The 54,462-nt window shown below is 63.5% G+C and carries 59 protein-coding genes and 1 pseudogene (2 of these 60 cut by a window edge); 30 read left to right on the forward strand and 30 right to left on the reverse strand.

Annotation, left to right across the window (positions count from 1 at the left end):
* Positions 1–18 carry the beginning of a hypothetical protein gene (locus IEV96_RS00870; protein WP_188508830.1) on the reverse strand. The gene continues 162 nt to the left of window position 1, outside the view, so 18 of the gene's 180 nt are visible here — the first part of the coding sequence; it begins with the start codon at positions 16–18; its stop codon lies off the left edge, out of view.
* Between the two features lie 828 nt (positions 19–846).
* Here IEV96_RS00870 and IEV96_RS00875 point away from each other — a divergent pair.
* On the forward strand, positions 847–1,116 hold the full coding sequence (locus IEV96_RS00875) for a hypothetical protein (protein WP_188508831.1): 270 nt from the start codon (positions 847–849) through the stop codon (positions 1,114–1,116).
* A gap of 39 nt (positions 1,117–1,155) precedes the next feature.
* Here the strand turns inward: IEV96_RS00875 and IEV96_RS00880 are convergent, their stop codons facing one another.
* From IEV96_RS00880 to IEV96_RS00895, 4 genes are all read right to left on the reverse strand, one after another.
* Positions 1,156–2,214, reverse strand: a complete 1,059-nt coding sequence (locus tag IEV96_RS00880; protein WP_188508832.1) for a sensor histidine kinase — start codon at positions 2,212–2,214, stop codon at positions 1,156–1,158.
* Positions 2,215–2,317: 103 nt separating this feature from the next.
* On the reverse strand, positions 2,318–2,983 hold the full coding sequence (locus tag IEV96_RS00885; protein WP_188508833.1) for a response regulator transcription factor: 666 nt from the start codon (positions 2,981–2,983) through the stop codon (positions 2,318–2,320).
* A 133-nt stretch (positions 2,984–3,116) separates the two neighbouring features.
* Positions 3,117–3,761 (reverse strand): DUF4232 domain-containing protein, encoded by a 645-nt coding sequence (locus tag IEV96_RS00890; RefSeq protein ID WP_188508834.1) that lies wholly within the window; start codon positions 3,759–3,761, stop codon positions 3,117–3,119.
* Between the two features lie 117 nt (positions 3,762–3,878).
* Positions 3,879–4,625 (reverse strand): SDR family NAD(P)-dependent oxidoreductase, encoded by a 747-nt coding sequence (locus tag IEV96_RS00895; protein WP_188508835.1) that lies wholly within the window; start codon positions 4,623–4,625, stop codon positions 3,879–3,881.
* A gap of 212 nt (positions 4,626–4,837) precedes the next feature.
* Here IEV96_RS00895 and IEV96_RS00900 point away from each other — a divergent pair, with 212 nt between their 5' ends.
* On the forward strand, positions 4,838–6,139 hold the full coding sequence (locus tag IEV96_RS00900) for an MFS transporter (RefSeq protein WP_188508836.1): 1,302 nt from the start codon (positions 4,838–4,840) through the stop codon (positions 6,137–6,139).
* A gap of 97 nt (positions 6,140–6,236) precedes the next feature.
* Here the strand turns inward: IEV96_RS00900 and IEV96_RS00905 are convergent, their stop codons facing one another.
* Positions 6,237–7,091, reverse strand: a complete 855-nt coding sequence (locus IEV96_RS00905; protein WP_188508837.1) for an alpha/beta fold hydrolase — start codon at positions 7,089–7,091, stop codon at positions 6,237–6,239.
* Positions 7,092–7,199: 108 nt separating this feature from the next.
* Between IEV96_RS00905 and IEV96_RS00910 the strand changes: the two genes are divergently transcribed.
* The gene (locus IEV96_RS00910; RefSeq protein WP_188508838.1) at positions 7,200–7,772 is read left to right on the forward strand and encodes a TetR/AcrR family transcriptional regulator; all 573 of its coding nucleotides are present in this window, start codon (positions 7,200–7,202) and stop codon (positions 7,770–7,772) included.
* 239 nt (positions 7,773–8,011) lie between these two features.
* Here IEV96_RS00910 and IEV96_RS00915 read toward each other — a convergent pair whose 3' ends face one another.
* Together IEV96_RS00915 and IEV96_RS00920 are read right to left on the reverse strand one after the other, a co-directional pair.
* Positions 8,012–8,359 carry a UBP-type zinc finger domain-containing protein gene (locus IEV96_RS00915; protein ID WP_188508839.1) on the reverse strand — a complete coding sequence of 116 codons (348 nt, stop codon included), beginning with the start codon at positions 8,357–8,359 and terminating at the stop codon, positions 8,012–8,014.
* A gap of 40 nt (positions 8,360–8,399) precedes the next feature.
* Positions 8,400–9,107, reverse strand: a complete 708-nt coding sequence (locus tag IEV96_RS00920; RefSeq protein WP_188508840.1) for an SDR family oxidoreductase — start codon at positions 9,105–9,107, stop codon at positions 8,400–8,402.
* 157 nt (positions 9,108–9,264) lie between these two features.
* Here IEV96_RS00920 and IEV96_RS00925 point away from each other — a divergent pair, with 157 nt between their 5' ends.
* Together IEV96_RS00925 and IEV96_RS00930 are read left to right on the forward strand one after the other, a co-directional pair.
* A complete protein-coding gene (locus tag IEV96_RS00925) occupies positions 9,265–10,128 on the forward strand; it encodes an enoyl-CoA hydratase/isomerase family protein (RefSeq protein ID WP_229732904.1) in 864 nt (287 codons plus the stop codon).
* Positions 10,129–10,204: 76 nt separating this feature from the next.
* A complete protein-coding gene (locus tag IEV96_RS00930) occupies positions 10,205–10,714 on the forward strand; it encodes a winged helix-turn-helix transcriptional regulator (protein WP_229732907.1) in 510 nt (169 codons plus the stop codon).
* Between the two features lie 10 nt (positions 10,715–10,724).
* Here the strand turns inward: IEV96_RS00930 and IEV96_RS00935 are convergent, their stop codons facing one another.
* Positions 10,725–11,357 carry a TetR/AcrR family transcriptional regulator gene (locus IEV96_RS00935; protein WP_229732908.1) on the reverse strand — a complete coding sequence of 211 codons (633 nt, stop codon included), beginning with the start codon at positions 11,355–11,357 and terminating at the stop codon, positions 10,725–10,727.
* A gap of 123 nt (positions 11,358–11,480) precedes the next feature.
* On the opposite strand from IEV96_RS00935, the gene IEV96_RS00940 reads away from it, so the two are divergent.
* Positions 11,481–12,278 carry an alpha/beta hydrolase gene (locus tag IEV96_RS00940; protein WP_188508842.1) on the forward strand — a complete coding sequence of 266 codons (798 nt, stop codon included), beginning with the start codon at positions 11,481–11,483 and terminating at the stop codon, positions 12,276–12,278.
* Between the two features lie 115 nt (positions 12,279–12,393).
* Here the strand turns inward: IEV96_RS00940 and IEV96_RS00945 are convergent, their stop codons facing one another.
* The gene (locus IEV96_RS00945; protein ID WP_188508843.1) at positions 12,394–13,608 is read right to left on the reverse strand and encodes a low temperature requirement protein A; all 1,215 of its coding nucleotides are present in this window, start codon (positions 13,606–13,608) and stop codon (positions 12,394–12,396) included.
* Between the two features lie 104 nt (positions 13,609–13,712).
* A complete protein-coding gene (locus IEV96_RS00950; RefSeq protein ID WP_188508844.1) occupies positions 13,713–14,954 on the reverse strand; it encodes an MFS transporter in 1,242 nt (413 codons plus the stop codon).
* A gap of 222 nt (positions 14,955–15,176) precedes the next feature.
* Here IEV96_RS00950 and IEV96_RS00955 point away from each other — a divergent pair, with 222 nt between their 5' ends.
* Entirely contained in the window at positions 15,177–16,835 is a 1,659-nt protein-coding gene (locus IEV96_RS00955; protein ID WP_188508845.1) for an FAD-dependent oxidoreductase, read from the forward strand.
* Between the two features lie 99 nt (positions 16,836–16,934).
* Here the strand turns inward: IEV96_RS00955 and IEV96_RS00960 are convergent, their stop codons facing one another.
* Both IEV96_RS00960 and IEV96_RS00965 read right to left on the reverse strand, forming a co-directional pair.
* The gene (locus tag IEV96_RS00960) at positions 16,935–17,642 is read right to left on the reverse strand and encodes an alpha/beta fold hydrolase (RefSeq protein WP_229732910.1); all 708 of its coding nucleotides are present in this window, start codon (positions 17,640–17,642) and stop codon (positions 16,935–16,937) included.
* Between the two features lie 75 nt (positions 17,643–17,717).
* Positions 17,718–18,635 (reverse strand): quinone oxidoreductase family protein, encoded by a 918-nt coding sequence (locus tag IEV96_RS00965; protein WP_229732912.1) that lies wholly within the window; start codon positions 18,633–18,635, stop codon positions 17,718–17,720.
* Between the two features lie 124 nt (positions 18,636–18,759).
* Between IEV96_RS00965 and IEV96_RS00970 the strand changes: the two genes are divergently transcribed.
* Positions 18,760–19,269 (forward strand): OsmC family peroxiredoxin, encoded by a 510-nt coding sequence (locus IEV96_RS00970; RefSeq protein ID WP_444542331.1) that lies wholly within the window; start codon positions 18,760–18,762, stop codon positions 19,267–19,269.
* 129 nt (positions 19,270–19,398) lie between these two features.
* Entirely contained in the window at positions 19,399–20,337 is a 939-nt protein-coding gene (locus IEV96_RS00975; RefSeq protein ID WP_188508847.1) for a S1C family serine protease, read from the forward strand.
* A 227-nt stretch (positions 20,338–20,564) separates the two neighbouring features.
* Here the strand turns inward: IEV96_RS00975 and IEV96_RS00980 are convergent, their stop codons facing one another.
* A complete protein-coding gene (locus IEV96_RS00980; RefSeq protein WP_188508848.1) occupies positions 20,565–21,791 on the reverse strand; it encodes an MFS transporter in 1,227 nt (408 codons plus the stop codon).
* Between the two features lie 101 nt (positions 21,792–21,892).
* Entirely contained in the window at positions 21,893–22,177 is a 285-nt protein-coding gene (locus IEV96_RS00985) for a hypothetical protein (protein ID WP_229732914.1), read from the reverse strand.
* A gap of 135 nt (positions 22,178–22,312) precedes the next feature.
* Here IEV96_RS00985 and IEV96_RS00990 point away from each other — a divergent pair, with 135 nt between their 5' ends.
* Positions 22,313–22,954: a hypothetical protein gene (locus tag IEV96_RS00990; RefSeq protein ID WP_188508850.1), complete on the forward strand. Its 642-nt coding sequence runs from the start codon at positions 22,313–22,315 to the stop codon at positions 22,952–22,954.
* Entirely contained in the window at positions 22,947–23,483 is a 537-nt protein-coding gene (locus IEV96_RS00995; RefSeq protein WP_188508851.1) for a TetR/AcrR family transcriptional regulator, read from the forward strand. The genes IEV96_RS00990 and IEV96_RS00995 overlap by 8 nt, the downstream gene beginning before the upstream one ends.
* 22 nt (positions 23,484–23,505) lie before the next feature.
* Here IEV96_RS00995 and IEV96_RS01000 read toward each other — a convergent pair whose 3' ends face one another.
* The gene (locus tag IEV96_RS01000) at positions 23,506–23,775 is read right to left on the reverse strand and encodes a YciI family protein (RefSeq protein WP_188508852.1); all 270 of its coding nucleotides are present in this window, start codon (positions 23,773–23,775) and stop codon (positions 23,506–23,508) included.
* A 75-nt stretch (positions 23,776–23,850) separates the two neighbouring features.
* Complete coding sequence (locus IEV96_RS01005) at positions 23,851–24,171, reverse strand: hypothetical protein (RefSeq protein WP_188508853.1); 321 nt, start codon at positions 24,169–24,171, stop codon at positions 23,851–23,853.
* Between the two features lie 132 nt (positions 24,172–24,303).
* Here IEV96_RS01005 and IEV96_RS01010 point away from each other — a divergent pair, with 132 nt between their 5' ends.
* Positions 24,304–25,059, forward strand: a complete 756-nt coding sequence (locus IEV96_RS01010) for an SDR family oxidoreductase (protein WP_188508854.1) — start codon at positions 24,304–24,306, stop codon at positions 25,057–25,059.
* A gap of 52 nt (positions 25,060–25,111) precedes the next feature.
* Here the strand turns inward: IEV96_RS01010 and IEV96_RS01015 are convergent, their stop codons facing one another.
* Complete coding sequence (locus tag IEV96_RS01015) at positions 25,112–25,975, reverse strand: enoyl-CoA hydratase/isomerase family protein (protein WP_188508855.1); 864 nt, start codon at positions 25,973–25,975, stop codon at positions 25,112–25,114.
* Between the two features lie 107 nt (positions 25,976–26,082).
* Between IEV96_RS01015 and IEV96_RS01020 the strand changes: the two genes are divergently transcribed.
* The 5 genes from IEV96_RS01020 to IEV96_RS01040 all read left to right on the forward strand — a co-directional run bounded on the left by IEV96_RS01020 (position 26,083) and on the right by IEV96_RS01040 (position 30,042).
* Positions 26,083–26,580, forward strand: a complete 498-nt coding sequence (locus IEV96_RS01020; RefSeq protein WP_188508856.1) for a winged helix-turn-helix transcriptional regulator — start codon at positions 26,083–26,085, stop codon at positions 26,578–26,580.
* A gap of 110 nt (positions 26,581–26,690) precedes the next feature.
* Positions 26,691–27,155 (forward strand): OsmC family peroxiredoxin, encoded by a 465-nt coding sequence (locus IEV96_RS01025; RefSeq protein WP_188508857.1) that lies wholly within the window; start codon positions 26,691–26,693, stop codon positions 27,153–27,155.
* Positions 27,133–28,692 carry an MFS transporter gene (locus tag IEV96_RS01030; protein ID WP_229733331.1) on the forward strand — a complete coding sequence of 520 codons (1,560 nt, stop codon included), beginning with the start codon at positions 27,133–27,135 and terminating at the stop codon, positions 28,690–28,692. The genes IEV96_RS01025 and IEV96_RS01030 overlap by 23 nt, the downstream gene beginning before the upstream one ends.
* A 55-nt stretch (positions 28,693–28,747) precedes the next feature.
* Entirely contained in the window at positions 28,748–29,587 is an 840-nt protein-coding gene (locus IEV96_RS01035; RefSeq protein ID WP_188508859.1) for an aldo/keto reductase, read from the forward strand.
* A gap of 74 nt (positions 29,588–29,661) precedes the next feature.
* Positions 29,662–30,042 carry a tautomerase family protein gene (locus IEV96_RS01040; RefSeq protein ID WP_188508860.1) on the forward strand — a complete coding sequence of 127 codons (381 nt, stop codon included), beginning with the start codon at positions 29,662–29,664 and terminating at the stop codon, positions 30,040–30,042.
* 897 nt (positions 30,043–30,939) lie between these two features.
* On the opposite strand, the gene IEV96_RS01045 is transcribed toward IEV96_RS01040, so the two are convergent.
* On the reverse strand, positions 30,940–31,161 hold the full coding sequence (locus IEV96_RS01045; protein ID WP_188508861.1) for a hypothetical protein: 222 nt from the start codon (positions 31,159–31,161) through the stop codon (positions 30,940–30,942).
* A 104-nt stretch (positions 31,162–31,265) separates the two neighbouring features.
* Here IEV96_RS01045 and IEV96_RS01050 point away from each other — a divergent pair, with 104 nt between their 5' ends.
* Both IEV96_RS01050 and IEV96_RS01055 read left to right on the forward strand, forming a co-directional pair.
* Positions 31,266–31,877 carry a hypothetical protein gene (locus IEV96_RS01050; RefSeq protein WP_188508862.1) on the forward strand — a complete coding sequence of 204 codons (612 nt, stop codon included), beginning with the start codon at positions 31,266–31,268 and terminating at the stop codon, positions 31,875–31,877.
* 519 nt (positions 31,878–32,396) lie between these two features.
* Positions 32,397–33,974 (forward strand): DUF262 domain-containing protein, encoded by a 1,578-nt coding sequence (locus tag IEV96_RS01055; protein WP_188508863.1) that lies wholly within the window; start codon positions 32,397–32,399, stop codon positions 33,972–33,974.
* 387 nt (positions 33,975–34,361) lie between these two features.
* Here IEV96_RS01055 and IEV96_RS01060 read toward each other — a convergent pair whose 3' ends face one another.
* The 6 genes from IEV96_RS01060 to IEV96_RS16825 all read right to left on the reverse strand — a co-directional run bounded on the left by IEV96_RS01060 (position 34,362) and on the right by IEV96_RS16825 (position 40,478).
* On the reverse strand, positions 34,362–35,783 hold the full coding sequence (locus tag IEV96_RS01060; protein WP_188508864.1) for a hypothetical protein: 1,422 nt from the start codon (positions 35,781–35,783) through the stop codon (positions 34,362–34,364).
* Positions 35,784–36,318: 535 nt separating this feature from the next.
* Positions 36,319–37,047, reverse strand: coding sequence for a restriction endonuclease (locus IEV96_RS01065; RefSeq protein WP_188508865.1), 729 nt, complete (start codon positions 37,045–37,047; stop codon positions 36,319–36,321).
* Between the two features lie 55 nt (positions 37,048–37,102).
* On the reverse strand, positions 37,103–37,609 hold the full coding sequence (locus tag IEV96_RS01070) for a hypothetical protein (RefSeq protein WP_188508866.1): 507 nt from the start codon (positions 37,607–37,609) through the stop codon (positions 37,103–37,105).
* 657 nt (positions 37,610–38,266) lie between these two features.
* Complete coding sequence (locus IEV96_RS01075) at positions 38,267–39,748, reverse strand: hypothetical protein (RefSeq protein WP_188508867.1); 1,482 nt, start codon at positions 39,746–39,748, stop codon at positions 38,267–38,269.
* A gap of 146 nt (positions 39,749–39,894) precedes the next feature.
* Entirely contained in the window at positions 39,895–40,032 is a 138-nt protein-coding gene (locus IEV96_RS01080) for a hypothetical protein (RefSeq protein ID WP_188508868.1), read from the reverse strand.
* Between the two features lie 170 nt (positions 40,033–40,202).
* Positions 40,203–40,478 (reverse strand): helix-turn-helix domain-containing protein, encoded by a 276-nt coding sequence (locus IEV96_RS16825; RefSeq protein WP_373282399.1) that lies wholly within the window; start codon positions 40,476–40,478, stop codon positions 40,203–40,205.
* Between the two features lie 196 nt (positions 40,479–40,674).
* On the opposite strand from IEV96_RS16825, the gene IEV96_RS01090 reads away from it, so the two are divergent.
* The 3 genes from IEV96_RS01090 (at position 40,675) to IEV96_RS01100 (ending at position 45,154) form a co-directional block, all read left to right on the forward strand.
* Positions 40,675–41,907, forward strand: coding sequence for a ComEC/Rec2 family competence protein (locus tag IEV96_RS01090; protein WP_188508870.1), 1,233 nt, complete (start codon positions 40,675–40,677; stop codon positions 41,905–41,907).
* Positions 41,908–42,179: 272 nt separating this feature from the next.
* A complete protein-coding gene (locus IEV96_RS01095; protein WP_188508871.1) occupies positions 42,180–43,949 on the forward strand; it encodes a DUF4209 domain-containing protein in 1,770 nt (589 codons plus the stop codon).
* A 158-nt stretch (positions 43,950–44,107) separates the two neighbouring features.
* Positions 44,108–45,154 carry a hypothetical protein gene (locus tag IEV96_RS01100; RefSeq protein WP_188508872.1) on the forward strand — a complete coding sequence of 349 codons (1,047 nt, stop codon included), beginning with the start codon at positions 44,108–44,110 and terminating at the stop codon, positions 45,152–45,154.
* Positions 45,155–45,347: 193 nt separating this feature from the next.
* On the opposite strand, the gene IEV96_RS01105 is transcribed toward IEV96_RS01100, so the two are convergent.
* The 3 genes from IEV96_RS01105 to IEV96_RS01115 form a co-directional block, all read right to left on the reverse strand.
* Positions 45,348–46,259 (reverse strand): hypothetical protein, encoded by a 912-nt coding sequence (locus tag IEV96_RS01105; RefSeq protein WP_229732916.1) that lies wholly within the window; start codon positions 46,257–46,259, stop codon positions 45,348–45,350.
* A 1,025-nt stretch (positions 46,260–47,284) separates the two neighbouring features.
* On the reverse strand, positions 47,285–47,623 hold the full coding sequence (locus IEV96_RS01110; protein ID WP_188508873.1) for a helix-turn-helix domain-containing protein: 339 nt from the start codon (positions 47,621–47,623) through the stop codon (positions 47,285–47,287).
* Positions 47,613–48,728, reverse strand: coding sequence for a tyrosine-type recombinase/integrase (locus tag IEV96_RS01115; RefSeq protein ID WP_308419454.1), 1,116 nt, complete (start codon positions 48,726–48,728; stop codon positions 47,613–47,615). The genes IEV96_RS01110 and IEV96_RS01115 overlap by 11 nt, the downstream gene beginning before the upstream one ends.
* Before the next feature lie 161 nt (positions 48,729–48,889).
* Here IEV96_RS01115 and IEV96_RS01120 point away from each other — a divergent pair.
* The 8 genes and pseudogenes from IEV96_RS01120 to IEV96_RS01155 form a co-directional block, all read left to right on the forward strand.
* Positions 48,890–49,669 (forward strand): annotated as a pseudogene (locus IEV96_RS01120) (TadA family conjugal transfer-associated ATPase); the annotation flags it as partial.
* Positions 49,670–49,682: 13 nt separating this feature from the next.
* The gene (locus tag IEV96_RS01125; protein WP_188508874.1) at positions 49,683–50,540 is read left to right on the forward strand and encodes a type II secretion system F family protein; all 858 of its coding nucleotides are present in this window, start codon (positions 49,683–49,685) and stop codon (positions 50,538–50,540) included.
* Positions 50,537–51,475, forward strand: coding sequence for a type II secretion system F family protein (locus IEV96_RS01130; RefSeq protein ID WP_188508875.1), 939 nt, complete (start codon positions 50,537–50,539; stop codon positions 51,473–51,475). Before IEV96_RS01125 ends, IEV96_RS01130 begins: the two co-directional genes overlap by 4 nt.
* A gap of 26 nt (positions 51,476–51,501) precedes the next feature.
* Positions 51,502–51,666: a hypothetical protein gene (locus tag IEV96_RS01135; RefSeq protein WP_188508876.1), complete on the forward strand. Its 165-nt coding sequence runs from the start codon at positions 51,502–51,504 to the stop codon at positions 51,664–51,666.
* A gap of 2 nt (positions 51,667–51,668) precedes the next feature.
* Entirely contained in the window at positions 51,669–52,073 is a 405-nt protein-coding gene (locus tag IEV96_RS01140; protein ID WP_188508877.1) for a TadE/TadG family type IV pilus assembly protein, read from the forward strand.
* Positions 52,074–52,077: 4 nt separating this feature from the next.
* Complete coding sequence (locus IEV96_RS01145) at positions 52,078–52,518, forward strand: hypothetical protein (RefSeq protein WP_188508878.1); 441 nt, start codon at positions 52,078–52,080, stop codon at positions 52,516–52,518.
* On the forward strand, positions 52,515–52,964 hold the full coding sequence (locus tag IEV96_RS01150) for a pilus assembly protein TadG-related protein (RefSeq protein WP_188508879.1): 450 nt from the start codon (positions 52,515–52,517) through the stop codon (positions 52,962–52,964). The genes IEV96_RS01145 and IEV96_RS01150 overlap by 4 nt, the downstream gene beginning before the upstream one ends.
* Positions 52,965–53,005: 41 nt before the next feature.
* A complete protein-coding gene (locus IEV96_RS01155; protein ID WP_188508880.1) occupies positions 53,006–53,320 on the forward strand; it encodes a hypothetical protein in 315 nt (104 codons plus the stop codon).
* Positions 53,321–53,427: 107 nt separating this feature from the next.
* On the opposite strand, the gene IEV96_RS01160 is transcribed toward IEV96_RS01155, so the two are convergent.
* Together IEV96_RS01160 and IEV96_RS01165 are read right to left on the reverse strand one after the other, a co-directional pair.
* Positions 53,428–54,168, reverse strand: coding sequence for an SDR family NAD(P)-dependent oxidoreductase (locus IEV96_RS01160; RefSeq protein ID WP_188508881.1), 741 nt, complete (start codon positions 54,166–54,168; stop codon positions 53,428–53,430).
* Between the two features lie 120 nt (positions 54,169–54,288).
* Positions 54,289–54,462, reverse strand: partial view of an acyltransferase family protein gene (locus tag IEV96_RS01165; protein WP_188508882.1) — the 3' end only. Its footprint extends 1,029 nt past the window's final position; only the last 174 of its 1,203 coding nucleotides appear in the window; the start codon falls outside the window, past its right edge; it ends in the stop codon at positions 54,289–54,291.

Genomic DNA, 54,462 nt, shown 5'->3' on the forward strand with positions numbered 1-54,462 from the left:
CGGGTAGTCGATGTCCATGCCCGGATGCTAGGGCAAGGGTCCGACATCTGGCTCCTCGGCAGCGGCAGCGGCAGCCAGCCCTGCTGTCCGAGCCTGTTCTTCGTCGCGCTCGATAGCGAGACCGTAGCGGGACGAGTGCCGCGGCTAAGCAAGTTATCCACAGGGTAATTCACAGGCGCGCGACCCGGCAATTCGGACACCACCAGTATGGGTGCTTCTCAGTCCCAGCGACAAGCAAGGACGTAAGGCATTCGGAACAGTTCGGGCTGTCGACTTCGACCATCGCGGCAGACTACGCCCGTGTGGGTGGCGGGCGATAGACCCCGATTTTCAGGAAGGAGGTCCGAGGGCATCGTGCTGGCGGGTGGCTGCGGCCGGGTCGCCCCGGCAACGATGTCGCTGTCGAAGGTGCAGACCTCAATCGAGACGGGTTCGATTCGGGCGGCGCAGGTAATGCGGTCGCGCAGCACGCTGAGCCCGGATCGGAATGCTGTGCGATTCGCGCACGCCTAGCTTGACGACGACCTGGTTGGAGCGTCACGGGGGCTGTGATAACTCACGGCCATCGCGTCGAGTAGTCAGCTGGTGCGTCTTCGTCGCCCCGTCCTCAAACGAGCCGCAGACGCGGCTGGTGCGGGTTGCCTTAGGGAAGGCAGTAGATCGGTTCCGCGCCGGATGAGGGGATTGCCCCCGTCGCGGAAGCAGCGTTTGCGCCTGAAGCGCCCATGTTCTTGCGGCGTTCTGCTGACCCTTACGCCCCTATAACGGCCGACTGCGTTGGATGATCCTGTCAGCCCGTCCGGGTCGGCCCCGCCAGGGCGATGGAACGCTAGAAGGAGAACTGTCATGCATCGAATCAATTGGGCTGCCGCGGGTACCGCGGCTGTTGTCGCCGTGGTGGTCGGCATTGGGGGAGTGGCGGTCGCAGCATCGGCGAACGCCGCGACCGAGCCGCCGCAGACCTCGCAGGAGCCGCCCACCGTGGTGACCCCGGCCGGGCCTGCCCCGCTCGACCTGTCCACGATCGTCCCCAGCGTGCCGGTCGAGATCGGGCCGGTTCCCGGGGGCGTCGTCATCGAAGGGCCTGGCGCCACTACCACGGCTTCGGGACAGTAGCGGTCAGGCGTCGCCCGGCCGAAGCGGCCGGGCGACGCTCTAGCGGGTCGGCCCCGGCATGGTCATGTCTACGACGAGGCCGCCGCGGGTTCGAGGTCGGATTTCGAACCGACCCCCGTGCGCGTCGACGATGCGGCTGACCAGGGCAAGGCCGAGGCCATGGGAGTCGGGGACCCCGGCTCCGCCGGTCGCGATACGTCCGGCCACGCGGTAGAAAGGTTCCGCCAGGGACGACGCGGTTGCGGCGTCGACCACGGCTCCCGTGTTCTCGATACGGATGCGCACCGTCCCCTGCTCGTCCGCGACCGTGATCCACACCGTCCCGCCCGTTTCGTTGTGCTGGACCCCGTTTCGGACCAAGTTCGCCACGGCTCGTTCGAGAAGCACTACGTCGGCCCACACGGCCACCGTCGGTACATCGGCGATGATATTTACCTCGCGTGCTACGGCTATGGGTGAGACCTCCGCCACGGCTCGGGCTACGAGCGATCTCACGTCGTGAGGCGAACGTGTTAGAGGTGCAGCTGTGACATCAGAGAGGTCGAGAAGTGCGTCGACGATGCCTACCGTGCGGTCGTTCGCCGAGGCGAGTTTCGTCAGCAGTGCCGTTGTCGCCGTCGACTGGGGGCGGGCGAGTGCTCCGTCTATGAGTACTTTGACCGTTGTCAGGGGAGTCCGCAGCTCGTGGGATGCGTTGGCGGCGAACCGCTCGTTGGCGTCGAAAGACCGCTCCAGGCTGTCGAGCATGAAGTCGAAGGTGTCGCCGAGTTCGCGGAATTCGTCGTCGGCTGCGTCGAGAGCCACCCGCTGATCGAACTTGCCTTCCGCGGCACCCCGGGCGGCCTCGTTGAGGGTCGAAAGCGGACGCAGCACGCGGCCGGCGACGATCCAGCTGGCGAGGACTCCCAGTGCACCGATCACCAGGAGCACTACGACACCGAAGACGAGTAAGAGGCGGACGACGTCTGTCGTGTCGGCGACGACCACTCCGTCGACGGGGACCTGTGTAGCGGCTGTGCCGGTGGCGAGGCTGTCGACTAAGCCGTTGGAAGGAGCTGCGGTGACGGTTGTGAATTGATATTGAGGGATCAGGCTCATCGCGAGGACTATGGCGGTGACGGTCGTCGCCGCGACGGCTACGACTACTGCGGATGTCGCGAGTGTGATCCGTGTGCGGGCGGCCAGCCGGCGCCGCGGACGACTATGTTTCATCGTCGACGACCGTGTACCCCACGCCGGCAAAAGTGTTTATGTAGGGCGGCCCGAGCTTCTTGCGCAAGGACGAGACCGTGACGCGGATCGAGTTGGTGAACGGGTTGGCGTTCTCGTCCCAGGCTTTCTCCAGCAGCTGTTCGGCGCTAACCGGTGTACCTGCTCGGGACATCAGTATGTGAAGGACGGCGAACTCTTTGCGGCTGAGCGTCAGGGGGGCGCCGAAGCGGTGGGCTGTGTGACGGAATGGATCGAGGGTCACCGATCCGACCTGCAGGGCAGGGGGAGTGCTTTCGGCCGGGCGGCGGCCGAGCGCCCACAGGCGCGCTTCCAGTTCGGCGAGGTCGAACGGCTTGGAGAGATAGTCGTCGGCACCCAGCTGGAACCCCGCGATCTTGTCTTTCGAAAGCCGTGCCGCGGTGAGCATGAGGATGCGTGGACCTCGGCCTCGCCCGGAGACACGACGCGCGACCTCGTCACCGTGTACGAGGGGAATGTCCCGGTCGAGCACCACGACGTCGTAGTCGTTCACGTCGATAGCCATCAGGGCTGACGAACCGTCGTGTGCGACGTCCACCGCCATCGTCTTCGACACCAGTGCATCCCTGATCGCCTCAGCGAGATCGATGTCATCTTCGACCAGCAATACCCGCATGTCCTTCTCCGCTCTTTCCCGTGTCGATCAAACACGTTCAGGCATAAAGAAAACGTCAGGCCGATCCTCCCGCCGTCAGCGCGAGGCGGCAGTGCCCTGGCCGCCGACGACGGCAAGGCGCATCGCCGGCGGCTTAGGCGCCGGGTTGCAGCGCCGTGACCTTAAGCAGTACAGCGATGGAGGAGGTGCAGCCTTGTATGTCGGGATCGGCGATGAAGATGGAAGCTTTGCTACCCGGCGGGTAGACACGCAGCCCGTCGGCTTGTGCGGCGCCGCATTTGTCGGCGGGGAAATTCGCTGCGTCTCTGATAGTCAGCTGCGCGCTGGCGCTGCCGCCGGGCGAAAGATGCACGGTGGGGTGGGCTGCCGGGTCTGAGCGGTCGAAGTCCGCGGCTGCTCCGAGTTGCGTGCCGTTTCCGCCGCCCACCAGGGATACGCCGGGCCAGCCCTGCAGATCGCAGGCCGTTGCTCCGGTGTTGGTCAACACGATCGAGGCGGTGAAACTTCCTGCGGCTCCGCCGGCTCCTGCGGCGATCGACCCGGCAATGTTCGAGGTGGCGCACCTGGCGGCGGCGGCTGCGGACCCCGACGGTGGGTCGTCGGTCGGCGCCGCCGTCGGGGGCGCGGCCGGGGGTGGAGGCGGGGTGGCAGTGGAGCTGGCTGTCGGTCTCGGTGTAGCTGTGGGCCCGCCCGGCTCCGCACCCTGCGCGCTGCAGCCCGCGAGAAGCAGGATTCCCAGCACCACGATCGATGCGGAACGAATTGTCGAACGGGTCATGATTCCTCCTGTTTGTCGCGCGCTATAACCACGTGTGGACGCGGCCCCCGCGCCCCGGGCGGTAAGCCGGAGACCGGCCAATCCTGCCCGCGGGGCGGCGCCCGCGTCGGAAACTCTTTAGAGGGTGAGTGCTCCGCCGTCTACGGGCAGCACGATGCCGTGGATGTATTCGGAATCGTCGCCGACGAGGAACGCTACTGCGGCAGCGATTTCGCGCGGCTGTCCGAGACGGTCGGCCGGGGTTCCCGCGTGGTACTGGGCGAACGCGTCGCCGAACACCTCGGTTCCTTCGGTGGCCGTCGGTCCGGGGCTCACGGAGTTGACTCGCACGCCCTGAGGTCCGAACTCGGCGGACCAGACTTTGGTCAGAGTCTCTACGGCAGCCTTGCTGGATGCGTAGAGAGATGCCCCGGCGATGCCCTTGGTGGCGATGGAGCTGGACAGGTTCACAACAGCTCCGCCGCCGTTTTCGATCATCGCGGGAACGAGGGCGTTGGTGAGGAAGAAGACGGCCTTGACGTTGGCGTCGTAGATGGAGTCGAAGTCGGCGGGGGTGAAGTCGACGCTGGGTCCGAACGGGTAGATGCCGGCGTTGTTGACCAGGATGTCGACATGGCCGCCGGCGACTTTCTCGACCTCGGCGGCGAACTCCGTCAGGCCGCTGATGTCCGACAGGTCGACAGCTACGAAGTCGGCTTTTCCGCCGGCTTCGACGATGCTCTGCACTGCGGCCGCGCCGCGGTCGGCGTTCCGGCCCGAGAGGATGACGTGGGCGCCGCGCTCGGCGAGGAGCTCGGCGGTAGTGCGGCCGATGCCGCTGGTGGAGCCGGTGACGAGGGCGGTCTTGCCGGTGAGATCGGACATAGTACTTCTTTCCAGTAAGGGGACGGGGAGGGCTCTTGAACGAACAACAGGCACGCGGGGATGCTGTCTTGCAATTCACACGCGGGGATGCTGTCTTGCAATTCAATAGTCAGACAGTAACACTTGGGAGCAACTTCCTCTCACCCATCACACGGAGCGCGTCTTCCCCCATGTCAGAACCTTCAGGCGCACTGCGCCCATCGCCGTCACGGATGGCGCTTCCTGTCATTCTCCTGACCGTATTCATCATCCCGACCGGCATCGCCGGTATCGCTAACGCGTTGCCGGACATCGCCGGCGATCTCGGCTCGAATCCGACAGCTCTCCAGTGGGTGGTCAACGGCTTCAACGGATCGTTCGCCGTCTTCACCCTGGTGTGGGGAGTGCTGTCCGATCGCGTCGGCTACAAGACGACGTTCGTCATCGGGGCAGCACTGATGGTCGCGGCATCTGTTGTCAGTGCCGTCGCTCCCAACCTCGTGGTCCTCGACGCCGCGAGAATACTCGCCGGGGCGGCGGGAGCGGCCATATTCACCGCGGCGGCATCGATCATCGCCAACGCGTACGAGCCGATCCCCCGCGGTCGGAACTTCGCCCTCCTCGGCACAGTCCTCGGGCTAGGCCTCGCGGTCGGGCCTACGCTGGCGGGCGGCCTCGTCGCGGCGTTCGGATGGCGCGGAGTCTTCGCCGTGTTCGCGGTCATCGTGGCACTGGCATTGTCCCTGAGCGGCTACGTGCCCAACATCAAGCACGAGCGTGTGGCCGGCACGAAACTCATCGACTTCTCGCTGCTGCGCAATCCGCATTTCCTGGCCATCTGCCTCGTCCCCGTCACCCATGCCTTCGGATACGTGGCGTTGCTCACCTACCTTCCGATCGCGCTCAGCGCAGTGCACGGCATCGACGCGGGGACGGCGGGCCTGCTGATGCTTCCCATGACCCTTCCGGTCCTGTTCGGGCCGATCCTCGGTGCGAGGCTCGTGGCGAGGTTCGCAGGGATCACGATCATGACGATCATCTACGGCTCACTCGTGCTCATGCTTCTCGGCAACGTCGGATTCCTTCTCCTGGCCGGAACCGCACCGGTCGCCGCGCTGTTGATCCCGATGCTGCTGCTCGGCTTCGGCTTCGGACTTCCGCTCGGCCTCCTCGACGGGGCGGCTCAGGCGGCGGTTCCGGCACGGAGCAGCGGAACGGCGGCAGGCGTCATGAACTTCCTCCGTCTCGGAGGCGAAGCGGTGGTCGTCGGAACCTACGCCGCGATCGTGGCATGGATCATCTCGCTTCACATCGCTGACGGGACGACCGCGCAGGACGTCGCAGCCGGCCAAGCCGGTCATGCGCGCGAGTACAGCCAGGCTTTCGCCTGGGCCGAGTGGGGGATCATCGCGTTTATCGTCATCGGCGGGCTCGCGATCGTCTTGTTGCACCTGACGACAATCCGCGACGGCAAGGCGGCGGCGGTCCTCGACGGCGAGGACGACATCCCCGTGGAGCGGCCGGCCATCGCCTGACACGTCCGACCCAGGCGTCTCGCCGCGGACGCAAAACAGCCACGGTCCGGAGGTTTGAGCCCCCGAAGGCCGTGGCTGAATTGGTGTTCCGGAATTGCTACTTGACCGAGTCAGCAGCTCGCTCGATGAGACGGGCTACATCCTTCGGCTTCTCAAGCATCGAAAGGTGACCGGCGGCTACCTTGACGGAAACGCCGCCAGCGCGAGCCGCCATCGCTTCCTGCTCGGCGACGGGGATGACCTTGTCCTTGGTGCCGATGAGGAAGAAGCTCGGGATCGACTTCCAGGCGGGTGCGGCGGACGGCTCCTGCAGAGCGCCACCGGCGACCGGTCGCTGGGACGCTGCCAGGACGGCGGCCTCGCTCTTGTTCAGGTCCGCGGTGAAGCCGGCGGCGAAGACGGCCTTCTGTACGTACAGGTCGGGGTCACCCGTCGGCATGTTGGGGTCTTGGACCACGTTGAACACCGATTCCGGTGCTGCGGCGAGGACGGAGCCCGGCTTGGCGCCGGCCAGGTCGACGACGGATTCGCCGAGGTCAGGAGCGAACGCGTCGATGTAGGCGAGCGCCTTCACGGTCGGGGCCTGAAGCGCGGCGTTGGTGATGACCGATCCGCCGTAGGAGTGGCCGACGAGCACGACGGGTCCGGTGGTTGCCTGGTTGACGAAGGCTGCGACGGAGGCCGCATCGGATGCCAGTCCGCGCAGCGGCTGCGGAGCGCTGACGACGGTGTAGTCGTCCTTCTGGAGACGTTCCGTCACCGTGGCGAAGCTGGACGCGTCCGCCCAGGCGCCATGCACCAGGACGATGGTGGGCTTCGCGGGGTGGGAGGCGGACTCGGCGGACGAGTCCTGGGTCCCGGCCGCCGCAGCTGCCGGACCTGCGATCGCTACGACGGCGGCTGCCGCTGTGAGGAGAGTGAGGGCTGTGCGTCCTCGGGTTGAAAGAGACATTGTCGATTCCTTTGGTTGTAGAACGAACGGTCGTTCCACTGAATGAAAGCACTGGACGCCTGACTTGTCAATTGCAAGCTAGATAAGATTCCTGTGTAATCTGTCTCAATGTCAACGATCGACCAGGCCCGCATGTCCGCGCGACAAAGGATTCTGGTGGTGGCAAGCGATCTGTTCTACCGCGAAGGCATCAATTCCGTGGGCGTGGACCAGATCGTGCGTGCAGCCCACGCCACGCGAGCAACGTTGTACCGGCATTTCCAGGGCAAGGAAGCTCTGGTGGTCGCGTACTTGGAGCGGGAAGACGACGGTTTCCGCGCCCTGGTCGAGTCGGGCTCTCAAGTCGCGGAAACGCCGCGGGCAGCGTTGGAGCTCGCCTTGGAGGGCATCGCGGACGACGCGCGTAGGCATCACACCCGCGGTTGCCCGTTCATCAACGCGACCGCCGAGTTCCCGGATCCGGACAGTGCCGTGAGGCTCGTGGTGACCGCCCACCGTGCCTGGTTTCGGTCGCAATTAGAGATGCTGCTGGCTGCCGCCGGCGTGGCGGACCCGGTGGAAGTGGGAGAAGGGCTGGTCATGCTCCGCGACGCGGTGCTGATCGGAAGCTACCTCGACGATCCCGATCGGGCGCGTCAAGCGTTTCTGCGCAATGCTCGGAGGCTCGTCGGTACCGCCTGACCGCTTCTGCCCGCACCCCGCTGGCAACTGCGTCTGTTCGCCCGTCGGTGCGGCTCTGCCGACGCCTGGCGATACGGCCGCTGACGACATCGCCAACACGGTGCGGGCCGCTGTCTCTCAAGGACTCCCGGCGCTGGGGCCCGACGTCGCAGCGCGCGTCGACTGCATGCCGCCGGGCGGTTCACCGTCAAGGGCTCGATCGCGATCTGGCTACGACCCGGGGGTGCCCCGGCCTGCGACTATGGGTTGAGCTTCGATCGCCAATCGCTGGGCACGCGGCCTTCAGGGCCCGGCACGGCCTGCGAGGCAGGACGGGAGGTGGGCTCCGCCAGCCTTGGGCCGTTCAGCATCTGCTCGGTCTCATAGTTCCAGAACCAGTTCTCGCCAGGCTCGAAGCTCTGCATGATCGCGTGGCCGGTCTCCGTGAAGTGGGCGGTGCCGTGCTGGGACGGGGAGTTGTCACAACACCCGACATGGCCGCACTCTGCGCATCGGCGGAGGTGCAGCCACCAGCCATCCGTCTGCTCGCACTCCAGGCAGCCTTCTCCTGAAGGGGCTGCTGCCGTGTTGATTGCCGGGTTGCTCATTGGATCTCCCTTGTTGGCTGATGCATTGAAACGCCGTCCGCTATGCACGCAGTTCGGTGTACAGCTCTTCTATCGGTCCCGACAACGCTTTCTTGAGAACGCGGGCCCTGAGGTCGGCGAGGACCTCGTATTCCCCGGACTCCACTGCGTCGTAGGCAGCGGAGACGATGCTTCTGGGGCTCGACTTGTCGGCCCGGATGTCGGCCACCATAGGGGTATCGACGTAGCCCATGTGGAGTCCGACGACGTGAGTTCCTTGGGGTGCGAGTTCGAGACGCAGCGAATTCGTCGCCGACCACAGCGCCGCTTTGCTGGCGCTGTATGCGCCTGCGAAGCCGGCCCAGCTCAGGGCGGAATGCACGTCCAGGATCGCGCCTCCGCCGTTGGCGCCGACAACGGGCGCGAATGCTCGCGCGACCGCTACTGCGCCGAAGAAGTTGGTTTCGAAGACTGCGCGGATGTCATCGAGGGACCCCGCGGTGATGCGGTCACCGTGGGTGTACACGCCGGCGTTGTTGACGAGCACTGTCGTATCGGCGGCAGACGCGGCCGCAGCGTCTACGGACGCTTGGTCTGTGACGTCGAGCGTTATGCCCACGATCCGCTCGTCATCCCAGTCGCGGACCGTCCGAGCCGACGCGTAGACCTTGCGGGCGCCGCGCGCGAGCGCCTGTCGGACGAATTCGGTGCCGAGACCGCCGTTCGCCCCTGTCACGAATACGACGGAATCGAGTATTTGCGCGCTCATGGGTGTCCTTGCGTCGGAGCTGACTAGTGAGATAAAAGTTAGCACCTCGGGGCAGCAGATGGGTGGACCCCGCAGCCAGCGGTGCGGCGCCGATCGCCGGGCGGCTCGCGAGGCGAAAGCGCCCGCGGGTAGCTGACTTGTGTTTTGCAATACAGGGGTGTTGAATGCCGACATGACTCAGTTGACTGTGACCAAGACGACCCCGGCTCTCTGGAGAGTGGCGTTCGATAACCCTCCGATCAACCTGATCGGACCAGACATGCTCGTGGAGCTCCGCGCGTTGCTGGACGACGCTGAGACGGACCCCCTGGTGGCTGTGATCGTTTTCGAGAGCGCGGATGAGGAGTTCTTCCTCGCCCATTGGGACATCGCTTCGGATCCGGAGCTGACAAACGCGCTGCCGGCCGGACCGACCGGTTTCCACCCGTGGCTCGACATCCTGATCCGGTTGAGCAAGCTTCCCGCAGTGACCATCAGCGCGATCCGCGGGCGTGCCCGCGGGGCAGGCAGCGAGTTCGCTCTCGCCACCGACATCCGTTTCGCCAGCCGTGAGAAGGCCGTTCTCGGCCAGTTCGAACTGGGAACCGGCGCCGTGCCCGGCGGCGGGCCCTCAAGCAGGCTCCCGCGCCTGGTCGGCCGTGGGCGCGCCTTGGAGATCCTCCTCAGCGCCGGCGACTACGACGGCGACATGGCCGAGCGTTACGGCTACGTGAACCGTTCCATCCCGGACCACGATTTCGAGCAGTTCGTCTCCGCCTTCGCCGAACGTGTCTCCGCGTTCGATGTCCGGGCGATCCAGGAAGTGAAAGCCTTCGTGAACGCCGTCTCGCTGCCTGACGACGCCGAGTTCCCCGCTCAGATGGATGCGTTCTGGAACTCCGTCAGCCGACCGGAGACGCAGGACCGCGCCGGCCAGATGTTCCAGCTCGGGCTGCAGCAGCGAGGGGAGACGGAACTCGAACTCGGCGAGCAGCTGGAGAAAATCGTTGTTCCGCCAGCAGTAGGACGCGAGCGAAGCTGAGCTGTGCCCGGCTGGCCTAGGCGCAAGCTCCCTGCAATACCTAGCTGCAACTATGCAAGCGCGGTAGAATCGGGTAATGAGTCAAGGTAAGTCGGGCAAAAGCCTGGAGGACATGTTCTGCTCGATAGAACGAACGTTGAGCGTCGTGGGAGAACGTTGGACCCTCCTAATTCTCCGCGAATCCCTGTTGAGCGAGACTGTCAAGTTCGCTGACTTCGAGAAGCTGTTGGGAATCGCCCCGAACATCTTGGGGGACCGGCTGAACACGCTCGTCGCCGCCGGGCTAATGGAGAAGCGCGAGTACAGGGAAGACGGGTTGCGGGCGAGGTTCAGCTATCACCCGACACCCAAAGGCGAGCAGTTGAAGCTTGTCCTCGCGGCCTTGCAGCAATGGGGCGACGACAACATGCCGCCGGCGCGCGGCGTGACCATGGCACGTGAGACGGCCGATGGACAGAGCCCGGTACGCGTGCAATTCGTAACCGAAGAGGGCGTCGTCCAGGATCCTGAGTCTGTCCGGATCATTCCGACCGACGCATACCCGTTCGACCTCCGGGCAAAACGCCTGGTCGACGCAGCCAGCTAGAAACGCGGTTTCATCGCCGCGAATGCGCTGCGACCACCGCGGTGCCGGCGCGCAGCAATGATGCTGCGACGACGTCGGGGTCGCCCAGGTAGCCGCTGATCATCGCGCCGTCCCTGAGCATGACCAGGTCGGTAGCGGCCTCAGAGACGTCGACGATGCCGGTGCTCTGGAGCAGGTCCTCGACCACGGTCTTGAACCAGGCGCGGTGGGCATCGACGTACTGTCGGATCTCGCTCTCCGGGTCACCGAACTCGGCGGCGGCGTTGATGAACGGGCAGCCGCGGAATCCCGGCGAGCAGCTTTCGACGCCGATAGTCGAGGCGATCGCCTCGGATGCAGACGCGGGGTCTGCCTTCGCGATTCGCATCGCCTCGTCCATGTATTCGTGTTCGAACGCGGAGCGACGCGCCAGGTATGCGAGGACGAGCGCGTCCTTCGACGCGAAGTGCCGGTACAGAGTCACCTTCGTCACTTCGGCCAGATGCACGACTTCAGCGATGCCTGTGGCACGAATGCCGTTCGCGTAGAACAGCCGCGAGGCGGCATTCAGTATCCGGTCACGCACGACCGACGTATCCGGGTCCGGAGAGGTCCACAGCGAGACGATGTCTGCCCGTGCCGCAGGGTTTCCGTCCGTATTCAAGACCATGAGTTTGCTCCTTATATTTATTTACGGTCCCTAACTTGTGTTTAACAAGCCAGTGGTGCAAAGTAGATCCGCCGGTAGAGTTACCGGTCATTCTACATCGAAAACTTGGAGCATCTAATGACAGAACAGACGCCAGTCGTCTTCATCCACGGCCTGTGGATTCATTCGAAGGCTTGGCAGAACTGGGTCACCCTGTACGAGAAGTCGGGTTACGCGGCCACGGCGCCGGGCTGGCCGGGCGACGGCGCGAGCGTCCCGTCGACCAGGTCCAACCCGACCGCAGTCGCGGACAAGGGAATCAACGACATCTACGACACCTACGCCGCCTACATCCGCACGCTTCCGCAGAAGCCCATCGTGGTCGGACACTCCTTCGGCGGACTGGTCGCTCAGAAGCTCCTCGCGGACGGGCTCGCAGTAGCCGCAGTGGCCATCGACCCGGCCCCGATCAAAGGCGTGAAGAAGGTGCCGCTGTCCCAGATCCGGACCGCCATCCCGGTCGTGAGCAAGAAGGCCAACAAGACACGTTCCGTCTCACTGACCGAACGGCAGTTCCGGTACGGTTTCGGCAATGCGCTGTCCAAGCAGGAATCCCGCGACCTCTTCCAGCAGTTCGCTATCCCCGGCCCCGGCAAGCCGCTGTTCGAGGTAACGTCTGCAGCGAAAGACCCGAAGTCCCCGGCTGCGGTGAACACGGCGAAGGCCGACCGTGGCCCGCTGCTGATCATCGGTGGAGGCAAGGACCACACGGTGCCCCAGATCGTCGCCGAGCAGGCTTTCGGCCTCTATGCGTCCTCCGCGGCGATCACCGACCTTGAGGTGTTCCCCGATCGTGGCCACTCTCTGGTATTCGACAGCCGTTGGGCAGAAGTAGCCCAGACCACCCTTCGCTGGCTGAAGCGCCAGGGGCTCTAGGCCCCAGCGCCCGTCCTGTCGACAGGACCAGAGGCTGGATTGCCCGCGACGTAACGTCGCGGCAACCCAGCCTCTTCGCATCCGCCCCACGCCTGCCGGCGGACGATGCTTCGGGCTAGAGTGCGAGCTGCTCGGAAGGTGACGTCGTCGGGACCTGGCGTCGCCTCCACAGCCGCTCATCGACGGTCACGACCGCGATGAGGATTCCCGTGGCTACCCACGACAACGCGAGCGCGGTCAGGTGGAGCGCGCCGGCGGCGACCAGCACGTAGAGGACCAGGTAGGCGAACGTTCCCGCGATGTGGCCGGGCAGAAGCCGCGGGCGGATGCCGACCGACGCTTTGAAGGCGATATTGCCGACGAGATAGATGGCTGGGCCCACCGCTGCGAAGGCGAGTGTCGACAGGGATGCTTCTTCGAGCGGGTGGTGGGAGGTCACCTCATGGCCGTGCGTGGTGATGACGATGCCTATGACGAGCACGACGTGCAGGTAGGTGTAGGAGACGCGCGCGACCGGTCCCGTGCTCTCCTTGGCCTTTATGAAGCTCGTCCCTCCTCGCTCGCCGTGGGCGAAGTACAGCAGCCAGAGCGCAACCGAGCTGGCGAATGCCGAGGTGAAGGCCAGTGCCGATTCGGGAGTCAGTTCGTCCCCGGTCAGCGACCTGCCGGTGACGAGGATCGATTCGCCGAGGACGATGATGATGAAAAGCGCGGCCCGCTCAGCGAAGTGGGCTCCGCGGATCTGCCACGCCTCCCACGACGAACGTCCCCGCTTCGGCAGCCAGAACAGTGTCGCCGGACCCAGATAGTCGATCGCGAGAGCGATCGCCCAGAGCAGGAGCCGCAGGCGCTCTTCCTGCAGGGCGCCTACGAGCCAGAACGGCGCTGACACTGCGAGCCAGATGAGGATGCGCTTCTGCCCATCGGCGACTACAGCCCGGTGTCTTGCGCTTGCGACGATCACGAACACGGTGCGTATGAGCTGATACAGCACGTATGCACCGGCGAATATCAGGCCTTTCGAACCGAACGCGCCGGGGATCGACGAGCTCAGCACCAACGCTACGGCCATGAGAAGGAGCAGCAGCCAGAGCACGGGCCTGGTGTCCGGGTCGAGCCAGTTCGTCGCCCAACTCGTATAGACCCACAACCACCACACCGCTAGACAGATGAGTACCGTCTGCGCGAAGCCCCAGCCGTTCGGTTCGTTCGACAAGAGGGCCGAAAGCTGTGTGATCGCCAAGACGAACACCAGGTCGAAGAACAGCTCGACGAAGGTGACGCGGTCGGAGTTCCCCGCCCGCTTCTCGCGCAGGATATTTCGGCTCATCCCGAACTTGCTCGTGACCACGATTACGTCCTTCCGTCCCGCCCGCCGGTGCGACCAACTCTGACTATTCCACTGCAAGTTAGCACGGGTGTGGCTGGCTGCGACTACCCGTCCTCGCGCGCGCGCCGCAGTTGTGCGGCGAGGCCGACGAGGGACGACACGGCGGCGAGGGCGGCATATCCGATCACGACCGGCAGCAAGGTGAAGACCCCGACGAGCCAGCCTGCGACGATGGCGGGGACGCCGAACGTGAGATAGCAGACGACGTAGACGGCGGAGAAGAGCTGGCCGCGTTCATGCACCTTGGCCAGCGGGCTGACAAGCCGGATAGGTCCTGCAAACCCGAGGCCGAAGCCGATTCCCGCCACCAACGATGCGATGATCAAAAGCGGTAGAGAGTGTGCCGCTATCGCTATCCCGGTGAAGCTGACGCCGACAGCCAACGATATGGCTCCGGAGATCGCGACGACGCGCGGTCGGACGTTCGTTGTGGCGAACACGCTCAGCGCGCCCGCCCCGGACAGGATGGTGATCAGGATTCCGTTGATGGACCCGGTGCCGAGGCGGAGGATGTCGCGGTCGACCTGGGCGATAAGGCCGAGATAGATTCCCGCGGTCAGCCATACGCCGATCAGGAGGAAGGCGCCGGCGACGAACTCCCGGCGAGCCAACTCCGGTACCGACACCCGCGGTATCAGCGTTCGGAGCGCACCTGCTTTGCGCGACACTGACTCCGGCGAGGCGAATACGACGACAAGGCCCAGGGCGAACACCACATCCAGGGTGACGAACACCACCGTGATCGGCTCAGACGACAGCTGCACGACTACACCGGTGAGCGCTGCGCCGAGCGCGAGCCCAACAAGCGGGGCGAGGCTGGCGATTACAGCGCCCAGCGCCGGCTTCTTTGCGGGCGCCAAATCGCTCAAGGCGGCCGAGAGTGCTCCCGTCGCAGCGCCGGTTGCGAGGCCTTGGATGATCCGCGCCACGATGACGAGTTCGATGCTCCCTGCGGTGAACAGCAAGGTCATCGCGACGATCTGAGCGACGAGGGCGGCGATGAGTACGGGCCTGCGGCCGATGTAGTCGGAAAGCTTGCCGACGACGAGCAGGGTCAGGAGCAACCCGAAGGCATAGACGGCGAAGGCGACGCTCAGCAGGGATGCGGGGAAATGCCATTCGTCTTGATAGAGCACGTAGAGCGGCGAGGGTGCCGCGGCCGCGGCGAGAAAGGCGACGAATATCAGGCCCATCCCGGCGAACGCGAGACCGCGCGGCAACGCCGGCCGACCGGTGGACGGCCGCGTTCGCGCCCTAAGCGGTGCGTCCTGCTGAAGTGATGACACGAGGGCCTCCGAGACGTTGATAGACCGGACGCTGGCCCGACCACGGATTCTAACTTGCTTATCAATAGTCAGCGTATCAGCGATGACGGCTGCGAGCGCAGGGCTATTGCTGACTTGAGAAACAGTAGTTAGAGTGACGGGTACGCGGCGGTCCCGCCGGCATCGTCACGATCAACGCGGAGTCGCGCGTCGATCTGCCCAGAGACGAAGAGCGAGGACCCAATGACCATTCCGATCGATGCGCAAGCGCAACCTGCGGCCGGCCTCACCGAAGTGCTCCAGGAACGGCTGCGGAGCTACGGTACGCCGCATGCAACGGTGGCCGGCGAAGTCCTCTACAAAGTGGGCGACCCGGGCTACGACCTCATACTCATCGAAGAGGGCACGGCAGTAGTGGTCCGTGAGGCGACACCCGGCTCTCCCGAAGAGGTCGTGTCGCGGCAGAACGCCGGCGGCATCCTCGGTGAGATGAGCCTGCTGAGCAGGCAGACCGTCTACCTGACGGCACGGATGGAAGAGGGCGGCGTTATCCACCGGATTTCGCCCGACAACCTCCGGCGGCTGATGTCGACGGACGCCGAACTGTCGGACATGCTGTTGACGATATTCATGGCCCGTCGACAGCAGTTGCAGACTTCTGCCGCAGGCTCGGTGGAGATCGTTGGCCACAGCCGCTCGGCAGAATCGCTCGCACTGCGCACCTACGTTGCCAGGCTCCAACTCCCCAGCCGGTGGTTCGAAGCAGATTCACCTGAAGGAGCCGCGCTCATGCGGGTCGCCGAAGTGGACGCTACGCAGCTGCCCGCCATCATCGTGCCCGAAGGCGTCATCAAGAATGCGACTCCGGGCCTCCTCGCGCAGCGTTCCGGATTGACCTATCGGGCTGACAGCCCGAGCGAGATCGATCTGGTCGTGGTCGGCGCCGGCCCGGCAGGGCTCGCGGCGACGGTTTACGGTGCGTCCGAGGGACTGAACACGATGCTGCTCGATGCGGTCGGGCCCGGCGGGCAGGCGGCAGCGAGCTCGCGGATCGAGAACTACCTGGGTTTCCCCAACGGCCTCAGCGGCGAAGACCTCATCGCGCGTGCCAATACGCAGGCTCTGAAATTTGGCGCCCACGTGTACAGCCCATGCAAGGTCGTCGGCCTCGAATCGGTCAGCGACGGCCTCAAAATCCTCTTGGAAGACGGCGGAGCGATCGCGACGAAGGCGGTCATCATCGCAACCGGCGCCCGGTACAAAGTCCTCGACCTCGACCGCTGGAGCGATTTCGAAGGCGCGGGCATCTACTTCGCGGCGACCGAGCTGGAGGTGCGTCCCCTTGCAGGCAAGCCGGTCACCGTCGTCGGCGGGGCCAACTCCGCGGGTCAAGCCGCGATCTTCCTCGCATCAAAGGGCTGCGCCGTGAACATCGTCATCAGGGGCTCCGACATCTCTGCAGGCATGTCGAGCTACCTCGTGGACCGCATTGAGGCCGATCCGCTCATCGAGGTGCGATCGTCCACCGAGGTCTCGGAGCTACGCGGAGATGCATTCCTCAGTGCGATCACCCTGACGGACAGGGCCGGAGGCGGTGCCGAAGTCGTACCCTGCGACGGTCTCTTCTGCTTCATCGGGGCGACCCCGGCCACGGGCTGGCTCCAAGACGTCGCGCTGGACGACCACGGCTTCGTGCTCACCGACAGCCGTATCGGTGACGACCGGCTCGACGAGCGATGGGCGACACTCGACCGTCGCCCGCTCGCTTTCGAGACGAGCGTCCCCCGGGTCTTCGCCGTCGGCGACGTCCGTCAAGGCTCGATGAAGAGAGTGGCGGCTGCAGTAGGCGAAGGGGCCAGCGCCGTCGCATCCACTCATGCGGCCATCCGAGTTATGGCCTAGGTCGGTCACATCTCGTCTAGGACGAAGACCGGCACGCAACGAGGGCCGCGCCCCTGCCGTTGTCGGCGGAGCACGGCCCTCGGTTCTCGGTCGGTGTTGCTAACCGATGGATTTCACCGCGGCGATGATGACGTTCGCGACCTCTTCCGACCGTGAGACCGCGATCGAGTGGGATCCGCCCGCCAACACCGTGACCTCGGCGCCGATCTTGTTGGCGGTCGTTGCCTGGTAGTCGGGGCTGATGGTGTTGTCCGCGTCGCCGTACACCCAAGACGTAGGCACTGACTTCCAAGCGGGTTCGACGGAGAGCGGCTCGCCAAACCCGAGCGCTGCGGCCGGACGTTGGCTGGCCGCACCCGCTGCTGCCTCCTCAGCAGTGACATCCGCCGCGAACACGGATCGGTACATCTCTTCGGCGAGGGTGAACTCGGGGAGGTCGCTTCCGGGGTACGTCCAGGGACGCAGGGCCGATACAAGTTCAGTCTCTGGGAAGCCCTGGCCTGCATCCTGGGCGTTCTCACCCTTGTCCAAGCCGAACGCCGAGACGAAAACTAGGCGCTTCACGTTCGAGGCTTTGCTGGCCGCGTAGGTTATAACCGGTCCGCCATAGCTGTGGCCGACCAGCACCACATCGCCTTCGGTCTGGTTCACCACGCTGGCCACGTACTCGCCGTCGGATGAGAGGCCCCGCAGTGGGTTCGCGAGGGCTTTCGCGTGGATCCCCGCGGCTGTCAGGTGCGCAATGACCTTCGACCAGCTGGAACCGTCAGCGAATGCACCATGCACGAGCAGGACAGTTGTCGTCATCTGTATTTCCCTTCAGTGAACGCAGGCGAGTTCCTGCGAAATCATGGATCGACGTGAACCGGAAGACGCCGATGGTCAGGGCGCGACTGCGATGACGACCTTGCCGCTGGTACGCCTTCCGAGCAGATCGGCGTGCGCGACACCGGCATCCTCAAGCGCGTAGGGCGCCGAGTCGAGGTGACGAAGCGTGCCTGAAAGGGTCTGCTCGAACATCGTGGCGAGGGGCGAGCGGAAGCCGCCCGGCAGCTCGAAGGCGTCCCGGTTATAGAAGCCCATCACGCCTCTGCTGCCCACGGTGAGCGACCAGGGGTCGACCAGCGGAGCCATCTGACCCCCGGAGACGCCGAAATGTACAAGGCGGCCGAAGGGCGCGAGCGATTCGAGGCTCGCCGAGAACGCGTCGCCGCCCGTCCCGTCCAACACCACATCGACAGGGCGTCCGTTGTTCGCGGCGAGGATGGCGGCCGCGAGTTCGTCTTTCGGCAGAGCGGAGTCGATCGTGGCATCGGCGCCGAGGTCCTTGGCTGCGACAGCCTTCTCGTCGCTGCTTACCGACGCGATGACGAACGCACCCGCAATGTGGGCCAGTTGCACGGCGATGCTGCCCACGCCACCGGCAGCGGCATGGACCAGTACAGATTCACCCGTCAGCACACGGGCGCTGGTGTGCACCAGATGCCACGCCGTCAGCCCCTGATTGACGAGCGCGAGCGCCTGGGCATCGGTCACACCGTCTGGGACCGCGGCGCTTCGGGACGCGTCGACGAGCGCGAACTCCGCATATCCGCCGGTTGTCGTCAAGCCGACCATCCGCCTGCCGGTGGAGTCAGTCCCGACCACCTCGGTTCCGGGGACGTAGGGCAGTTCGGTAGGGCGCACATACTGGTCACGACTGATCATGGTGTCGGCGAAATTAACGCCGGCACTCGTGACGGCGAGGCGTATTGAGCCGGGGGTCTCGATCGGTTCCTCAACAGTGGCGATCCGGAGCACTTCCGGGCCTCCGTGCTCTGTGACCTGAATTGCGCGCATCTCGCTTGTCCATTCGGCTGGGTCCAGTAGATGGTCTGCCCGAAAGCTGACCCTTCTGGCTACTGTTTTGATAGTTAGACTGTGAATGTACACCCGCGCGGCCGCGCGGCGTAGCAGCCCGGTCGCTCAAACAGATTCAGGAGCCGAAATGCCTACACGTTCAGCACGCACCATCTGGAAAGGTGCCCTGCAGACAGGGACCGGTCAGGTGGAGTTGACCAGTTCCCAGCTAGGCACGTTCGACGTGTCTTTCCCGAAGCGCATTTCCGAAACCGCGGGCGGGTCGACCAGCCCGGAAGAACTCATCGCAGCCGCGCACTCCGCGTGTTATTCGATGGCGCTCTCCGGAGCGCTAGCGTCGAGCGGTGCAGTCATCAACGAACTCGACATCAGCGCGGACGTCACGCTCGGGCCGGACCCGTCCGACGGGCAGTTCAAACTGACAGGTATCGTCCTGAAGGTCCGCGCGGACGTCTCCGGCGTCGACGCCGACGAGTTCGCGGAAATCGCTCTGCAGGCTAAGAGCAACTGTCCGGTGAGCAAAGCCCTCGCCGGTGTCGACATCCACCTCGAAGCGACGCTAGTCGACGCATAGTCCGACCGGGTACCGAAGCGGCGAGGCGAATCTGTGGGAGTTTTCGTTTCGCCGTTCCGGTACCGGCACGCTGCTCCGCCGACAGCGAACGGGGGCATAAACGCGTGTTCGTAGGCGCTCAATAGATCCATGGACAATGAAGACAAGGCGGTTCTGGACGCCTATTCAAATGCGGTCATAGGTGTGGCCGACCGTGTAATCGAAAGCGTCGCCAGCGTCATCGTCTCCGGAAGCAAAGGACACGGCGCAGGCAGTGCGAGTGTGATCACCCAGACCGGCTACCTGCTCACCAGCGCCCACGTCGTCGACGGCGCACGCGCGATCGAGACACGCTTCGCCGACGGAAGATCCGCCGAAGCGGAGGTAGTCGGGCGCGACACTCTGTCGGACCTCGCGATACTTAAGGCGCGCGGCCCCGTTCCCCGTCCGATCGCGTTCGGCGACGCAGCAGGCCTCCGTGTGGGTCAGTTCGTCATCGCAGTCGGCAACCCGCACGGATTGGCGGGAAGTGTGACTGCGGGCATCGTCTCCGCCCTCGGTCGGTCTCTTCCGACACACTCCGGACGGGTCGTCGACGAGGTGATCCAGACTGACGCGGCATTGAATCCGGGCAACAGCGGTGGGGCACTGGCCGACAGCAGCGGGCGCCTGGTCGGTGTGAACACTGCCGTGGCGGGCATCGGCCTCGGCCTCGCGGTGCCGATCAACTCGACAACCCGGCAGATCATCGATGCGCTGATGGCGCATGGCCGCGTGCGGCGGGCGTGGTTGGGAATTGCCGGCGTTCAGGTGAACGTGCCGGCGGAACTCGCGGAGAAGATCGGTGCCACTACCGGCATGCAGGTCGCCGGCGTGTCCGCGGGCAGCCCAGCAGATCTAGCCGGCATCAAGCGCGGCGACATTCTCCTGCGGCTGGGAGGCAGGCGTGTGGACAACACGACAGCTGTACAGTCTGCGATGGTCGGGGATGCCGTAGACAAGCCGATAGAGATCACGGTCTGGAGAAATGGCGCGCTCGTCGATGCAGTGACCGTCCCGACAGAACTTCACGACGTCAGCGGACGCTGACGAGAAGGCGGGCGCTTTTGTGGGCGCTTTCGCGGCCCCCGTCTTACGTCGGCATGCTTCTACGGGCTTAGAGGAAATCCATGACCTCGGCCGCACCTTGCTGAAAATGCGGCGACGGGAAGGTGACAAAAATGTTTGTCGGCCGGAGGGAGCCGGTAGGCGGCTGGCAGTCCAGTGGGTGACTTCCGGTCGGTAGTCAGAATCGAGAGCCGAGGGATATTTCGACGTTAGCTTGCGGGAGTCGAGCTGGGTGAGCGGTGCTGATCTTTTGACAAAGCCCTGCGGAACACCCCGACCCACACCACCAGAGAAACAGCCACGAACACGGAGCACTGCACCGCGACCTGGGTGAGACCGCCATGTGCGTATCCCCATGGTCCGATGAAGGCACCGAAGGCGCCGCCTACGAACATGGAGAACATGAAGACGGTGTTCGCTTGGCCCGGAGCGGTCGGGTTCGAGATGAGAAGACGGCTTTGGATCGCAGACTGTGTCGCCTGCTGGCTCAGTGCGATCAGGAACATGGATACGCCGTACAGGACGAGCATCCGATGGTCGAAAATCAGGCTCACCGAGGCGAGCAGCGCGACACCGAGTCCCGCGCCGGCAACGCGTAGCTGGCCGAAACGGTCGACGAGTCGGCCGACGACCGGCACGCACAGGACGACGGCGAGGCCCACGAATCCGAAGAGGCCGGCGGCGGTGGCGGTCCAACCGACGGCATCGCCGGTCAGGTAAAGCACGACGACGGTCCACAGTGAGTTGAAGGTAGCGAATATGAGGAACTGCATGGCTATCGATTCGCCGACAGTGGGGCTGCGTCGGATAAGCGAGATGGTCGAGACCAGTAGCTTCCCGTAGCCGGTGTGGGCGGTCCGGTCCCGCGGGTCCGGACCGAGCGCCGCCCGCGCGAAGGGGAGGAGGGCCAGAAGCGCGAGGGCGAAGACGACGACCACCCACTGCCATCCGATGACCTGGACCAGCAGCCCAGCGACGATTCGCCCGCCGAAAATGCCCGCAAGCCACGAGCCGATGAGGGTGGCGGTGGTGGAGCCGGCGCGGCCAGGCGGCGCCAGGCGATTTGCGGCGGGAAGGATGACCTGCGCCACATTGGCTACGAGGCCGACGACGACCAGCCCGAGCGCTACGGCGCCGACGGAGGGCAGGAACACTGTGGCTGCGAGGGCGGCGACGAGCAGCAACGACTGGATGGTGACTTGGAGTCTGGGGTCCACCCGGTCGGCCAGGGGGACCAGGAAGAAAATACCGAGGGCGTAACCGATCTGGATGGTCGTCGCGGTTATACCCGCGACTGCCGCGGTTGTCTGGAAGTGTGCCGCAATATCTGTCAGCAGGGTCTGAGGGAGATACACGACCGATACGGCGGCGCCCGACATGATCGCCAAGACGATCACGGTCCTCGTCCACCGGCGTTCTTCTACAGTTGCCGCCATCGATCTCCGCCTATCCACGGGGGTCGGGTCCGATCCCCTCCGCCATAAGCCTAACTTGCAAAACACTATGCAGCATGGCCGACGGTGTGCTGATCGCCCGTCTAGTCTTTCGCGGCGCCCTTCGGTAACACCGTCCGGACGACGAAGGCGATCGCATCCTGTGCGAACCCGAGCCATGTGTCGACGGCGGTGTCCGGGATCTGCACCCAGCCCCGGAAGGCATGACCCCGGCGAGAGGGGTCGAACAATCCCGAGCCCGGGATGTTCAAGGCCATGACCTCCTCCTCCGTCCCGCGACCGAGGCGGAACGCAACGCCGTCGTCGAGGCGGACGGCGACGATCTTCCCCTGGACGGTTAGCGCCTGGTCGCCGAACACGGTCGCCATTTCGACCCCGCTTCCAGCCAGCTGTTCTTGCAGCCTGAGAAAAGACGCTTCATTCGACATGTCGACCATCTAAGTTGCAAAACCATAGTCAGGTCAATATCTTTAGAGAAACTACGCAGTGCCGGAGGCGCCACGATGACCGACGAACAGCCCACACCCGCCGCGGCAGAAGACCGGGCTGCGTTGCTCAGCGCGTTGGTCACCGAACATTTCGTCCTCCAGTCGGCGGCGAGCTCCACAATCGGGGAGAGCGGGAGCCGCGCTTCCATTTACCTCGCCACGTTGTCCAGCGGTCTGGTCGCCATCGGATTCTCCAGCAGCAATCCCGACATCCTCGCCGGCCTCGCCTTCACGATCTTCCCCACGGTGTTCATTCTCGGGTGCTTCACGGTGGTCCGCCTGATCGACACCAGTATCGCCAACGTCGTGGCCCTGAACCGCATCGAACTGATCCGCCGGTACTACTCCCACCTGCACCCGCTCGCGAAACAGTACTTCGCCCCGGACGACAGCACCGAGGCGGGGACGCTGGGCGTGCGCTACCGGGCGCGATCCGTACTGTTCACGGCCGCGAGCATGGTGGCCGTCGTGAATGCCGTCGTCGGCGGCGCCGGACTCACCGTCATTCTTTCGATAGGCACCACGTTCCCCGCCGGAGTCGGCGTCGCCCTCGGCGTCGTTGCCGGAGTGGTCGTCCTCGGCCTCGGGTTGGCCTACCAGGTCCGTAGGTTTGCGCCGCTCCTCAGTGCCTCCCGCAGCACCCCTGCCGATGGATGACGACGGCGGTCTGCGGGGTGTGATCGAGTCTGCGAGCCGGCTGTTCCGGGCCCAGGGCTTCGAGCCGGTACCGATGCATGCTGTTCGTGACGAATCGGGTATATCCCTGCGTCGTCTCTACCAGCTGGTGGGCTCCAAAGACGCCCTCATCGTTGCGGTGCTTCAGAGGTGGATCGACGAATGGGCGCGCGAGGTTGCACTGCGCTCAAACGGCACAGGGCCCGGCGGCCGAATCCTCGCCATGTTCGAAGCCGTCGGACCGCCAGCCGAGGGGCGTAGCAGCCTCGATTTCGTGTTCGCCGACACTTCGGCGATGAGCGATCGGGTGGCGGCGGCCGTGGACGCGCATCGAGCGTGGGTGCTCGATCAGGTCCGTGAGCAGGTTAAAGCGCTCACGGGAACACCGGGCCTGGTATCTCGGCTGTGGGTGCTTCTGGCTGGCGCGACCGCATTGTCCGCGACACCCGGAGGACCCGAGGCGTCCGCGGCCGCGCGATTGCTAGCAGCGGAACTCCTGCAGAAACCCTGATGCGCGGCGACCGCTGCGCTGCTCAGGCGGCCTTGGGGAAAAGGTCTTTCACGGTGGAGAGTTCGAATACGAGTGTTCCGTCCGCGGCATAGGGGAGGGCGGCGATTATCTCGTCCGCCGCAGCGAGGGATTCGGCTTCCATGACCAGGAAGACGCCTGACAGGTCCGTCTTAATGAAGGCGTGGACGAGGGACCCGTCGGCGAGAAGGGCTTGGGCGGCCTGCGACTCTTCGGCCCCGTCGGGACGGTCTTGGGGGCGTGCCGTGAATTGTCCTTCTGCGTAGATGAGCATGTGGTCTTCTTCCGTGTCGAGGTGCTGATGGTCGCGCTGGGGTGTGTCCGGGACCGGCGAGCTTCCGCGGGCTGGTTACGAGTCGGAACCGACGGCGGGTTCGCCGACGAACTGGTGAGCTTCTGAAGCCAATTCGGCCCAGGTCGACGCGTCAGAGACGCGAACCCATGTGCCGGCCCCCGGTCCCGCATTCTCGGACACTCCGGCGACGCCTCTGGAGACGAGTTCGTGGGCGCGGCCGGCAGGGAGCTGAACCGCGAGCAGCGAACCATCGAGGCGCGCGAAGAGCTTGCCCTTTGCGAACAACTTGCCACCCTTCGAAGTCACATCGTCATCGGGATCGCTTACGAGTGTGAAGGTGATCTCGTCGAATTCGTCTGCGGGGGATCTGCTCATTGTCGCTCCTGCTCGTCGGTCCGGCTCTGCGGCCTGCGAAAGACAGGTGCGATACCGAGTCTGGCTATAGTAACTATAGCCAGCCTAAGCGGGCTTCTCCAGCGTTCCGCGACATTCGATGATGAGGTAGATATGACGAACGACGAAAAATCTCACAGAGCCTCCAGGCCGCTGCCTCTCGAAGGCAGAACGATCGTGGTGCTGGGAGGCAGTTCCGGGATCGGGTTCGCCGTCGCCGAGCTCGCGCGAGACGAAGGTGCGAACGTCGTTCTCACCGCCCGCGACCCCGGGCGGCTGCGTGCGGCAGCGGAGCGCATCGGCGCCGTTGGCAGCGCCGCTTTCGACGTCTCAGCCCACGGCGAGCTGGTGGCCTTCTTCGACCAGATAGGCGCCGTCGACCACGTCTTCGTGGCCGCGGGCGGTCCGTACTATGCGCCGCTCGCCGACATCGACCTGGATGCCGCCACGCAATCGGTCGCGGGCGCGGTCGGGACGATGCTGGACCTGGCGAGGATCGTGCCGCCGAAGCTGGGACGAGGTGGATCTCTGACGTTCATGAGCGGCACCGGCCCGCGGCGCCCTGCGCCCGGCGCGAGCGTCATAGCCGCTATGGCCGCCGCAACCACCGCAGCTGCTGCGAACTTGGCCCTGGAGATCGCGCCCGCCCGCATCAATCTGATCGCCGCGGGATTCGTAGACACCGAGCTCTCGGCCCGTCTGCTCGGAGACGCTCTGCAGGACCGGCGACAGGAGCTCAGGTCGACGCTGCCGATCGGGCGTGTTGTCGAGCCCGGCGACGTCGCTGCGCTTGCGGTTCATCTCATGGTCAACACGGCTATCACCGGAGCCGTGTTCGACATCGACGGCGGGCAGAAACTGCTGCCGTGAGGGTGAGGGCGGGCCGGGCGCCGTGGAGGAGCGGCGTCCGGCCCGGGTCTGGCTACTTGAGGGTTGCGACGGCGGCGACCGAGATGGCGCTGATGTCGTCGCCGAGGTTGAGCTCGACGTCGGAGGCCTCCTGGAGGCCTCGCTCGACGAGCGCCTTCGTGATGGCGGGGAACTCCGGACGAGCGACAGCTGCCCAGAAGGCGTCGGACTGCGGGGGGAAGAGCGCGTCGGCCGGGAGCGTATCGCGGTTCACCGCAGCCTTGATCTCGCGGATGACACGCGGGTCCCACTTCGAGACACGGGTGGCCCAGGCGTCCACGAACTCGACGAAGTCGGCGTCGGCGATGGAACGGTTGACGTAGCCGTAACGCTCCGCGAGGTCACCGTCGAAGTCGGAACCGCTGAGCATGATCTCGAAGCTACGTGCGCGGCCGACGAGGGGGCTGAGGCGTGCCTGAGCTCCACCACCGGCGAGGGCGGTGAAACCGACCTCCATCTGTCCGAGGATCGCCTTCTCGCGGCTGGCGAAACGGATGTCCGTTGCCAGAACGAATTCGCTGCCGGCTCCGCGGGCGCGGCCGCGGATTGCGCTGACGGTCACGGCGGGAAGCTTGCTGAGGCGGACGAGGACGTCGGGCCATGCGGCGAAACCGGTCGGGCTCGGCAGGGACTCGGCCTCTTCGGGGTTGGCCAGCAGGTCGTAGTGAGCGAGGAAGTACTCGGGGTTCTCGCTGTCGAACACGACGACGTTGACGCCGGGGTCGGTCTCCAGGTGGGTCAGGAGCTCCTTGAGCTCACGGATCATAGGCGGGCCGATCACGTTGACGGGCGGGTTGGTGAACGTCACGCGCCAAAGGGTTTCGGACTCGGCGGTCAGTTTGAACTGGGCGGGTTTGAAATCATCGAGGAATGTCATGGCCTCACCGTAGACAAGCTGACTACCAAAGCACAAGTCAGCCGAGGTGAACTTTTCCCGGCGTGGCGGAGAACTTTCGATCTGCAAGTCAGGCGTAGCGTCGGGCTATGTCCATGAATATTGCTCCCGACCTGGATCCAATGGGGGAGTGGCGCTTCGAAGCGTGCCCGGTTTCCTCTGCGTCATCCGTGGTGGCTTCGCGAGGATCGCTGTTGATCATGCGCGAGTGTTTCTACGGCACCTCACGCTTCTCCGACTTCGCGGCCAGGACCGGGCTGTCGGATGCCGTCGTCGCTACCCGGCTCAAGCACCTGTCAGGGATGGGTGTTCTGGAACGTCGCCCTTATGTCGAGCCCGGGCAGCGCGGTCGCTTCGAATACCACCTGACAGAACGCGGACGCGGCTTTTTCCCCGTCCTCGTGGCGCTGATCCAGTGGGGCGGCGCCTACGTGCAGGAAGGCGACGGCGTCGTTCAGCTGACGGAAATCCGCACCGGCCAACGGGTCCGAATCACCGCCTCGGGCGCCGACGGCAGGGCGCTGGCCCCCGAGGACATTGCTGTCCAGCCCCGGCGCCGACCTGACGGCAGCGCTCAGCGCCCGTAAGGTCGCGGATGCACCTCGGACGTTCTGGCTTTCATCTCGCAAGTTAGGGGCGTACCTTGTCACCTGCGGTCTCCTGTCCGGGGTCCGCCAACGACAAAAGGGGAGCACAAATGAAGGCAATCGGAAAGTCGTCCTGGCAGGGATCGTGGAAGACCGGAAACGGCACGATCTCGACCGACACCCCTGCGGTGCAAGGACTCGCCTACAGCTACGAGACACGTTTCGTCGAGGAAAGCGGCGCCAGCCCCGAGGAGCTGCTGGCGGCAGCCCATGCTTCGTGCTTCAACCAGGCCCTCGCCAACAACTTCGACATGGTCGGATTGCAGGCCGAGGACATATCCACTTCGGTAGCGGTCGATTTCGGAATCAGCGATGCCGGATTGCCCACTATCTACGGTTCGCACATCACGGTGGAGGCGCGGGTGCCGGGAATCGACGCAGCAACCTTCGCCGACCGCGCCCAGCGCGCAGCCGACGGTTGCACGATCTCGCGGATCATGAACTGCGAGATCACTCTGGAGGCGAAGTTGCTGGGACCGGCGGACGGTGCTGATGCCGAAACGGTCTCCGCATGATGCCCGCTCCTCAGCGGGACCTGTTTTACTCGGTGCGGGTCGCGGGGAGAATGTCGTGACCGGCCGGACGAAACGACAAGATAACGGCGCCCTCGCGCTGCTGGCATTCGCCCAGCTGGTAATCGGGCTGGATTTCGGGATCGTGTTCACCGCACTCCCGAGCATCGGCGCAGCGTTGTCGTTCAGCCCGGAAAACCTGCAGTGGGTGGTGTCCGCCTACACGCTCACCATCGGCGGGTTCATCCTGCTCGGAAGCAGGGCCTCCGACCTGCTCGGACGCCGCCGGATGTTCATCCTCGGCCTGATCCTCTACGCAGTAGCCAGCCTCATCGGCGGGCTGGCTCCGACCGGCGGCGTACTCGTCGCTGCCCGGGCGATCCAGGGCCTCGGCGGTGCTTTGCTGTTCCCCGCGACCCTGTCGCTGGTGAACACGACATTTGCCGAGGGCGCGGCGCGAAACAGGGCCATCGGAGTCTGGAGCAGTGCTGGCGCGGCAGGAGGCGCTGTCGGCGTGGTTGCCGGTGGACTCGTGACGTCGCTGCTCGGCTGGGAATGGGTGTTCTTCATCAACGTGCCGTTGGCGGCGGGCGCCGCGGTACTCGCGCCCGTGCTGCTCAACCGCGACGCCCCTGTCGTGTCCACCGCGGCCGACCTGTGGAAACGGTTCGATGTCGGCGGGGCGTTGGCGGCGACCGTCACCGCGCTCCTGCTCGTATTCGGACTGATCCGCGCACTGGACGGCGACTGGGGTTCGCTGGCCAACGTCGTCACCTTCGCCGGATCGGCGCTAGCGGCTCTGATATTCATCGCAGTCGAAAAGCGCGTCGCGAACCCGATGCTGCCGTTCGCCCTCTTCCGCCAACGGGGACTGATCACCGGGGTCGTCGTCGCATTCGCGTTCATGGCCATGTTCGGGGCGCAGTTCTATCTACTGAACATCTGGATGCAGCAGGTTCGCCACTTCGACCCCGCGCAGGCCGGCCTCGGTACCCTCCCGCTGTCACTGTGCATCGTCGTCGGTGCGCAGGTGGGCGGCCGGCTCGTTACCCGGGTCGGAGCGCGCACGACACTGCTCATCGGAATCGCCACAGGTCTCGTCGGTCTGGTGTACCTGTCCCTGTCCCTGTCCACCGGCGGCAACTATTTCGCCGAGCTGCTCCCCGGCGTGATCGTCACCGGGATCGGCCAGGGAATGACATTCACTGGCCTCTGGATAACGGCGTCGACCGGAGCGTCGAAAGAGAACGCCGGCATTGTCTCCGGCATCGCCTCGACGGCGCAGCAGATAGGCGCCCCGGTCGGGCTCGCGGCGCTGGTGGGAATCGCCCATCTCGGGCAGCCTGCCAACGCTTCGGAAGTGATCGTCGGGCGGCTGAACGAGGGCGTATCGCACGGCTTGATGTTCTCGGCCGTTCTCAGCCTGCTCATCGGGATCGTGGTTTTGTTAGTGGCACCGCGTCGGAGCCGCCCTGCGGTCGGCACAACGCCTGTAGCAATGGCCGTAGCCCACGACGGAGACGGTCCAGTACCGGTATGACCGGCGTGAGGTTGGCTGGCTTACAAAACGCAAGTCAGTCTGGTACCGTTTCCCCATGGCAGCCAACCTCGCACCGACCGTCCTTCTCAACACCGGCTTCTCCATGCCCCGGACCGGCTTCGGGACGTGGCCGCTTCGCGGCGACGACTGTGCTTCGGCAGTCGTTTCGGCAATAGACGCCGGCTATCGCTCGATCGACACTGCAGCCGCGTACCACAACGAAGACGGGGTGGGCCTCGGGCTCAAGAACAGCGGATTGGCGCGTGAAGAGCTGTTCGTCACGACCAAACTGCGAGGGCAGAGCCAAGGCGGTGGACGGGCGCGCGAGGCGCTCCTGACTTCTCTCGACAAGCTCGGCCTCGACTACGTCGACCTGTATCTCATCCACTGGCCGAACCCGTCAGTCGACCTCTACGTCGAGGCGTACGCCGAACTGCTGGAACTTGCGGACGAAGGACTGATCCGATCCGTCGGAGTGTCGAACTTCAAACAGGAACATCTGAAGAAGATCGTCGACGCGACCGGAATCGAACCGGCGGTTGACCAGATCCAGGTATCGCCCACCATCGGACGCAAAGCGCTGGTCGCCGACATTCAGCGCAGTTCGACTGTCGTCGTCGCGTGGAGCCCCTTGGAGCGCAACTCGGGCGTCTTGCAGTCCCCGACGCTGACCACGATCGCCGATCGGCTGAAGGTCAGCACGGGCCAGGTTGCTCTGCGCTGGTTGGTCGAGCGAGACATCGTCCCGATCCCGCACTCCGGGAACCCGGAGCGGCAGAAGCAAAACGCGGACATCTTCGACTTCGAGCTCTCCAAATCCGACATGACGGCGATCGACGCGCTGGACTCGGACGCCGAGGGCGAGCTGGACTCCGCAACGCACATCGAGATGTAAGCGAACAGGTTGCCCGTGCTGTCCGGAGCTCCCGAACCGGCGCTCGCAACCGCCCGAGATGAGAAGGACATGACATGCCACTGGTTCGGATCGACTTACCAGCAGGAACCCCGGCCGGCTACAAGGATTCGGTGGTCGAGGTCGTCTACCGCGCTCTCGTCGACGTCGCCCACGCCCCGGAGAACGACAAATTCTTCGTTGTGACCGAACACGGCGCCGCCGGCCTCGTCATGGACCCGCACTACTTCGTAGACCGGTCGGGCGCCGCGTTGATCATTCAGATCGTCTTCAACGCCGGACGGACGGTCGAAGTGAAAAAAGCCCTGTACCGTGCGATCGCCGTGGGGCTCAGTGAGAAAGTCGGCCTCCGCACCGAGGACGTGTTCATAAATCTCGTCGAGGTGCCGAAAGAGAACTGGTCGTTCGGGCTTGGCGAGGCGCAGTACGCGGAGTAGCGCCGTCGTCGAGACGGGGGCCCTGCCTGCTGCGGGCGGCCGTCGAAGGATCGGGAACGCGACCGGGGGCCTTCGGGCGCCGGCGCCCAACGCGAGCGGGGCTGTGGACAACTTTCGCGGCTGCGTATCAGTTCTGCCATTGTTCGGAGAATGGAAGACGCGCTTTCGGCCAGCACCCCCAACTGCCCCGTGTGTTTGACGCCCTTATGGCCTGCAGGGTCAGACGAGCGTCCCTACTGGTACTGCCCCGACTGCAAGGTCCGACGCATAGTCTGATGGCCGCACCCGAGATCGATTCCACCTCCTCTGGCCTACGTCGTCCGTTCGTCCTACAGTGTTCCTATTCGCAGTGGCCGGCTGCTCGCCTTGTGAGGAGCAACCTTGGAAATCGTTCGTTGGAATCCGCCTTGGCCGCTGGTGGCCATCTCTGACTGTGAGTGGATCGTCGTCCGCGACGACCCGCGACGACCGGCCGCAGTCGTACGGTTCCTTCCGGCCGCCCCGAGCGGCACCCGTTACCGCATCGTCCGCTGGGCACCACGGTCTGAAGACCGCCGCCTGTTCGAATACGTCGCGACCCTGGAGCAGGCCGACATGGCCGTGACCTTCGTCGAACGGGAGCCCCGAGGGCGGACGGCGCCGTTGACATCCGATCGACCTGGAGAATGGCAGAGGTTTGAGGCTTGGTTCTGGGGGCGAGCCCCGGATCGTCTCGTTCGCGACTGCGGCCCTGCGTGGGTGATTCGCGAGCGCCTCGTCCGCTGACCGAACCCGCTAGGTGCCGACGGTGTCACGTCAGGAGCGTCTCGCCAGAAGTCGAAATGTCAGGTATCGGACACACCCCGAGCGCGGACTCGAAACCGATCGCGGGCAGCCGACCCAAGAGTTTCGACTTGATCAACAACGGAAGACCTCGTGCTCATCGCCGTCCTCCCACACGTGCGATTGACCGTCGGCGAACATCACCGTTACCGACGTGCCGCTTCCGTGCAGCGTGGTCTCCACGACTCCAGATTCGTACTCGTCGGACCAGTCGCCGACTTCGACGTCGAGGGCCCTGCGGATAACAATGCGGCAGCCTCCAGGTCCGTCGGAGGCGAGGCTGTTCAAGAGTGTCATGCCCCCATAGTGGCGGATGCGAACACCACGCTGCGCATGCGAGGCTCAGACTATGAGGCACCCGCATGCCTATACGCCGTGCACGAATCCGGAAGAGTTGGGGAATGGGCGAGACAATCACCGCAATCGTGGGGCTCACTGGGGTCGCAGTGGCCGTCCTGATCTTCTGGAGAGATTTCGCCGACCTGCGGTCTCGCAGATATAACGAGCGGTTCAAGAACTTGTTGGAAATGAAAGATGTGCTCGCTGCCAGAGGCCCCTATGTCGGAACGTCCGCGCGAGAATCCGCGACGGCGGCGCACGAAGCGATGTTGGCGGACCTCGACGCTGAAGCGCGTGCGAATGCCGTCATGTATATGAAATCAGCCGCGCGATTGAAGCGACCCGGATCGATGAGCGTCGCGATCGGAATCGGTGGCTACGGTATCGCAATCATGTGGCTCGTACTCTCTGGGGTGCTGCCGGCAATAGAGCCCGACAGTGAACATAGTGCGGTTTCGCTTTTCGTCGCCCAGCTCGTTCTGCTCGGCATCGGGCTGGGCGCATTCGTCGGAGGCGTCTTCGAGGGGGTTCGACGTTGGCTGTCGCGCGGTATACGGCTTGCGGTCGGCCACGAGGACGAACTCACCGTTGACTGGTGGCGGCAAATCGCGAAGGGGGTGCGAGAGAAGAGGGCTGCGCGTACCGCCGAAGCAGGAGCTTCGGCGGCCGAGTGAGCGTTCAAGGCCAACCACGTGCAGACCCGCACATGGTTGGTCGCGAAAAGTGTGCAAGTCTGCTCGCACGCGGGCGGGGCCACCTCGGATACCCTTCGACCATGCGTGACATCGTCGACATCACACCGCCGAGCCCCATGCCCTCATCGACGATCTGAAGGTAGAGCTGTCGTCAACCGGGTCTGCGTCTGCCTTTATCGATGACCTGACGGTACCCACCGATGCTTGGCGCAAAGCCGCGCGGGCGGCCGGCCGTTCGCTCCGCAGACCAGTAGAAACCGTGGCCGCTGACGGTTCCGTCCACGCGGCTCTCCGCGACTGGCCGGCGACCGACGAGGAGACGGCGAAAAACCGCGATGCGATGCGTGCCGCTGTCGACAAGTCATGCGGGTGACGATTTAGGTGTCTGGGTGTCGACGTCGACGCCGAGTGTCGCTAGCGAGGGCGACGACGGAGAGCTTCGACAATAAGTTCACGGTTATTCCTCATCATTGTCGATTTTATCGATAAGGTCGCCCTATGAGCGACCCAATCAACATAGAAAAAGTCATGTCGCGAATCCGTTCTGGAGAGATGCGAATTCCGGGCTTCCAAAGAAAGTTCGTTTGGCAACCGCAACAAGCAGCCCTCCTTATGGACAGCATCTACAAGGGCTATCCATTCGGTTCAATATTGCTGTGGCGCACGGGAAACATGCTCAAGACTGAGAAGAACTTGGGTGGGTTCGGCCTTCCGGCGCCTGAAAAGGACTACCCAATTGACTACGTTCTAGATGGACAGCAGCGCATAACGTCTCTCTTCGCGACATTCCAGAATGGAATCGCAGGGGACGGCGAAGACCCTGAGGTATGGCTTCCGATCTACTACGACTTCGACGCCACTGACGACGTTCAAGACCCTCGATTCGTGGCCCTCGCCTCTGATGCGGTCGACTCAGATCGTCACTTTCCGCTGAAGACATTCTTCCATCCGGTGAATTTTTCTCGGGCCGCGCAACAACTCCCAGAAGCTCGCTTTGAGCAGATCGTCACAGTGCAGCAGCGTTTCGTAGCGGCGGCGATTCCGGTTCAGACATTTGAGAGCGAGGATCGCACGAGCGTGGCAATTGTTTTCGAACGGGTCAACAGGCTTGGCGTCGAACTCGACATGTTCCAACTCCTGACGGCGTGGACATGGAGCGACGACTTCGATTTACAAGAGCAGTTCGAAGCTCTCGCAGACGAGTTCAGCGACTTCGGGTTTGAAGATGTCGGAGCGGACAACGACTTGATGCTTCGTTGCGCAGCTGCTGTCTTAGTCGGCGACCCGGCACCATCCGCGCTTATCGACGTGAATGGAGCCGAAGTCCGCGCCAGATTCGAAGAGGTTGTGAAAGCGCTCCGGCTCGCAATCGACTTTGTACGGAACCAACTCCACATACGCCACCTGAAGTTCCTTCCCTATTCGGCCCTCCTCGTCCCACTGACCGCCTACTTCTCAACACGACAGAATCAGACCACCCCTGACTCCGATCGCCGGGTTCTATTGCGATGGATTTGGCGGACGTCATTCTCGCATCGATACAGCGGGAATCCACTTCGGAATGTGCGTAGCGACGTCGAGGAAGCGATCAAACTCCGGAAGGGCGACGCGAACTCCCTCGACGCGATAAGAGTTGACGTTCCCCCAGCATTCTTCCTCGATCATGCGTTCCGTCAATCGAACGTCGCATCGAAGTGCCTCATACTGATGCTCGCGGGGCGTAAGCCGCGGACGTTCCTGAGTGGCACCTTTGTTGACTTGGGCAAGGTTCTGAGCGAACCGAATCGCCGCGAGTACCATCACTGCTTTCCTCAGAAGTATCTAATCAACTCTGGAACTGACTCCGACACAAAACGCATTAGTGCCCTGGCGAACATCGCCTTCATAAGCAGGGTCGACAACCGCACGATTCTGGCGAAGGCCCCTAGCGACTATCGATCGTTGATGCCCACCGACATTGGGGCGATTTCAGAAGCAGCGCTGTTGCCAGATTCGCTTTTTACAGACAATTGGGACCTGTTCTTAGTCGAGCGCGCTGATCTTCTAGCGTCGGAAGCTCAGAAACTTATTGCCTAGGGGTAGGTCGGGGTGCTGCGCAAACCATCTGTAGACATACAGAAGGTATTTAGTGTCGATCCGTAGGCGCGGACTCGGTAACGCCGATCGCCACGGCATCCTGACCTGGGCCTGCGGCGGGAGGCTCGGCACTGCGGGATGATGAAGCGGCGGGCGGACATTCGGGTCCCCCTCCCGGTCTGAGCCGAAATATCCCATTATCGATCCCGCTGAGCCGGAACTCTCACGGCGGATTGTCTGGGCGACATATCTTCAACAAGATCGCGAACGAGACCCTGCGGCACTAGCGCGCGCGCGCGGCGACCGCAATTCACGGCTTAATGCCGCACCGAACCGCCGCTCATCCGTGCGGAGGCTGCGTAAGGCAAATGGAGTGTACGAACTTTTTTAACTCTCGATGACATGGCCGTACCTGTCGACCGGGGCTCCCTCCGCCTTCCCCTCGGGAAGGTGGATGAGGGCTACGCAGATGGATACGGCACGTTCTTCGTTTTTGTACTTCAGTATTGGCCACCCTTCGACGGCCCCTTCCACTTCGCCCGAATATCCCTCCACTTCGCGCAGTCTTTCAAGTTGCGTGTGGACTGATGCGACCTTGTCGCTCTGAGGCAACAAGAGCATTAGAACAGCCGCGGTGTCATGGGTATTCATGTAGCCGAACAGCTGCGGGTTGAGAGCTTCTTGCACAAGCTTTTTGGAACGAGCCCACTTCGACTCGCAGATAAATACGGTGGCGGGCCCCGATCCGGAAGAGAGAACGTCCGCCTTGATGAAGATGTCGGACTTCCCCTTTCGTGTGAACACCTCGCGCTGCGCGTCCGGGAGGGTCGCGTTGAGAGTGGCCGCGAGCAGATCACTGAGGCGATCCTCGTTCAACCCGGCGAACGTCCTCGGGTAACGCTCCACGGAATCCGCCCACACTCGGATTGTGCGTTGAACGTCGTTGAAGGAGGCTGGATCCAATTTAACCCGTGACGGGAGCGTGACCGTAGGGCTTGCTGCAGCCTTAGCGGGTTTAGGTGCGGAGTCCGCGCTGGCGGAAGACTCTAGACGTAAGGAATCGATCTTCCATCCTCCAGGGAAGCTCAACTGCCTAGTCACTGCTGCTCGCGCCGCCAATCTCGCGCGCCGCCGCCCGACGGCATCGGCGATGCTTTCCGGGAGCTGCTTCTCGTAAAAAGCTACGGTCTGCTCCGCTATGGCGGCGACGAACGGTTCGAGCGCCCGCTGCTTGTTTAGGAACACTCCTTGGATGTCGAGTTTGCCGAATAGGGCTTCCTTTTCGTCCTCTTCGGACAGGAAGACATGCGTGTAGAGGTGCTTTTCGCTTCCGTCGGCACCGAAGCCGGGTCCCGGATTCCCGACAACCCATTCGGGCCATCCACCGTCCGCCGCGTCATTGAAGTCAGAACCCCAAGTGCTCGAAGCATCCATAATCGTGCCGTCAGATTTAACATCCAGAGGAGTGAGGTGCTGGGCTCTGTCGGGCCAAAAATCGAGAAGCCGCTCGTCTCCGAACACCTCCAACGCCACCCATTGCTTCAACGTGGGGACTCGAACACCGGGTTCGTCCGTCCGTCTGTAGCCGTCGAGCCGGCTGTCGGCCCGCCGCAACTGTCCGATCGACGGCTCCGGGCGGCGATACGCAGAGATGGTCGCCTCAAGGTGAGGATTTTCGAATGCGGCAAGGTCGTCCGGAGTTTCGGCCGTATCGATGTCCCTAAATATCTGAGACACGCTCTGCGCTAATTCTGTGGACAGTGGCCGGTATCGGCGCTTGAAATCCGTGAACAATGCATCGCCGACCATGTCATCAGCCTATTGCGAGGGCACTCCACTCGAAGCCCGCGCTGCACCGTGACGACTGAGAAGTCAGTTGCACGATGGAGGCCTTCTAGTCGCCCGTGACCTAAACGGCTACAACACGGACGATCGCTCTTGCGACAGCCGTGAGGCCGGTAGTCCCGACTGTCCCGCGTGCCCGAACGCCGCGATTCATTGGATGCAGATTTGCCTCAACCAGCGGTAAGCCCACCACTGCGACCGGCGGATGCACGAGATGATCTTGAACCTCTCATGGCAGATGGGCCCACGCCTAACCCGTTCAAGAGGAGTAGCTCGAACTCGACTTCGAACGATGACCGGGGGTGCCGCGGGCGATCCCGTTGCCGCACGAGTCCGCTACCGCCGCGGTGAGGCCGCGGTGCGCGTGAATGGCCTGACGGTGGCGTGGACGGCTCCGGATGGGCCGGTGTAGTGCAAGGCGGCGGACGCGAAGGAACGCCAGTCAAGGTGCGCGGGGCGGCTGTTAGCGGACGCTGGATGGCGGTGATGTGGATACGCGTTAGGTCCGGGACGCTCCACGGTTGACGCTCTGCGGTTCCCAGTCTTCGCCTTCCCAGACGGCTAGCGCATTCTCAATTTTCTGCATCGTGACATGCGCCCCTACAAGGAATTCGCTGCGCGATGCAGCCGTAAGGAAACTATTCGCGTCGTTCGCGAAGCCATACGCGGCTGGCAGCATGCCGCGTCGTACGGACCTTATTCCCGACGCCAAAAGGCTGAGATGCCCCATCACGCTTGTTGTCCCGCCCTTCCACCCTGGTACCTGACGAAATATCGAACCCCCGCGCCCGATATGTCGGGTGTTCGCCTTTATCAGGTCGAAAGCGTGGTCCACCCTCGTTTGGAGGTGTTCGACCTCAACCGTGAAAATCTCGTCCGGCGAGGCTGCTCTGAGCTCGGCGAGAGACGTGACGGTGACGTTGGCGAACTCGGAGGCGTTATACGCTCCGGACTGGAATCCGTTCTCAGCAAGGAATATGCCGCGGTCAGCGCCGACGTCTTGAACTATCGAACGGAAAGCCAACACGTCGGTCATTTCCACGCGTCGCCCCCGCTTCTTACACTCCACCAACCAAGTGTGGCCCATGCCAGCTCGGTCGAATTGAACGACTACGTCAATGTCGTGTTTTGCTCGCACACCCTGAACCGAAACATCTGTTCCGGCGTCTAGCCCGACGGAACGGAAATAGGCGGCCGCTTCCTCCTGGTACTCGCGCCACGGCTCCATACGACAATTATCTCCGAACCCGGGACCTGATTCCGTATAGGTGGGCTTCGACGCCTCAAATGCGAGCTCGACCGAGCTTGCGATTCGCAAACGGACGCGTTCCATAGAAAGAAACGAACTCATCGATAAGAGCGGTTTCGGCGTCCTCAGGATCGTCGTCCGGTGTCTCCTGCCACGCGACGAGCGTCTCGGCCTGGTCTGCGAGCTGCCAGATGTACCGGCCGCCCCAATGCCCGACCTTTTCCCCGGCACCGTGCCGGTGATACTCCGTGAGCCTCTTGCGAAGTCCCCGGTTGCCGCGAACGCCCGCGCCAGCCTTCCCGATGTATACGACCTGGGCGCCCTCGACCCATGCGGAGTCGAGGTCCGCGATGGACATAGAAGGGTCTTTGTCCTTGAACCAGCCGGCGCCGCTGACGGCCAGAAACTCGGGGGCGCTGCCGACGGCACGGAGAACGACGTAGACACCGGGACCAGTCGGGACATCGGCCATGGGAAGGCTGGAGAAGGGCACGAAGCCTGCGAAACCGGCGGCGGTGAGTCCGGAACGGGTGAAATCCATGCGCTGAGTCTTGCTGAAACTCGCCCGCGCGACTACCACGGCGGTCGGGGCCGCGTTCGAAAGAGATCAATCGTTCGTCCGAGCAGCCATATCGCGGGCCCCACGTGGCATTCGACAATGCCAACGACTTATGGTGCTCTGGGAAACCCAGTTCCGGAAGGTCTCTGTCGATGTGTATAACTGACCGCGACCGGCGGCTCCACTGGGCCCGCCCTCACAACCGATGCGCAATCTTCCAGAAACTGCTGACGCGCGACAATTCGACGGCCGGCGGTAACGTCGTCGTGGCCGACGAAGCAAATATCGTCGCTCGGGCAGAGCAGGGCCCGGTCGGAAGTGACGGCGGTCGCAAGTTGCTCGACAGCTGGCTGACAGGACGCCGGGCCTACCTGCGGCCGGTCGTCTCCGCTTCGGCAGCCACATCGGCTTCTCTGGCTCGAACGATTGTGTCGAGGATGTTGTCGAGCTCTTCGAAATCTTCGGCTCCATAGACACCAAGGTCGCTGACGTTTCGCTCGCATTCCATCGACTCAACGTAGCGGCGCCGACGACGTCCCGCGAGGAATACTTTTAGACGTCCGGTGCATCCGAGCGTGTAACGCCGCTGACAGGAACGCGCCAGGACAGTGGAGCGCCTCGGCCCCGGCCGGGCGGTCTTCACCTCGGGTGGCGCTTCAGGATCTCCGGGAAGGTCAAGATCCTGAGCAGATTCAGCCAGGCCAAGTCCGGAAGTCGGCCCGGAATGTGGCCCGTGTGCGCGGCTAGCAGTGCGCGGTCGTGCGAGGTAGGAGTCTTGTCGTAACCATGCTGGCTGTTTCGAATCACGCGCAGCCATTCACTCGCAGCTGTGGCTATTGGAACCTCGGTTTCTACGTTGTGCTTGTCTGGTCGAATGAAGCCGGTGGCGGTTCGTCGTGATGGCAAGAAAAAGCCGTCCTGCACTTGCTCAAGCGCCTCCACTGCCGCTTCAGCGCGCGGCATGAGCACCAGCTGAACACTGTGTGGCATCTGAGAGCGTAGGTCGTCGACGAGTTTGCGGTTCTCATGCAAGCTGGTGAGCTTTGACCAATCAAGGCTCCGCTGAAGTCCGCCCAACGAGTCGAGGACATGAAACAGCGCAAGTCGGCGCGAATGTTCGTCGTCGGTTGTGGCGATGACTTGGCAACTACGACAGATTTGTTCGAAGTTGAGCGAGCGTTCCAACGCGGATGGCGCGTTGTAGAGCCCTTCGACTTCGTAGTTCGACGGCTCCGTGATTTGGGAGAAAACTAAATCCAGCCGGCTAGTCCACCATGCGATCGCATCACGAAATGCCTGTGGCGGGATTGGCGCTTCTTGGCCTATGTCATCGAGCCGGACTCGGCGCCCTGACATAGAGAGGATGTCGACTACTAAGGGCCCTCGACTGTTTACGGGAGCACCGAATGCAAGCAAGACCACTCCGCCGGCCCGTACTGCTAGTGACCCCCAGGTGCTCGGGGAGAGGCTGGTAACTAAAGGCTCAAGATATGCGCTGAGGCCCATAACAATGTCTTCGATAAGTTCCAGCGAGGACGCAAATGCCGTTCCCATCACCGTCGGACTTGGTTTCGTGTGATGTAGCAGCGCGCGAGGCATTCCATAGCGGTTCCCCAGCTGGTCGCTTATCTCAACCAGATGCATGGAGGCGTTCGGGATCCCGCCGCCGGCGAGCCACTCGCCCATTATTGTGGCTGCGAGGTCCGGCAGATCCGATGCATGTGGAGCCGCAGCTATCAGAGTGCGGTAGCTAGTGAGCAGGGCCGCGAGGTTGTCCGGATACTGATTTGCCAACTGCTCGTGTTGCGCTACAGCTACCTGCCAGAAATTCTTATCGTCAAAGAGATGATCGAACCGCTCAAGTTTCAGAAGTCTTAGATACGCAGCCCTATTCGATGGGTCGAGAGCCGTTCCGAGTCGACTGACCTTGACAAGGTGTGGTCTATCCCCGCGGACACTCTCAACGTTACGGACCCTCCACGGCTTCGTTTCGTCATGTAGGTCCCAACCAGCGAAGTGACGGGCTCGGTCGGGGCGATCTCCAAACATCCAGTCCGCTATCTCGATGCCCACACCGGTCCGCCTTAGGTTCTCCAGATCGGCTGTCGAGTAGTGTTCCATCGCTATTGTGCTCCATTCGATTCGGACAGAGATCTCTTCAACGCCGCCCGATGCGGGGGAGGACTACCAACTCACCGAACGGCGGTGGAGTTGATCGCGCAGGCCAGAGACCCACCTGCGATTACTAGCGAGCCGGTGGACACCCATCACGCGGAGCGCTGTGAGCGTCTGGCGGCTTCCGTTTGATACTTGAGCAGTCCGAGCATATCGACCAAGGTTTCATTTTGATCTGCCGCATGCCGCTGCATCTTCACCTGGTGCACGATGTCGTACGGAGTCGTCATGCAATGACGATAGGCGTCCTGGCGTTTATAGCCATGCTGACGTGGCCTTGGGATGCGGTCACAGTTAATGACCCAGGCCGCCTAATGGTTCACGATGTCGCGGATACGTTGGAGTTCTACATCAACTCCGAAGAGCGCGCACGGTCGGATCGGATACAGATTGCAAACAGCTATATAGATCTACCCGGCCATAAATCGCAGTCCAAGCCCCGCTCCAGTTTCGCAAGGGTGGAGATGTCGGGCCAGCTATTGCCCTGCAGGATCGCGTAAATGGTCGAGTGGTCGATTCCCGTCAGATTGGCGGCATCCCGCAGGGGCATCTCGCCGATGGCCGCCCGCAGATTAATAGCGAGCTGCCTAGCGACTTCGCCTACTGGATCCTCTGATTTCACGTCCGGCCATCCTGGTGCGAGCTCTTTTGGTAGGGAACGAAATGGCCTAGACATACGACGAGAGTAGATGAGTGCAGGCGCGACACAGGTAGGCCTTTCCGCTCAGAAGGAATCCGTAGTCCGTGTTTATAGTAATACACAAAAGTCTGGCGAGGGAAGTTCGAATCCGTCGTCGGAGCCTGTAGACGCGACTCCCGTCAGCTGTGTGATGAGTGAAGCCGTAGCAGCCGTTATTCGCTAGATTCGAGGGATGATCAGTCTCCGTCGTACGCAGCACCCCGTTGGGCAGGGCTTCTTTCACACAGCGGAACTCGGGTTGCACGGTGGCTCTTCACCCTGGTTCCGCTGGCTCTACGACTGCGGAGAGTACAGAAGTCACCACGATGCCCGGGACCGCGAAATAGGCAGCGTCATCAGAGACTGGGGCGTTGGAGGCGCGGTTGATGTTGCCTTTATATCGCACGCGGATTCCGACCATATAAACGGCTTTGAAGGGCTCTTTCTATCAGGAAAGGGCCTCAAGCCGCGCGCAATTATGATGCCCCAAATTACAGCGATAGAGCGACTCGTTTCCTGGTGCGCCGCGGTAGAGGAAGGCGGCGTCACAAGTGCCTTCTACGACGCCTTCATCGCGAATCCGCGACGGGCAATTGCGTCCGCCTTCGGCGATGTTCAGGTTATCGAAGTGGTGCCGCGAGGCGATGAGAACTTCAGCAACTTCGACGATGCTCCGATTGATGTGGCCAGCGACGGACTCCCTGCCTGGCGCGTAGTCGGGCCTGCTGGCGATGACCAGAGTGGGCGCCCAGTGATCCAGTCCGGATCGCAGATCCGCGTACAAGCGGCGTGGACATCCGGGTACCCTTGGGTCCTCGTGCCTCACGTCGCCGCTGAGATAACAGGACTACGAAAGGACTTCATAAAAGCCCTAGCCGCAGGAATGAAGATTTCAGAAAGGCGACTAGAGGAACGAATTCACGATCCGCTATACGTAGCATCGCTGCTCAAGACACAAGGGACGAAGTTGCGAGCCGCATACCGGGATGCGTCACCTAGCGTGAATGCCACGACACTGTCGCTATACGCGGGGCCAGTGGAGGAAATGAATGGCAGGCACCAGATTCACTATGGTGGTCGGCGAATACGACCGACCGAGAGATCAGGCCGAATCGGTTGGCTTGGCACGGGAGATGCTGAGTTGACGGGAGATCGTTTACAAGATTTCCTCGATGTGTTCGACCAATACTTCCTGTATGTCAAGACGGTAACCACGCCGCACCACGGGTCGGCACGGAATCGGGTCCCAGCGCTCTGGGAGGCACTTGGGCCGGACGTAACAGCGATTTCAGCTGCCGATCCGCCGAAGAAGTGGAATCACCCGTCCACAGTCGTTCTCCACGACTTAGCTCGTCACGGAATTATGCATCTCATAGTTTCGTCGGCTCCACGCAGCCGTGTCGATGAATTTGTCCACTACAACTAGCCGTGGGCGAGGCGGTGCTGACTTCCGCGGGTTACCGCGCTAAGCATGGAACCGCTACTGAACTAGCGCTACATCAGTAATCGACCGATCGCGGTGAATCTGCGGCAGGATCGCCCGTAAATCTCTGCGCACGCTGAGGAATGGGGTGATTGCTCTATTCTCGGAATCCAATCATTGCAACGTGATCGACATCCGCAGTGGCGGTAGATCTCGACAGGAACCGCGCAGGCCGATGTCAACAAACAACGCTTATGTCGGCGGAAAAGGTCATCATGGCGTACGAGTTCGAACCTTCACATCCGGCGCTGGTGACGGCATTGCTCGACAGGCTTGCCGCATCCGAAGAAGATTTGGTGAAGGTATGGCAGCGTCTGTGGCTCGACCCTGGTTACCAAACTCTCGATGACGCTCTACGAGCCGAAGTGGATTTCCTCTTTGCATACGAGCTCCAAGAAGAGTACGGCAGCGCAGGCGTGGTGACCCTCGAAGAGTCTCAACATTTATTAACGGCCACGCGCCCAATGTCTGAAACGCCGCCGGCCGCATGGGCGTTGTGGATCGAGGTGAACGGAAGCCTCCAGAATCCGATTGTCGCAGCCCATCTGGCCGACGTGTTGCTGACCTCGCGAACGGACTCGTCACCCGATCATGCTGTGGCCACGGTCAATTCCTACCTTTCGGTTGCTGCTGACGGGCACGTCTCTTCTGAACATGTCGCGTTGTCACTAGGACGCGCGAACAGTATCGCGCGCTCGCGAGCGATGGCTGAGGAGCTTGCGGTGAGAGACACCATGATTCGACTCAGCGGGACATTTGCCGTCGATCCAGACAAGGTGGGCCCTGCCTTGACTCTCCTTGCCGCGCTTTCCGTACCTCCGCGTGGCGGAGCGTTCTCTGAAGGCGAGCGCGGCGATCTGGAGCGCCGCCTATTCGCTCTCGGAAACTCGTATTTCACGCTCGTCGATGAGGTTTTTGACACTCTGGCACGACTAGCGGTCGACGCTTCCGCCCTTGAAATTGCACAACGTTGGCAGGTGAACCAATACCTAGGATTGGCCGAAGCAGAAGACAACGGGATGCGAAAAATGCATCACGCTCAATCGGCAGCAGACCTCGCTGGGTCCTACGGTCTACGCGACCTCAAAGGAACTGCGATCGTGATGATGCAGTCCATCGACCACGACTCCATGGGCTGGCAGTCCGCCGTTATAGACGCTCCGTTATCCAAAAATGCTTTTAGGGCGCACCTCCGGAGATACCGCCGCGCACGCAACTGGGAATATGCGCTGATGGTATTTCTCGCAAGCGGCTCCCCATCCGGAGATCATGAGGCGAACGTGAGGTCGGCGGAGCGCGCCGCCGTCGGGTCGATACGAGCGCTCGTCTCGCGGACCACCTACGGTACACATGGTCTTCCGGAGCGATCCGACGGCAACTTCCTAGACGAGGAGGTCGTGCGAAACGAGTCGTTCAGATTGAACTTCTCTGGCATTCTTCTCGCCCATGAACTTGAGTACGTGCGCGACCGCTTCGAGCCGCCGTCGACGCGGCACGTCGCTGACTGGATGGCGGCCAGCTTTTCGTCCGACCCGACCCTTGCCGAGCACTTCGCCGAGTCGCTAGCTCTTCATTGGGCTGGCAAGTTTTCCGATTCTGCGCGACTTGCGATCCCACTGATCGAAGCTGGCGCGCGAGGCTTGCTTCTACGCTTGGATGAACCCCTCTATCGGACCCAGCGGGGGAATTCGCCGGGGAAGTTTCCCACGATGGATTTCTATCTCGAAGCTCTGTCAAACCGGGGCTTGGACCCGGATTGGGGTAGGGCACTGCGGTTGGCGCTCCTCTCCCCGGGAATGAATCTACGGAACCGTTTCGCGCATGGTTTTGATCTAAGTTTCACCGAGGCTCAATCGGCCCTCCTACTTCGGCTAGCGGGACTTTTCTGTTCCATGCCCGTGGGTATGGACGAATCCGATCTCCCCGCGCCTACTAAGAGTGCGCGCGGACAATTGCGGCGCCGCCCCGCCTGGGCGTGGTTGTGAGCGCGCTCGTCGCGCGGGGTTGCGTGCGGGGAGTAACGAACCGAAAACGACGCGTGGGTATCGTCGCGCGAGTCCTTTGCTGCTGACACCAATGCCGAAGACGATGACGCGTTCATCTTCTCCCGCATAATCAGCGCAGTTACTGACACGATGGCTGAGTGACCATCGAAATCGATACTTCGCGTGCGCTGCGAACTCAGGATCAACTCGAAACGCTGATACGGGCCGTCGAACGGGCGGCACCTGAGGACGAGAATCGAGCTCTTGAGTGGAAGTCGGGGTACCCCGACTTGACTACGGCGCATGCCTCCTTCGCCATAGCACGTGCCATCCTCGGCCTCGCCAATCGCCCGGTGGACGTCGCGGGAGCGACGTTTGAGGGGGTCGGCTACGTCCTAGTTGGGGTCGAACCGGGACGTCTTCGAGAACAGCTGGTCCCCGATAGCGCGGAACTGCTGAACGCTTTGCGGCGTTTTACGGGTCACGGCTTCCCGCTCTGGGATGCTCGAAGCGTGGCTGTGGAAGACTCGAATATTCTGGTCATCACAGTTGAACCTCCTCGCCCCGGCGACCGCATTGCACTTCTCCATAGGAGCTACCAGTCCCCGAGAGGTCAGCAAACGGACGAAGGAACAGTTTTTGTTCGTCAGCCCGGCGCGACGGAGCGCGCATCTCGCGCTGACCTCGACATGCTGCAGGATCGACTATTGAGCGGAACGGAAGCCGACGCGCAAGCTGCACGCGAGGCGGAAAGGTATCAAGAGATCCGTACTTTGATTGCGGACCTGGTTCACTCCGCCAATCAGTGGGCGAGCTTGATGCAAATCATGGTCATCATGTCCGCCGGCGAAGGGTGGTCCCGGGACAGTCTCGCCGAGTGGGCGAACTCGGACTCCGGGCGTGAAACGGGAGTCCATGCCCAGCTCATATCGCAGAACGCGAGAAAAGTGCGCCTGCTCACCAGCGACGAGCAGCTGGTTAGCCCGGTACGGATAGCTGCAGAAAAGCTAGCAAACGGTGCGGGCGCCTTCCGCGGAATCCACGGTCCCGGGCCAAGCCGCGACGAGCAGCGAAAAACCGCATACGCGCACATCAACGGAGTCGTGCGTGCCTTCGCATTAGTCGAAGAAATAGCCGTAGATCGCTTAAGCCAGTCCTTAAGTGAGCGAGTCGGACGAACGCAGTCTGCTGCGCAGCGGCGATGACGTTGTGACGTTGGCCCCGCAACCCGTCAGCAACGGGACGAGTCTTTATCCCAAGTTGCGGCGGAAGGGTGGCGATTGACGCGTTCGTCGAAGCGTTCAGGATGCGTCAATGCTTGGCAAGTATTAACCACGACGGAGCCTTTGGACACTATCGCCACGGGTATGCATCCAAGCTCAACGCGCCCGGAGGTGATTAACGTTGCTCGCGCAGGGGGGGATATGCCGCCCAGTCGCCGCCTGCGAGGCGCCACCATGCGCTCGCGGTGGCGATCGAAACGCCAAGGAGGTCCGAAAGGACCCTCGGATGCATTTGTTGAGCGAGCTCCATCAGAGCTGTCGCTCGCGCGCTCCCGGTGCTCATCCCGTAGGTGGCGAGCCGTCTGGAAAGTGCGCGCGCCGTTAGATGCTCGCCTGGATGCCTGCCGACGAAGAGCCAGCGGGGAGATCGCAAATGGCTTAGTTTCAGCAATGATTGAACTGCTTCGTCCAGAGGTGCGGGCAATTCGATTGGCTCACTTCCGATAGTTAGCATTGTCTTGCCATTTCGCTCGGATACTTGCGAACGTTCGATAGCGACGACCCGGGTGGCTTGCATCCCGTATAGGAGGATGAGGAGAGCCCCAACCCGGTCCATGATCGGAATTTCGGCGCGCTCGATGAACAGTCGCGCCATTTTCCAACGATGGTCGGTTGAAAAGCCGTACCCTTCTAGTTCGTTCCGGCGGTACGCCACTACTAGACGGCTCAAGCGCGTCGTGCGTAGCCATTGAGTGAAATGGGCGAGCGCGTCCTGCTGGGCCGGCGACCCATTCAGGAACTGGTCCAATTCCCTCTGGGGGAGCGTAGCCACCGTGTGGTCTATGTCCCGCGCTGCATTCAGGAGCGCTGCCACCTGTCTGAGCGCACCGCGGTGCCGACGATATTTCGCCTTAGGGTTGCTCGGAACCGACTGGTGCGATTGGGATTTCAGGCCCCACCTGCTGTAGCGGCGCAATAACGTGCGGTCCTCCGGGTGTTCGATCGTGGTGAGCCAAATTTGCTTCCAATATTCGAACCGCGCTTCTTCCGCATTGAGTTCTGGGATTGTGCCGGACGCGACGAGCAATGCGAGGAGGAATGAAACGGTTCGCGGGTCGCCGGCGTGCTCGATTATTGCTGCCGGATCTAGGGGCAGGGTGCCGTTTGCAAGGCCTTTCAGCGTCTCAGCTCCTCGGCTCTTTATTACCCACCTCGTGAGTGATTCAGGCTCGGGATGATGCGAAAGTAGGTATTCAGCGAGTGACTGCAATTCGGGTCGAATGTCGCCGGTGTCGTCCGAAAGAAGCTGCTGAATAACTATGGGTCGGCGACATCTCGCGCAAAGACGATGCTTTCGCGACTCAGTGATGGAGCCGCATTCGGGGCACGCCATCGTGACTGGAGCGCCTGCGCAATCCGCGCACACAAGATGGTTGTCCCAGAGATTGGTCAGTAGCTTCTTCTGGAGGCATTGAGGGCACACCCGAGGGCGCCGCATCGCGTAGTAACAGCGAGCACACATGATGCCACCATCAAGATGTGTTGCGACGCGACCTGGCTCATCGCAGATCGAGCAAAGCTTTATTGGGGCGGTGTAGCACCTCAGGCAGACGGGCTCTCCTCTGCGCACGACAAGCGTCGCCATTTCGCCGCACCGATGGCAAGTGTCGAATGAGCGCGGATCGACCCTCCAGCAGCGCCGGCATAGGGGCTTTCCGTCGATGCGCCGTTGGATAGGTTGCACTTGACCGCATTTTGCGCATGGCGTCGCGCGGTGATTGCGTTCGCAACGAGAACAATGGCGTCCTCCGCCTGGTGCTTTGTGGGGCAGCGATACCGATCTGCCGCATGTCTCGCACCTAGGGAGAGAGATATTCTCGGCGCCTGCTTCCACTAGGGCGTGACAGAGCGCCTGAACTGTCCTCGGGACGTTCGAAATCTCGCCTTGCAGAATGCCCGGACTTTGAATTAGCGATAGCTGCAGAAGTCGCACCGTCTTTGCGTCCGGCGCTACCTTCGATATGACGTCGCGAACAGTGGCGTGCGCTAGCTCCGGCGTAGCCGCCTGAACGAACTGGACCGTCTCGCTAAATAGGCGGGCGGAGGCAGAGATCATCGCTCAATGCTTGGCCGTCGGATGCTGGCTCTAATCGGGCGCAGGTCGCCTATTGGGCCCTGGGCCGTCTCGCCGACTGCTTCGCGAACGGGAGCGGCGTCGCGCCGTTTCACCGTGATCAACTCGTCCAGCGAGCACTCTAGCGCGTCGCAGAGCGCCGTGAGCACATCTATTCGCACACGCTGTGGTGCGTTCGTCACGAGCCGATAGACCTGCTCCCGCGAGAGCTGCACGCCTCGTTCCGAAAGGAGGGGCCCGATCTTCGACGTCTGGAATATGCCGCGGGAGGCCATTATCGATCGCAAGTGCCAAGATGTCTCTAGCTCAATCGCCACTAGATTCTCCTTCAACGATTCTCTTCAGTGCGTTCGCGAGTACTCGATTTTTAAAGTCAGAACTTACAGAAGCGTAGATGGATGTTGTCGACGCGTGCATGTGGCCGGCCTGTTCCTGTACGAATCGCTCTGCGTATCCGAATTCAAGCAGATGCGTCACAAAGGAGTGCCTAAGACTGTGAAGAGTGAGGGCTTTGGGCAGTCCGGCCTCGTCTCGCAATTCGGCGAAAGTCTTGTCTAAATATCCACCTGTGACCCTGGTTCTTCGCTCCGTGACCCAAATCGCTTCTGGATCTCCGTTCGAGAACTTCGGACGCCCTTCGCCGATCCATTGCTTCATGCCGTCTATCCACCAGTCAAACTCCGGAACAAGGAGAACTGTTCGCCGTCGTGGGGAACCTCCGCCTGCAGCTTTGCCCCATCGAACATGTATTGCGCCGTATTGGCCCCATTCGGGCATTTGAGAACTGTGGTGTAAGTCGGCAAGATCCAGCATCACCAACTCGGTGCGTCGGAGCCCAAAAGCGTACGCGGTCTTCAGCATTTGAGCGTTTCGCAGTGCCGCCAGACCACCCTTCTTGCCTGCTGAGACCAACGTTTCGACTCTGGCATCGGCCGTGTCGAAGAGTTGTTGCAGCTCGTCGTACGTAAACGGCCGGCGCGCAGCCCGACCCTCGAAATCAAATCTGTGGGCCACCGTATTCCACGGCAGGCAGACCTGCGAGGGGATTTGTCCAAACTGCGCTTCACAGATCTCCATCCAGTCGTAGTGGCGGCTCGTTATGTAGTCACAGAACACGCGAATCGCACCGTGATAATGCCGAAGAGTCGACAACGCCAGACCACGGTCCACTACGTCGGAGGTGAATTCGTCGACGTCACCTGCATTCCATTCCCAAGGCAGCTTGTCAACAAACTCTCGAAAATGCCGTACGACGGCCACATTCCCGCGCACGCTCTGAGGTTTCATGCCGCGGCTTATCTGTTGCTGCTTCCAGCTGAGAAGCATCGCGTCGAAAACCATCGATTCCGGATTTGCCAGAACAACGTTCGCTGACGACGACAAGAGCCGCAGGGCCCGCTCCGGAGATTCTTCATGTTGCATTAGACACAACAACGTACGGCCAGTTGCATCATCGCGTCAAGTTCGAGCTGAATTCGTGGCAAGTTGCCCTGCTAAAGTCTCCTTTTACAAAACCCTTAGGACGCAAGTAGCGCGGTATTGCGAAGCTCGACAGTTGCATTGGATGCAACTGTCGATGGTTCGTGACGCAGAGGCACTGGGCCGTCAACATCCGCAAGTTCACGCAGCGCATCCGCGATCTGCAGCGACTCGTCGCGCTCGGCTCGCTCACGCACCAGGCGGCCGAGTTCCTGCGCATGTGCGTGCTCTCGGGGCAGAACATCCTCGTGTCCGGGGCGACGCAGAGCGGCAAGACGACTCTGCTGAATGCCCTGCTGTCGAGCGCGCGGCCGACCGAACGCATCGTCACCGTCGAGGAGACGTTCGAACTCGACCTCTCCGCGCGCGACCGCGTGGCCATGCAGTGCCGGCAGCCCAGCCTCGAGGGCGCCGGCGAGATCACGCTCCGCCGGCTAATCAAAGAGTCGTTGCGGATGCGCCCCGACCGCCTCGTGGTCGGCGAGGTACGCGAGGCCGAGTCGCTCGACCTGCTCATCGCGCTCAACAGCGGGCTACCGGGCATGTCGAGCATCCACGCCAACAGCGCCCGCGACGCCCTCTCCAAGCTGTGCACCCTGCCGCTCCTGGCCGGGCGCAACATCGACTCCGCCTTCGTGGTGCCGACGGTCGCGGGTTGCATCGACCTCGTTGTGCACTGCGAGATCGCGCGCGGTGGACGGCGGCGCATCGTTGAGATCGTCGCACCCAGCGGTCAGGTGAGCGGGTCTCTCATCGAGGCCGGAACGATCTTCGCGATGGAGTCCGGGACCCTCACGGCGACCGGCAGCCACCCGACCAAGACCACGAAATTCCGGGCCGCCGGGTTCGACCCGGCCGCCGTTCTGGCCGGACCGCGCTCATGAACGGCCGGCGCTCGTGACCGCGGTCTGGGGTCTCGTTATGGGCGTCGGCGTGCTGCTCATCGCCTCGCCGGTGCTCTGGCCGGCGTCCGAGAGGCCGGCCGCATCCCGTTCGCTCGCCCCGGTGCGAGCGCGACTGCGGCAGGCCGGGCTCGGCCGCGTGACGCCGCTCACCTTCTTCGTGGTGTCGGTCGTGCTCGGGGTGGTCGGCGGGGCGGTCGTGTTCGCGCTCGTGCCGGTGACGTCGCTCGCCGTCGCGGCCGCGGTGGTCGCGTTCGTCGTGCCCTCGGCGCTCGTGACCGTGCGTGCACGGGGCAGGCGCCGGGCGACCCGGGTGGTCTGGCCCGACGTCGTCGATCACCTCGTCTCGGCGGTGCGCTCGGGGCTCGCACTGCCCGACAGCGTCGTCACTCTCGCCCGCGCCGGTCCGGCGGTGACCCGAGCGGCCTTTGCCGAGTTCGAGGCGGAGTACCGCGCGACCGGCAACTTCGGGCTGTGCATCGGGCAGTTGAAAGACCGCCTCGCCGACCCCGTCGCCGACCGCATCCTCGAGACGCTGCGCATGTCGCGCGAGGTGGGAGGCAGCGAGCTCACCACGGTGTTGCGCAACCTCGCCGCCTACCTGCGCCAGGAGGCCGCCATCCGCTCGGAGGTGGAGGCGCGGCAGTCCTGGGTGATGAACGCCGCGCGGCTCGGGGTTGCCGCGCCGTGGATCGTGCTGCTTTTGCTGGCCAGCAGACCCGAGGCGGCAGCCGCTTACAACACGGCCGCCGGTGCCGCGCTCGTCGTCATCGGCCTGCTGGTGTCGGTCGTCGCCTATCGCATCATGGTCGCGGTCGGACGCATCCCCGACGAACGGCGGTGGTTCCGGTGACGCCCGCAATCGCGTGGGCGGTGGTGTGCGGCGCGGCCCTCGGCCTCGGGCTGTGGGCGATCGTCAGTGTCACGCCGAGGCTCAGCCGGCCGCGCCTCACCGACCGCGTGGCACCCTACGTGCTCGATGTCTCACCCGGGGCCCGTGAGCTGCTCGCCCGGCGCCCGGCCGATCCGCTGCCGGTGCTCGGATTCGTGTTCGCCCCGATGGTCGAGGGCCTCCGTCGCGGCCTCGGCGTGCTGCTCGGTGGGCCGGATGCCACGGCCCACCGCCTGCGGCAGGCGGGTTCGACGCTCACGGTCGAGCGGTTCCGCGGTCGGCAGCTGCTCTGGGGCACGGTGGGTGCCGGCGTCGGGGTGCTCGCTTCGATCGTGGCGGCGCGGGCGACCGCGCTACCGCTCGTCGCCCAGCTCGGTATCGTCGCGATCTTCGCCGCCGGCGGCGTTGCCCTCCGTGACTACGCGCTGCAGCGCGCCGCCCGCGCGCGGCTGGCCCGCATGGCGAGCGAGCTGCCCACCGTGCTCGAATTCCTCACCCTCAGCCTCTCGGCGGGGGAGGGGATCCTCGACGCGACCCGTCGCATCTCCCGCATCAGCCAGGGCGAACTGGCGGCGGAGCTCGGGCGCGCGATCGCCGACGTGAACACGGGCCTACCCTTCGCCGAGTCGCTCGCTCGGGTAGGGCGCGAACTCGACCTGCCGCCCTTCACGCGCTTCGTCGAGCAGGTGGTGGGCGCTCTCGACCGCGGTACGCCGATCGTCGAGGTGCTGCGCGCCCAAGCTCAAGACTCCCGCGACGACGCCAAACGCCAGCTGCTCGAACTGGCGGGCAAGAAGGAGGTCGCGATGCTCGTTCCGCTCGTGTTCCTCATCCTGCCGATCACCGTGGCGTTCGCGATCTTCCCCGGCATCCTCGTGTTGCAGACGGGGCTGTGACGCACCTCGAGAGAAAAGAGAAGGCAATGACGCGACTGAAACTTCTAGCGACCGACGAACGTGGCGACGTTCCGGGCTGGGTGCTGATCACACTGATGACCGCGGGCCTCGTGATCATCATCTGGGGTCTCGCCGGCCCGGCGCTCAGCCAGGTCTTCGAGCAGGCCATCGAACGCGTCACCAGCTTCTAGCGATGCGCGTGCGGGTGTGGCCGACCAGGCTCGGCGACGACCGCGGATCGGCGCCGGCCGAGTTCGTGATGGTCTCGGCGCTGCTCACCGTTCTCACCCTCTCGGTGCTGCAACTCGGATTCGCCCTGCACGTGCGCAACACGGTTCTGGATGCCGCCGCCGAGGGAGCGCGCTACGGGGCGCTCGCCGACAACACCCTCGCCGACGGAGCCGCCCGCACCCGCGACCTCATCACCACGGCGATCGGGGCCGGGTACGCGAACGACGTGACGGCCACTGCGGGCAGCTACCTCGAGCATCCGGCCGTCGCGGTCACCGTGCGCACGCCGCTGCCGCTCATCGGCCTTGTCGGACTCGACGGCGGGTTGGAGGTGACCGGGCATGCCGCGAAGGAGACTCTCGACTAGCGAGATGCGAACCGACGAGACGGGCACGGCCTCGCTCGAGTTCATCACCGCGGGGCTCGTGCTGCTGGTTCCGCTCGTGTACCTGGTGCTGACCGTCGCGGCGCTGCAGGGCGCGTCGTTCGCCGTCGAGGGCGCGTCGCGGCAGGCGGCGCGGGTGTTCGTCGAGTCGTCGTCGGTGGCCGAGGCCCAGCGCAGCGCCCGGGTCGCCGTGGAGTTCGCGCTCGCCGACTACGACCTCGACGCCGACGACGTGCGGATGACCGTGACGTGCACGCCGAACCCCGGCGCCTGCCTCACGCGTCGCGGCTTCGTGACGGTCGAAGTGACGACGGCGGTGGCCCTGCCGCTCGTTCCTCCCGTGCTCGATCTCGACGTGCCGCTCAGCGTGCCGATCGCGTCGAGCACCACGCAACAGGTGTCGCGATTCGGGGGAGTGGCGCCGTGAGCCGTCGTTCAGCCAACCTGCGACGCGACGAGAGCGGGTCGATTTTGCCGCTCACCGTCTTCTACGGATTCCTCGCCCTGGTCCTCGTGCTTCTCGTCGTCGCGGCGACATCTCTCTACCTCGAGCGCAAGCGCCTGTTCGCCCTCGCCGACGGAGCCGCCCTCGTCGGCGCGGAGTCGTTCGAACTGAGCTCGGTGGAGTCGACCGCCTCCGGTACGCGTCCACGGTTGCGGTCGCCGGATGTCGCGGCTGCCGTCACCGGCTACGTGTCGGGCCCGGCCGGCGCTCGCTTCGAGTCCCTGCAGGTGCTGCGCGCCGAGACCGTCGATGGCCGCAGCGCGACGGTGCAACTCGCGGCCTACTGGAGGCCGCCGGTCGTGTCGCTGCTCGTGCCCGAGGGCTTCCGCATCGAGGTGACGGCGGTCGCCCGGTCGGTGTTCGGCTAGCTTGCTAGTAGCCGATCGCCGGCGCGCAGACGGGGGAGTCAGTGAGAAAGCAGCTCGACGTCACCCTCACTATCCTGCTGTCGGTGGTTCTGCTGCGCTTGCTCTGCGTGGCGGTCGCGTTTGTGTTCTTGAACTCGATGGACGTGTCGTGCCTCGAGAATTGCGACTACGGCCTAACGGTATTCGTCGTCTGGGGAATGTTCTGGTCGGCGGTCGTGATCGTCGTCGCGGTCATCCTCGGCATCGGAACCTGTCGCGTCTACCGCCGTAAGTCTGCGTGGGTTCCCGCGGCGGCCATCGTACTGACGATCGCCCTGTTCTTCTCGGCTATCGCGCTCCAGACCGTAGGAGCCTGAAACGTGCGCACGCCCGACAGGAACGCCCTACCCGCTACCGGGCAGTTCGTCCTGTCGGGCGTGCGCGAGGCCGCATCCGTCCTGTCGACCGGCGTGAGCCAGAAAAGTTACGCGGCGGTGAAGCCGCCGTCGACGGCGAACTCGGCGCCGGTGATGAAGCTGGCCTCGTCGCTCAGCAGGTAGGTGATCATCGAGGCGATCTCCTCGGGCTGGCCGAGGCGCTTCATCGGCACGGTCGCGGCGAGGACCTCGCGCGGCGCACCCTCGAGGATCGGGGTGTCGATGAAGCCGGGGTGCACCGAGTTGACGCGCACGCCCTGTTCGACCCACCAGAGCGCGGCGTTCTTGGTGAGCAGTCGCACCGCGCCCTTGGCAGCCTGGTAAGCCGGACCGGCGGCCGAACCGCCGACGAGGCCGTAGATCGACGAGACGTTGACGACGGAGCCCGCGGTCGACGCCTTGAGCGCTGCGCTCGCCGCCTTGAGGCCGAGGAACACGCTGGTCTGGGTGACGGCGATGGTCTTGTCCCACACCTCGATCGTGGTGTCTTCGATCGAGCGGGCGTCACCGATGCCGGCGTTGTTCACCAGCAGGTCGAGGCCGCCGAAGGTGTCGACGGTGCCGGCGACGGCGGCGTTCCACTCGTCTTCGCTCGTGACGTTGAGTGAGACGAAGAGCGCCTTGCCCCCGGCGGCGGTGATCTCGTCGACGACGGTCTGGCCGGCTGCGGCGTTGATGTCGGCGATGACGACGGACGCGCCCTCACGCGCGAGACGCAGCGACGTGGACTTGCCGATGCCGCTCGCCCCGCCGGTGACGAGTGCGACTTTGCCCTGGAAACGGGTCATGGTGTGTGCTCCTTGGTCGAGTGTTCGAATGGGCTCCGCAGAATCGGATACACATGGGACAAACGGGTCGGATGCACGTCTCGATCGAAACCGGAACCGTGACTAACTTACACCTGTTGTTTAGTTGGCGGGAGGGGTGGCAGGTGTCGCGGAAGCGGGCGCCGTGCGGCCGATCTTCTTCGAGAGGCGGTGGCTCGGAACATCCACGAACCGGGTGAAGAGTTCGGCGACACCGAACGAGATGCCCACGCCGATGAGCGTCTGCACCGGCCACGGCAGCTCGTGCGCCACGTT

It is taken from the genome of Conyzicola nivalis (assembly GCF_014639655.1).
Lineage (GTDB): Bacteria > Actinomycetota > Actinomycetes > Actinomycetales > Microbacteriaceae > Conyzicola > Conyzicola nivalis.

Excerpts from the sequence above, each read along its gene's own strand:
- IEV96_RS00875 (WP_188508831.1), top strand. The coding sequence starts at position 847 with ATGCATCGAATCAATTGGGCTGCCGCGGGTACCGCGGCTGTTGTCGCC.
- IEV96_RS00880 (WP_188508832.1), bottom strand. The coding sequence starts at position 2,214 with ATGAGCCTGATCCCTCAATATCAATTCACAACCGTCACCGCAGCTCCT.
- IEV96_RS00885 (WP_188508833.1), bottom strand. The coding sequence starts at position 2,983 with ATGCGGGTATTGCTGGTCGAAGATGACATCGATCTCGCTGAGGCGATC.
- IEV96_RS00890 (WP_188508834.1), bottom strand. The coding sequence starts at position 3,761 with ATGACCCGTTCGACAATTCGTTCCGCATCGATCGTGGTGCTGGGAATC.
- IEV96_RS00895 (WP_188508835.1), bottom strand. The coding sequence starts at position 4,625 with ATGTCCGATCTCACCGGCAAGACCGCCCTCGTCACCGGCTCCACCAGC.
- IEV96_RS00900 (WP_188508836.1), top strand. The coding sequence starts at position 4,838 with ATGGCGCTTCCTGTCATTCTCCTGACCGTATTCATCATCCCGACCGGC.
- IEV96_RS00905 (WP_188508837.1), bottom strand. The coding sequence starts at position 7,091 with ATGTCTCTTTCAACCCGAGGACGCACAGCCCTCACTCTCCTCACAGCG.
- IEV96_RS00910 (WP_188508838.1), top strand. The coding sequence starts at position 7,200 with ATGTCAACGATCGACCAGGCCCGCATGTCCGCGCGACAAAGGATTCTG.
- IEV96_RS00915 (WP_188508839.1), bottom strand. The coding sequence starts at position 8,359 with ATGAGCAACCCGGCAATCAACACGGCAGCAGCCCCTTCAGGAGAAGGC.
- IEV96_RS00920 (WP_188508840.1), bottom strand. The coding sequence starts at position 9,107 with ATGAGCGCGCAAATACTCGATTCCGTCGTATTCGTGACAGGGGCGAAC.
- IEV96_RS00930 (WP_229732907.1), top strand. The coding sequence starts at position 10,205 with ATGAGTCAAGGTAAGTCGGGCAAAAGCCTGGAGGACATGTTCTGCTCG.
- IEV96_RS00940 (WP_188508842.1), top strand. The coding sequence starts at position 11,481 with ATGACAGAACAGACGCCAGTCGTCTTCATCCACGGCCTGTGGATTCAT.
- IEV96_RS00945 (WP_188508843.1), bottom strand. The coding sequence starts at position 13,608 with ATGAGCCGAAATATCCTGCGCGAGAAGCGGGCGGGGAACTCCGACCGC.
- IEV96_RS00955 (WP_188508845.1), top strand. The coding sequence starts at position 15,177 with ATGACCATTCCGATCGATGCGCAAGCGCAACCTGCGGCCGGCCTCACC.
- IEV96_RS00960 (WP_229732910.1), bottom strand. The coding sequence starts at position 17,642 with ATGACGACAACTGTCCTGCTCGTGCATGGTGCATTCGCTGACGGTTCC.
- IEV96_RS00970 (WP_444542331.1), top strand. The coding sequence starts at position 18,760 with ATGTACACCCGCGCGGCCGCGCGGCGTAGCAGCCCGGTCGCTCAAACA.
- IEV96_RS00975 (WP_188508847.1), top strand. The coding sequence starts at position 19,399 with ATGGACAATGAAGACAAGGCGGTTCTGGACGCCTATTCAAATGCGGTC.
- IEV96_RS00980 (WP_188508848.1), bottom strand. The coding sequence starts at position 21,791 with ATGGCGGCAACTGTAGAAGAACGCCGGTGGACGAGGACCGTGATCGTC.
- IEV96_RS00985 (WP_229732914.1), bottom strand. The coding sequence starts at position 22,177 with ATGGCGACCGTGTTCGGCGACCAGGCGCTAACCGTCCAGGGGAAGATC.
- IEV96_RS00990 (WP_188508850.1), top strand. The coding sequence starts at position 22,313 with ATGACCGACGAACAGCCCACACCCGCCGCGGCAGAAGACCGGGCTGCG.
- IEV96_RS00995 (WP_188508851.1), top strand. The coding sequence starts at position 22,947 with ATGGATGACGACGGCGGTCTGCGGGGTGTGATCGAGTCTGCGAGCCGG.
- IEV96_RS01000 (WP_188508852.1), bottom strand. The coding sequence starts at position 23,775 with ATGCTCATCTACGCAGAAGGACAATTCACGGCACGCCCCCAAGACCGT.
- IEV96_RS01005 (WP_188508853.1), bottom strand. The coding sequence starts at position 24,171 with ATGAGCAGATCCCCCGCAGACGAATTCGACGAGATCACCTTCACACTC.
- IEV96_RS01010 (WP_188508854.1), top strand. The coding sequence starts at position 24,304 with ATGACGAACGACGAAAAATCTCACAGAGCCTCCAGGCCGCTGCCTCTC.
- IEV96_RS01015 (WP_188508855.1), bottom strand. The coding sequence starts at position 25,975 with ATGACATTCCTCGATGATTTCAAACCCGCCCAGTTCAAACTGACCGCC.
- IEV96_RS01020 (WP_188508856.1), top strand. The coding sequence starts at position 26,083 with ATGTCCATGAATATTGCTCCCGACCTGGATCCAATGGGGGAGTGGCGC.
- IEV96_RS01025 (WP_188508857.1), top strand. The coding sequence starts at position 26,691 with ATGAAGGCAATCGGAAAGTCGTCCTGGCAGGGATCGTGGAAGACCGGA.
- IEV96_RS01030 (WP_229733331.1), top strand. The coding sequence starts at position 27,133 with ATGCCGAAACGGTCTCCGCATGATGCCCGCTCCTCAGCGGGACCTGTT.
- IEV96_RS01035 (WP_188508859.1), top strand. The coding sequence starts at position 28,748 with ATGGCAGCCAACCTCGCACCGACCGTCCTTCTCAACACCGGCTTCTCC.
- IEV96_RS01040 (WP_188508860.1), top strand. The coding sequence starts at position 29,662 with ATGCCACTGGTTCGGATCGACTTACCAGCAGGAACCCCGGCCGGCTAC.
- IEV96_RS01045 (WP_188508861.1), bottom strand. The coding sequence starts at position 31,161 with ATGACACTCTTGAACAGCCTCGCCTCCGACGGACCTGGAGGCTGCCGC.
- IEV96_RS01050 (WP_188508862.1), top strand. The coding sequence starts at position 31,266 with ATGGGCGAGACAATCACCGCAATCGTGGGGCTCACTGGGGTCGCAGTG.
- IEV96_RS01055 (WP_188508863.1), top strand. The coding sequence starts at position 32,397 with ATGAGCGACCCAATCAACATAGAAAAAGTCATGTCGCGAATCCGTTCT.
- IEV96_RS01060 (WP_188508864.1), bottom strand. The coding sequence starts at position 35,783 with ATGGTCGGCGATGCATTGTTCACGGATTTCAAGCGCCGATACCGGCCA.
- IEV96_RS01065 (WP_188508865.1), bottom strand. The coding sequence starts at position 37,047 with ATGGAGCCGTGGCGCGAGTACCAGGAGGAAGCGGCCGCCTATTTCCGT.
- IEV96_RS01070 (WP_188508866.1), bottom strand. The coding sequence starts at position 37,609 with ATGGATTTCACCCGTTCCGGACTCACCGCCGCCGGTTTCGCAGGCTTC.
- IEV96_RS01075 (WP_188508867.1), bottom strand. The coding sequence starts at position 39,748 with ATGGAACACTACTCGACAGCCGATCTGGAGAACCTAAGGCGGACCGGT.
- IEV96_RS01080 (WP_188508868.1), bottom strand. The coding sequence starts at position 40,032 with ATGACGACTCCGTACGACATCGTGCACCAGGTGAAGATGCAGCGGCAT.
- IEV96_RS16825 (WP_373282399.1), bottom strand. The coding sequence starts at position 40,478 with ATGTCTAGGCCATTTCGTTCCCTACCAAAAGAGCTCGCACCAGGATGG.
- IEV96_RS01090 (WP_188508870.1), top strand. The coding sequence starts at position 40,675 with ATGATCAGTCTCCGTCGTACGCAGCACCCCGTTGGGCAGGGCTTCTTT.
- IEV96_RS01095 (WP_188508871.1), top strand. The coding sequence starts at position 42,180 with ATGGCGTACGAGTTCGAACCTTCACATCCGGCGCTGGTGACGGCATTG.
- IEV96_RS01115 (WP_308419454.1), bottom strand. The coding sequence starts at position 48,728 with ATGCAACATGAAGAATCTCCGGAGCGGGCCCTGCGGCTCTTGTCGTCG.
- IEV96_RS01135 (WP_188508876.1), top strand. The coding sequence starts at position 51,502 with ATGACGCGACTGAAACTTCTAGCGACCGACGAACGTGGCGACGTTCCG.
- IEV96_RS01140 (WP_188508877.1), top strand. The coding sequence starts at position 51,669 with ATGCGCGTGCGGGTGTGGCCGACCAGGCTCGGCGACGACCGCGGATCG.
- IEV96_RS01145 (WP_188508878.1), top strand. The coding sequence starts at position 52,078 with ATGCGAACCGACGAGACGGGCACGGCCTCGCTCGAGTTCATCACCGCG.
- IEV96_RS01160 (WP_188508881.1), bottom strand. The coding sequence starts at position 54,168 with ATGACCCGTTTCCAGGGCAAAGTCGCACTCGTCACCGGCGGGGCGAGC.